This is a genomic window from Streptomyces sp. NPDC005775 (assembly GCF_042871565.1).
Taxonomy (GTDB): domain Bacteria; phylum Actinomycetota; class Actinomycetes; order Streptomycetales; family Streptomycetaceae; genus Streptomyces.
This window is the reverse complement of sequence record NZ_JBIAIU010000017.1, coordinates 1-56407: the sequence shown is the minus strand read 5'-3', so window position 1 is coordinate 56407 and position 56407 is coordinate 1. Positions and strand designations below refer to the sequence as shown.

The window sequence follows — 56407 nt, the reverse complement described above, 5'->3', positions numbered from 1 at the left end:
CCTCGGCGACATAGGCCAGGGGCCGTGCGGCGTCCGGGTGGTAGGGGTTCCAGTCCTGCGGGTTGTCGCCGTAGTAGTCGGCGTTGCGCCCCTCGGGCAGGTCGTGGCGGGTGGCGGCGGCGATGGTCACCTGCATGGGGCGGGGGCCGCCTGCCCCACTGCTCGGCGAGCCGAAGGCGCTGGGTGCCAGCCGGTAGTCCACGGGGCGGCCGGTTCCGATCCGTACCGTGTCGGCGACGCTGACGATGCGTTTGGCGAGCTCGTACACCGCACGCTCGTACTCCTCGTTGAAGAGTTTGAGCTTGATCAGCCCGTACAGTCCGTCGCTGACGTAACGGTCCCCGAAGTCACGGTGGTTGAACTGTAATCGCTCGGCCGGTCCGGGCAGTTGGCTGGGCGGCACCGGCACCCAGAGCGCCGGGACGATCGCTTCGGCGCTCTGGTTGTGGCGGGCGCGGTGATGAATGGCGCGCTGGGCGAACGCGTACCACTCCTTGCCGCACATCTCGCTGGCGAAGTAACGCGGCGAGAACAGCGGTACGAACACCCGGCAGGTGGCGAGCACCTCACCGAGCCGTTCCGACCAGCCCTCGCCGGAACGTATCTCGCGGTCGATGAAGCCCGCGGGCGCGCCCGCGGGCAGATCGGTCATGGCCATCACATGGCCACAGAGATCCTGGAAGAGCCGCTCGACCCACATGTCGGGGTCCGTGCCACCGCCGTACCCCGGTGTGTGGGCGTAGCTCAAGAAGAAGTACGGCCGATGGTCCGCCGCTCGCTGCTGCGTCGTCGCGTGCACACGACCCCCGTCCTGTGTGAGCACCCGCACCCGAGGAGTGAAGAGAATGCGAGCGAATTCATCATTCCGGAGCGGACCTTGCTCCACCCCCATGACGTTCGGTCAATCAACGCCACTTTTCAGTCATCTGTTCCCAGGCCCTGACGGTCACACTCCTGATCGAATGCGGTCTGCGACTGTTCCTCCCGGTTGTCCCGAGTCTGCGCACACCCTCCCCATCGAACCGGAATGCGATATTCAGAATTCTTTTCGCATCAGAGCCAGGAGCCGTTTCCCGCCGATGGTGAGTTCGGCGGCCCCTTCCAGCGTGTCGAGCGCCTGCGGAACGCCGTCCCGGTACCGGGGGTCGAATGCCGCGAGCGCCAGCCGTTCATAGGCAGCGGCCAGCAGCCCGGAAAACGGAACGAATTCTTCCTTCCAGGGCATTCGATGTTCCCAGGAGCCGTCCGCCGCGTAAAGATCCGCGACGTCCACAAGTGCCCGGAACCTCGCCCGCCGCACGCCGCGCAGCAGCGTGAGCGCCAGCGTGCCGGCGTCCTCGTCCGCCCCGATGCCGAGTGCGCCGTAACCGTGCCGCCCCACCGAGGGCTCCCCCGGCGCCGAGCCGGTGAGCGGGGTGAAGGTGAGCGGACCGTCGAGCGACCCCGCACCGTGCGCGGGAGCCCGCTCCTCGATCAGCGCCCAGGCCTCGGTGAGCGCGTCCCCCAGACGGCCGGCCGCCGCCGCGCCGAGCGTGGCCGCCGCGGGGGCGTCGAAGCAGTCCCGGTACGGGTCCAGGTCGTCGATCAGGAAGCCGTGGCCCGGGAACGGAGCGCCCGGCAGGGCGAACCCGCGCACCGGCAGCCAGCCGGGTTCGGCAGCGTCGGCCCGCCGGATCCGACGCTCGGCCGAAGCGGCGTCGGCACCCACCAGGAAGCCGTCCCCGGCCGCACGCACCAGCACGGTGCCGCGCTCCCCCGGCCCGGCGACCGTCAGCCGGCCCAGGGTGGGCAGCACGAGCGCGCCGTCCCGGTAGGGCGCCGGCACCCGCAGGTCGAGGCCGGCCCGCACGGCGGCCGCGGCGAGAAGGGTCCGCAGACCGTCCGCGGCGCGGGAGGCCGCCCCCCTCCGGCCCTCGTGCAGGGCGTCCAGCGCGTCGAGCAGCCAGGTGCGCGTGAACGGATGGGCGAGCACGCCGTCCAGCCCCCGGGCGCCTTCCTCCGAGCCCTCCAGGACGGCCGCCAGCTCCCAGGCCCCCGCCCACCGCTCCCCGCCCGCGCCGTCCAGGTCCGCGTGCAGCCGCGCCAGCAGGGTGCGGGTCAGGTCCTCCTGGGCCGCGAGCAGTTCGGCCGGACCGGCCACCTCGGGAGCCACGGCGTCGGCGGGCGTACGGGCCTCGATGCCGCGCACCAGGGCGGCGAGGTCGTGGCAGTACACGGACGGGTTGTCGAAGCCCTCATCGGCGCCCGCGGAACTGTAGCGATGGGTGTACAGGCCTCCACCGCACGACCGTACGACGGGGCAGCGCCGGCACGTCTCACTGACACCGTCCAGGCCGAGCTGCCTGGCCCGCACCCCGGGGTGCGCGGCGACCTCGTCGAAGGCGTGCGCGAAGACGTCGAAGCCGGTGTCCGCCGCGCCCTCGTAGGCGCTCTTCAGCGAATCGACCTGCTCCAGGCTGCCGTCGGTCTCCACGACGACGAGGTCGGTCGGCGCGAGACCGAGCGACTCGGTGAGGCTGGGGCCGCCGTCGAGCGTCGAGGCGACCGAGGAGAAGATCCGCACCGGCACCGGGCGCCCCTGCTCCTGCCAGCGGTCGAAGACCGCGAGGAGCCAGTCGGCGTAGGCGGTGGGCGATCCGTCCGGCCGCGGCGGCGGGTCGTCCCAGGTGGCGTGGGGCAGCAGGAAGTCGATGAGCGGCGGTTCGAGCTCCGTGAGTGCGTCGAGCACCGCGACCGGGTCGTTCTCGATGTCGACCGTGCACAGGAGGCCGAGGTTGAGGTGGCGGTAGCGCTCCTGCCGCAGGAGCTCGACGGCCTTGAGCACCAGGGGGTGGCTGCTGCGCCCGTCGGAGAAGCGGCGGTGCCGGTCGTTGGCCGCGCGGTCGCCGTCGAGGGAGATGCCCACCTTGACGTCGTACTCGCTGAAGAGGTCGAGATAGCGCGGGCTGAGCTGCAGGCCGTTGGTGTGGATCCGGAGATCGAGGGCGGCGATGCCGTCGAAGGCGGAGGTCAGCTCTTCGCAGATGCGCCGCAGCCGGGCGGGGCCCGCCAGCAGAGGCTCCCCTCCGTGCAGGATTACTGACACGGAGGGCAGTGCGTGTGTCTTGGCATGCTCAGCCAGCCGCTGAGCAGTCCGGAAAATGACTTCGTCAGAGATTGTTTTCGGACGGGTTCGCCAGCTCTGATCGGCATGTTCGTAGACATAGCAATGGTCACAGGCAAGATCGCACCTGCTGTGAACCTTGAGGACTACTTCACGGAAAGGGACCAGGGGTCCTGTCATTCCACCAGTCTAGCCAGCACGGAAGGGTGTTCCGGCAGACCGGCCGTCCCGGCGGAGTGATCCGTTGGAGGGGATCAGAGGGAGGAGTTGAAGGTGGATGCCTGGCTGGGGCGACCGGCGGAGGCTACATGCACCCGACCGAGCTTCCTGGCTGCTTCGCCACCACGCGCGTCGATCGCGGCGAGCGGCACACGGCTCTTCTTCGCAACGGCGAAGGAGAGGGAGGATTCAGTGGTCTTCACGGCCGTCCTTGAGGGGTTCGTTCCGATGGAATGGTTCCGGACAGGAAACCAGCGTTGGTACCTGCACCATTGCAGTGTCCGGCGGCACGACTTTACTCTCATGGCCTCGGTTGGCAACTGAGGACGCCCACTTGGAACACGAGCGTCACACGGGACCTGCCCCGATCGATCGGAACGACAGATTCCGCCATCAGGGTGACGACATAACCGCAGACGGGAGTGAACATGACGGCGATTCCCGGACCACTGCAGAGCATGGTCTTCAGGAACGCTGATCTGCCGGAGCTCTTTCACCACACGGACGCCATTGCGATCGCCCGTCAGCGGGAGTCGGTGAATACCACGCGGTGGCAGCTCATCCTGCTGGTCGGGGGCACCGTACCGGCCGCGCTGCCCTGGCGCGCGGAGGTTGCCGGGACGCTCCAACTCACCGACTTCGCGGCAGTGTTGGCCTACCTCGGCGTCCTGGTCACCACCTACCTCACCTCCCGGCGGAAAGCAAAGTCGCATTGGCAACTCAATCGCTCGGCGGCGGAGTTCATCAAATCGATGTGCTGGCGTTACTCGGTGCATGGCTCACCTTTCGATACCGGCACACAGCACCCCGAAGCGGTGTTCGCCAACCGGCTCGAAGAAGGGCTCCAGGAGCTCCGCAAGGTGGGCTGGGCCGACCCCCGGGACCGGACGGCCGATTCCGGCGGGCTCATCACCGATTCCATGCGCGCATTACGGGAGAAGGCATTCACCGTCCGCAAGGAAACCTATGTACGTGACCGGCTGATCGAACAGCGCAGCTGGTATCGCAGACGCCAGGAGGTGTCCCGGCGGGCCACCCTGGTCTGGTCGACCACCATCGCCGCGCTGACGGCGCTCGCTCTGCTCCTCGCCCTGTTCAGGGCCTTCTCGGCCGGCCAGTCCTTCGCGCTGACCGGAACCCTTTCCGCCGCGGCCGCGGCCTGCCTCGCCTGGGCCGAGATGCGCCGCCACCATCCGCTGATCTCGGCCCACTCCCTCGTGGAGAAGGACCTGGAGTCCATGCAGATAGCGATGGAGACGACGCTGAACGAGCGCCAGTGGCCGCGTGCGGTGTTCGAGACCGAGCGCATCGTCTCCCCCCAGCACACCGACTGGCTCGCCCGGCACCAGATGTGACGGCCCCGGCGGCCGGCCCGCGGGGGCGGGCCGTCGGACCACACGGCCGGCCGTCGCCCGTGACGGCCGGTCAGCTCCGTTCGACCCCGTCGCGCCAGATCACCGTGACGGGGCGGCCCAGGCCCCGGGCGTACGTCACGATGTCCCCCGTGCCGCCCAGGCCGCGGGCGGGGCGGCCGTCCCACACGGCGATCAGCCGGTCGCAGTGGTCGGCGATGTACGCGCCGGCGGCGTAGTACGCCTCGTCGGTGGAGTGCGGGTAGTCCAGCCTGACCTCGCGCACGGCGCGGGCCTTGAGTGCCCGGTAGCGGGCGAGTTCGTCCCCGTCGGCGAAACAGTCCTCGTAGTCGCCGCTGGGGATGACCACGGTCAGCTGGGCGCCGTGGGCGAGGGCGAGGTCGGCGAAGAGCTGGTCCGCCCCGACGGCCAGGCTGGAGAGCGCCTCCACCGAGCCGTCGCACCCGTGGAACGCCGCGCGCATCGACGCCAGCACGTGGTCGTGGGCTTCCTGCGGAATGCTGCGGTGACCGGTCACTCCGATGCGTTTCACGGACCTGGAACCCCCTGGGGTGTCTGCCGGGGGTTCCCGGAGGGCATCCCTCCGGGAGGCGCAGCATCCGCCCCCGTTGCTCCTGCGTGACGTCCTGTGTCACATGCTCTCAAAAGCCGCGGGGTCAGCGGGAGCCCCCGCCCACAATTCGGGCGGGGGCTCGGCGTGTTCGACTTGCGCTTTCGAGGGACGGGCCGGTTCCGGGGGACAGAACCGGCCACCCGGCGTGTCAGTAGATGCTGACGCCGTACGCGCTGAGTGCCTCGGTGACCGGCTGGAAGAAGGTCGTCCCACCGGAACTGCAGTTGCCGCTGCCGCCCGAGGTGAGTCCGATCGCCCTGGAGCCGGAGTAGAGCGGACCGCCGGAGTCGCCCCCCTCCGCGCACACGTTCGTCTTGATCATGCCGTAGACGATGTCGCCGCCGCCATAGTTGACCGTGGCGTTGAGTGCGGAGACGGTGCCGCTGTGGATGCCGGTGGTGGAGCCCCGGCGGGTGACGGACATCCCGACCGTGGCGTTGGCCGCGCTGGTGATGTCGACGCTGCCGACGGTGCCGGCGTGGGCGACGGAGGCATTGTCGTACCGGACCAGACCGTAGTCGTTGGTCGGGAAGCTGGAGCCGACCGTCGGGCCGATGTAGGTGGAGTTGGAGGAGTTGGTGTACCAGGGCGGGTTGCCGTCGGTGCAGTGACCGGCGGTCAGGAAGTAGTACGTACTGCCGCTGCGGACGTTGAACCCGAGGGAGCAGCGCCAGCCCGGTGCGTAGATGGCGTCACCCCCGGAGAGCAGCTTGCTGAACTTCCCGGAGGTGCGCTCGATGCGCAGGGCGCCCGCGTTGACGCCCGCCGAGTCCTTGATCTGCTGGATCTCCGCGGCGGAGACCGTGCTGTCGGCCGTGACCACGACCTTCTTCGTGACGGGGTCGACGTTCCATGCCGTCCCGGCCACGTCGGCACCGAGGACGGCCTCGCTCGCGGCGGAGAGCTGGTTCGCGCTGTACGTTCCGGTGGAGCTGGCCTGGGCGCTGGGGACGGTCAGTGCGGCGACCGCCACGAGACCTGCGGCTATTCCGATGGCCCTGCTGCGTCTCGCGGCAGTGCTGAGGGGGGTGGTGCGCTTGATCCTCACTTGTTTCCTCCCGAGGAGGTCGGGGGCCCGCCTGTGGGGTGGTCGGGCCCGTGAGGCGCAGTCAGGGTGCGGCGGGCCCGTCCGAAAATCGAACATGCCGTGCCCCTGACAAGCGCTGCTCGGGAGTATTCAAGGCGTCAACTTCCGGCGCAAGGGCGCCTTTTGGCCTGAGCTTGCGTGGCTGCCCACTCCCCCACCCATGTGTCCGGCCCCGGCGGACGACGTCCGCCGGGGCCGGAAGCGGCCGGTTGAGGTGCTGGTTCAGCCGTCGATCCTGCGCCGCTCCCCGGCCTCGACGGCGACGGGCAGGGTGTTGCCCGGCGGCGGGAAGGGGCAGATGAAGTGGTCCGCGAATGCGCAGGGCGGCAGCAGCGCGCGGTTGAGGTCGACCGTCACCGAGCCGTCCTGTGCCGGGGCCGCGGGCCGCAGGAACCGGAAGCGGTAGCTCGTTCCCCCGCTGGTGGCGTCGGCGAAGACCGCCCAGAGCGAGCCGTCGCTCTCCACGGCGACCTGGAGCGCGTGCCGGGTGCCGTCCAGCGTGAAGGCGATCTCCCCGGCGAGTCCCAGCCCACGTTCGACACCGTCGGCGTTCTCGACCCGGACGGTGCGGGAGGTGTCGTACGGACGGAAGCGGCCCGGCACCGCCCAGCGCGGATCGTACGGTGTGGCCTCGATGGCGCGGAAGGCCCGGCGCGCAGCGGAGTCCGGGTCGAAGTCCCTGACCGCCCACAGGCCTTCGCGACTGAGCATGACGAGCCTGCGCTCACCGTGCGCCACCCGGGAACCTTCGATCGGGCCGCGGTCGGCGCCGAGCCCGACCTGGCCGGTGAACGGCTTCCCGTCGACGCTCAGCCCGTCCTCGGGGCCGGCGGTGAGCACCACCTCGTCGCCGTCCTCCCGCCAGTGGCCCGGGACGGCCGGAATTCGACCTTCCGGGTGATCGGAGAGCCAGTGGGTGCCGGTGAGGGAGAGCGGCCCGTACGGAGCGGCGACCGTGGCGGTCCGCTCCTGGTGCCAGTGGTTCCAGTCCCGTACTGCCTGTTGCTGCGCGTCCGTGCTCATGCGGTCAACCCTTCCACACCGGCTCGGACCGCCCCTTGACCGAAGCCGCGACCCGCCACCGGGTCAGCAGCTGCAGTCGCACCCGCAGCAGTCGCAGCCGTCACAGCAGTCCCCGCAGTTGCTGCAGCAGTCGCAGGCGTCGCAGCAGTCGCCGCAGTCGCATTTGCTGCACAGTCCTTCGCGCCGCTGATGGCTCCACGGGTCGTCGAAGGTGCCGCAGCACATCTGGCAGGTGCAGGCGAGCCCCGCCCACACGAGACACCCCACGATGAGCCCCCGCCGGTCGCGCGGGGGCTCGGGCGGCGGCGGACCGAAGGGGCCGGACGGGCCCGTGGGCGCGTACGGATTGCCCGGGGGCGGCCCGAACGACCCCGCGGGGCGCCCTCCTGACGGGTGGCCGGCTTCGGTCAGGAGCCCGCCTCCCTGATGGGAGCAGACGTCCGTGGCGAACGCCCGGTCAACCGAGCGCCGCAGTTCGTGCGCCAGGAGCACATGGGCGAGCTTGTCGTCGGCGAATTCCGCGTCACGCAGCGCCAGCCGCACGCCCCGCAGCGCGTCGTCGCACAGCCGACGGGCCTCGGCGCGCGAGGTTCCGGTCGCCGTGAGCGGGTTCCAGGCACCCGACGCCGCGTCAGCTTCCTGGTCCTCCACGGCATCCAGCAGATGTGCGAGACGCCCGAAGAGCCTCCCGGCCTCCGCGAGCGGCTCGGCGTTCCGCGGCTTGCCCGCGAGCACGGCGGTGTGCGCGAAGGCGGCGGCGGTGGCGGTCTCGGTGGGCTCGGTGACCGTCAGCAGCGGGGTGCCGGGCCCCGCGAGCAACTCGATGCCGGTCTGCCGGTCGACGGCGTCGACGAGCAACGCGGTGTCGAAGCCGAGCTGTGCGCCGGTGCGGGCCCCGGCCCGGTCCCAGCCCGCGGCCACCCTGCGCGCGGCCGCGGCCACCGGGCGACGCGCCAACAGGCCGTCCCGGTCGGCCACGTGGTCGCGCACCTTGGCGGAGGCCAGCACCAGCGAGACGGCGGCCGCGAGCCTGGCGCCCTCACCGCGCGCGACCGGGGCGGTGCGCATGGCGCGGAGCGGGCAGGGGCCGGCGGTGCGCCGCTGCGCCGGGGTGCGCTCGGTCTGAGCCTCCGTCAGGACCGAGACGATCAGACCGTCATAGTTCGTGACGATACGGGCGAACTGTCCGTGATCGGAGCGAAGTGCCAGACAGAGCCCGCAGAGATGAGCCATCCACTCGGCCTTGAGCCCCTCCGACAGGCGGTGAGTGCAGGGCCTCACGATTCCGAACACGGCCATCCCCCGGTAGTCGTTCAGTTGTGCGGGGCGCTCGGGCGCCTGCGCGACGTGCATCGTATCGAGTGACCCGTTCACCCGTACGCCCCCCATGTCACCCATACGGACCGGAAGGCCATATTTTCCTACCGTCAGGCCCCTTATGCAGGAGGAACCTTGACGAATCGCCACATCTTCTGCACCAGTACCGTCACGAAAGCCCTGCGCGCCGCGTATCCCCTTGGCGCACGATCCGCATGATGGACGACGATAGGGATACGAAAGACATGCGGAACACCAAGGAACCGCGGTGAGAGGAGGCGTCCATGGGATCGGTGCGCAAGGCGAGTGCCTGGCTGGGCCTCGTAGAGGACAACGACGAGCGGTACTACGACGACGACGAGTACGCCGAAGGTGCACGGACCGGGACGGGTCAGGCCTGGGTGACCGATCCGCGGGTGCGGGTGGTCTCGGAGGCGGCCGAGGAGACGGGCCGCCGGATCGCCACGGTGACCCCGGACAGCTTCCGGGACGCCCGGAGCATCGGCGAGCTCTTCCGGGACGGCGTCCCGGTGATCATGAATCTCACGTCCATGGACTCCGCCGACGCCAAGCGCGTGGTGGACTTCGCCGCAGGACTGATCTTCGGGCTGCGCGGGTCGATCGACCGCGTGGCCACCCGGGTCTTCCTGCTGACCCCCGCCAACACCCAGGTCGTCAACGGCGAAGCCGCCGGCCGGCCGGCCGACGGCTTCTTCAACCAGAGCTGAGCGGGGGCTCACGGCGGTTTGGTCGCGGTCCCGGGTCTACCGGAACGCGTCCAGGCCGGTGAGCGCCTTGCCCAGCACCAGCTGGTGCATCTCCACGGTTCCCTCGTAGGTGAGCACCGACTCCAGATTCGTCGCGTGACGCATCACCGGGTACTCCAGGGAGATCCCGTTCGCGCCGAGGATCGTGCGCGAGGTGCGGCAGATCTCGATGGCCTCCCGCACGTTGTTCAGCTTTCCGAAACTGACCTGCTCCGGACGGAGCCTGCCCGCGTCCATCCGACGGCCGAGGTGGTGGGCGAGCAGGATGCCCTTGTGCAGTTCGACGGCCATGTCGGCGAGCTTGGCCTGGGTGAGCTGGAAGCCGCCGATCGGCTTCCCGAACTGCTCACGCGTCCTCGCGTAGTCGACGGCCGCCTCGAAGCTGGACCGGGCGGCGCCCATCGCTCCCCAGACGATGCCGTAGCGGGCATGGCTGAGGCAGCTGAGCGGGCCGCGCAGTCCCGTGACCTCCGGCAGCACGGCGTCGGCCGGCAGCCGCACCTCGTCCAGGATCAGCTCGCTGGTGACCGAGGCGCGCAGGGACCACTTGTGCCTGATCTCCGGCGCGGAGAAGCCGGGGGCGTCGGTGGGCACCACGAATCCGCGGATGCCGCTGCCCGCGGTGCCCTCGTCGGTCTGCGCCCAGACCACGGCGACCCCGGCGACCGAACCGTTGGTGATCCACATCTTGCGGCCACTGAGGACCCAGTCCTCGCCGTCGCGTTTGGCGTACGTCCGCATGCCCGCGGGATCGGAGCCGTGGTCCGGTTCGGTGAGCCCGAAGCAGCCGATGATCTCGCCGGCCGCCATGCCGGGCAGCCAGCGCTGCTTCTGCTCCTCGGAGCCGAAGCGGTGGATGGCGTACATGGCGAGGGAGCCCTGTACGGAGACGAGCGAGCGGATCCCGGAGTCGGCGGCCTCCAGCTCCAGACAGGCCAGCCCGTACTGGACGGCGGTGGCGCCCGCGCAGCCGTAGCCCCGCAGGGACATGCCCAGCGCCCCGAGCGAACCGAGCTCGCGGGCCAGTTCGCGGATGCCGGGCAGCTCGCCGTTCTCGTACCACTCGGCGATGTGCGGAAGGACCCGGTCGGCGGCCCAGACCCGGACGGTGTCGCGGATCGCGAGATCCTCGGCGCCCAGGAGATCGTCGATGCCGATCGGGTCACGGGGGTCGAAGGGCGGGAGTTTCGAGGACGGAGCGGTGGACATGAGGGGGTGCCTCCGGCGGCTCGCACGGTACCGATGTCGGTGGGGAGCGCCGAAAACTAGCAGTGTTAGTTACGGCGCCGTGCCGACGTTACGACTCAGTGTGCCGCGCGTCCAGAGCCCGTCGCCTCGGCAGGCGCCCGCCGCGCGGGCACCCGGAGGAGCACCTCGGGCCGCTCCTGGACCGGCAGATCGCGGGCCCCCGACGGGTTCCGCGCATCCGGGGCCTCCGGTGCCTCTTCGTCGTCCGCCGGCTTGCGCGGTTCGCAGAGCAGTGGCGGGCAGTCCATCACCCGGGGCAGCTTCAGCGCGGCGAGCGCCCCGAGCAGCAGCAGGCCCGCGCTGACCAGCAGGGTGAGGTGCAGCCCGTCGACGAAGGCGTTCCGGGCGGTGGAGCGTAGTACGGCTCCGAGCGGACCGCCGAGCTGCGCGGCGACCTGGTAGGCCTCACCGAGGGAGTGCGAGGCGGCGGCGCCCGCGGAGGCGGGGACGCCCTCTTCGGGGAGCCTGGCCAGACCGGGGGCGTACGCGGCGTTCATCACGCTGCCGAGCAGGGCGATCCCCATCCCGGCACCCAGCTGGTACGAGGTCTCGCCTATCGCGGCGGCCCCGCCGGCCCGGTCGGCCGGTGCCTCGCTGAGCATGGACTCGTACGCGCCGAAGAGCGTGGACTGCAGGCCGAAGCCGAGCACGACGAAGGACACGGTCAGCAGGCCGGGCCGGTCGTGCTGGCCCATCGCGGTCAGCATCAGGACCGCGGCCGCCGTCAGGACGAAGCCCCACCCGACCATTCTGCGCGGCCCGACCCGGCGCAGGGTGTACGAGCCGGTGGCCCCCGCGGCCATGGCGGCGAAGGTGAGCGGCAGCAGTCGCAGACCGGTCTCCAGCGGGCTGAGGCCGAGGACCAGCTGGAGGTACTGGACGGCTATCAGCTCCAGGCCCACCAGGGCCAGCATGGCGAGGACGATGCAGCCCACCGCGGTGGAGAAGGCGGGCCTGGCGAACATCCCGATGTCGATCAGCGGATGCGTCCGGCGCCTCTGGCGGCGGACGAACGCGGCCAGCAGCGCGGCACCCGCCAGCAGCGGCACCAGCGTGCCCAGGACCAGCAGCCCCTCGCCGGTGCCCGCGCGTTTCACGCCGAGAACCACACCGAGGACACCGGCGGCGGCCATCAGCGCACCGAACACGTCCCAGGGCCCGTCGGCGCTGCCTCGGGACTCCGGGAGCAGCAGCCGGCCGACCGGCAGGATCAGGGCCATCAGCGGGATGTTGATCAGGAAGACCGAGCCCCACCAGAAGTGCTCGACGAGGAAGCCGCCGATGACCGGGCCGGTGGCGGCGCCGACGGCGGCCACGGCGGACCAGACACCGATGGCCACGGCCCGCTCACGGCGGTCGGGAAAGACCTGCCGGAGAATCGACAGGGTCGCCGGCATGATCATCGCGCCGCCGACGCCGAGCAGGGCACGGGCCGCTATGAGCACGCCCGCGCTGTCGGCCATGGCGGCGACGGCGGAGGCGACCCCGAAGAGCGCGTAGCCGAGCAGCAGGACGCGCCGGCGGCCGACCCGGTCACCGAGTGTCCCGAAGAGGATCAGCAGGGACGCGCAGACCAGCGGGTAGACGTCCACGATCCACAGGAGACCGACGGCGCTGGGCCGCAGGTCCTCGGTGACGGCGGGGACGGCGACGTGCAGCACGGTCGCGTCGAGCGCCACGAGCAGCAGACTGAGGCAGAGGACGACCAGGACGACCCATCGATTGGCACCGTCGGCGGCTTCTCGCAGACGGATTCGGGCTGTGGTCGTCCCGGACATGCATCTACCTCCCAAAAGGTCCCTCGCGCTCGGCAGGCCCCCGGGGGATTCAGCGTCCGCTGCCCCTCGGGCCCGGCATCGACGGGCGAGTGATCCGTCAGCGTACGCGAGTTCGGCAGTGCTACACGTGGCCCATCTCATACCCGCCGACGGCGTCGAGTGTGTCGTACGCCACTGCGGCCACGCGCCCCGCCCCCCTCCGCGACGCCACCCGGACCTGCGACAACCGGCCGCCCGCCGCACGGACGGAGGGCTCCGGAGGCCGCGAGGTCCCTCCCGGGGGTGCCGGGCGAAGGCGTCCGGTAACCGGACCGATACCGTCCGTTCGGCCCAGCGGGAGCCGGGGGCGCATTCCCTTCGCCGTCGGGTACACCTTTCGCATAAATTACCGAATGCAGTTACGGAAAGCCCGCCGAAGAAAGGGAACGAAAGGAATCCAGGGTTCTCGGAAACTCCGAAAATCAGCTCGGACTGAGACATAGTCCACATCACATCGTCATCACGAAGCGCCCGGATCGACCGGGCCACCCACTCACTCGCTGTAACGTCGATTGGGTGCGTACCGACATCTTTGCCCGTCTGGACCGGGAGCCGGAACCGCCGAAGATAGAGACACCGCGGATGAGCCGTCACCGCATCGCGCTCTTCGGCGGAACGTTGGCGTTCTATCTGGCCATCGTCATCGCCGTGCTCGTGTCGTCCTGGCTGGTGACCCTGGACTGGAAGGTCATGCTCTTCCGGCCTTACCAGCAGTGGCCCGGCATCCACGCCTTCCTCGACTACTACGTGGTCCTCGGCCAGCGCGGGCCGACGGCGGTCATGGTCGCCTGCTGGCTGGGCTGGCGCTCCTGGCGGCAGCACACCCTGCGGCCCCTGCTGACGCTGGGCGCCTCGCTCCTGCTGCTCAACGTGACGGTGGGCGCGGTCAAGATCGGTCTCGGCCGGCTCGGCCCGCACTACGCGACGCAGATCGGATCGGCGGAGCTCTTCGCCGGCGGCGATATATTTCCCTCGGGCCACACCGCCAACGCCGTCGTGACCTGGGGAATCCTCGCCTACCTGGCCGCCACTCCGCGCGCCAGGCGCTATCTGTCGGCCATGTCCGCGCTCGTCTCCCTCGGGGTCGGCCTGACGACGGTCTACCTCGGAACGCACTGGCTCAGCGACGTGGTGCTCGGCTGGGCGGCGGGTCTGCTGATCCTCCTGGGCCTGCCCTGGGTGGAACCGCTGATCACCCGGGCCGAGAACTGGATCTTCGCTGCCCGCGAGTGGCTGAGCGCGCGCGGCAGGACCGCGGCACCGGAGCCCGTCATCCCCCGCCCCGTGCCGGCCGCCCCGGTCGCCACCGGGGCCGCGGCACAGGGCCCTGCCCGCGAGCCCGCCGGCACCGGTGGGCCGACGGCGGTGGCCACGGCCACCGGCAGCCGCCCCCGGGCGCACACCGCGCCACCCGCACACCCGGGCCATCCCGCGCGCCCCGAGCGGCCCCCGATCGCGCCGGCCGGCAGCCGCCGCCCGCCGCACGCGGACCGCACACCGCGCGGGGGCACCGCCCCGGCCCGGCCGGTGGCCGGCGGCTGACCCCGCCGGGCCCGGGGACTGCGCACCCGGCCGCCCGCCCGCATGACGGAAGGCCCCGACCGGAGTCGGGGCCTTCCGTCATGCGGGGGCAGGGGCCGGGCGGTCCTCAGCCGGTCCAGCAGCGCCTGACGACGCCTGCCTCGACCTCGAAGTTGATCCGGCCGCTCTGGAACTCCATGGTGATGACGGTGCCCGGCGGCAGGGCTCTGACCGTGGCCCAGCCGCGCTCCCGGGCCCGCCGTTCGGCGGACTCGGCGGCGAGGCCGACGTAGGTCCCGGGGGTGTCGTCGGGCTGGGCGGGAGGAGTCGGTACGGGTGCCATGCCTCTCACCGTAGGCGGCTCCCGCCCCCTGCGGAAGCCGGGGCGGTCCCCGCCGCACGGCATCCTCACGTACCTCGCCGGTCACACTTGTGTCACAGGATCACTACACGTGTTCTCTCCCGAGTCATTCGTTCGGACGTATGACTCGGCATAGGACACACAGTAATCACACAGGCCGGGAAACGATCGCCGAAGCGAGCCGGAATAGTTCGGAAAACCAGCCCAATGACCACCGCCGGGTGACGTCGCTTTCTCACCGGAATGACCACCCGCGAATGAACACACCACCGGGAATTCATCCTTCCTTATCGCACCCTTATCCCGAGGTGACGATATCCACACCATCTCACCACCACCCTCACCCCGCCCCCGTTCCGCCCGTATAGCGCACGCCCGGGCCGTCCGCATTACGACCCCCGCCCGGCGAGGCGGACAGTCGACGCGCGTGCCCGATCGCGGCCGCCGAGCACACCCCCGCCCCCTCTCGTCAGGCCCGACCCGCGTCGCCCCCACGGCGCCCCGCCGGATGGCTCGCGTGTGTGGTACACGCTTCCGTTTGCCCGGTTTTGTCCAGTCATCTTCGAGCCGACCCTGCCGCGCGGTTCGATTCCGTTCCCCTTCCCGCGTGACCCCGGCAGCGGCTCATCCGTTGTCTTCTTCATGAGCCGGGAACCGCCCGGCGCACGTACCGAGTCCGAGGAGCCACCCGTGCCGCGCATGCTCGACGTCAGCGAGGACGTACGCGCCGAGATCGGCGACGCCGAAGCCGACCGGCTGCTCGTCGGCGACAACGCCCCCGGCAGTTACGACTGCACCTCCTGCCGCACTCCCGGCGACTCCGAGCAGGAGCGCACCAGCACGGTGCTGTTCGTCGGCGACGAGACCGCCGTCCTCGCCTTCGCCCACGCGACCTGCATCCCCTCGCAGGTGGTCCAGGTCGCCGAGGAACAGCTGCAGGGAGCCGTGCGCAGCATCACCGGCAGCGAGCAGGAGGCCCCGGACCGGCTGACGCCCGAGCAGGCGGTGCTCGGGATCACCAGCGGTCTCGTCCTGATCGACGACGAACTCCACCCGGCCCTGGTCGTCGAGCCGACCGGGGCGATCTCCCGGCCCGGCACCGACGGCAGCGCCGGCGACGAGTTCCTCCAGCTGCTGCTGGAGCAGGGCTTCCGTCCGGTCCACCGGATGGACCAGGTCCCCGAGGTGCTGCACGGCTGGTCGATCCTGCTCGCCATGGGGCAGCTGCACGCGGTGCTCCAGCCGGGCACGGGTGGCGGAGCCCCCGTGGCCTGGTGGCAGGCCCACGCGCCCCTCCAGGTCACCGAGGGCTGGCGGACCGCGGCCAACAAGTCGCAGACCGTGCTGGTCTACGCCGCCCCGGCCGGTTCGATCGGCCAGCAGCCCCGCGAGGACCTGCTGCGCGACGCCCTGGAGAAGGCCGCGGCCGGCGGGTTCCTGGTCGCGGCCGCCATGCCGCTGGCGGGGACCTGATCATGGCCGGCGCTCCCGCACACCGGCGGCGAACAGCTATTTCTCCCGCGGGCCCGCATCCCACGGACGGCGGGGTCGTTGGCACATACGTGCACTCATACGACCCCTCCCACCAGCGTCCGAGCCCGATCCCTGCCATGCGTCCCGCGCAGGACCCATCGGGCGGCCCGTCCCACACCCCGATCTACGACGCGCTGTACTCCGAGTACCGCAGGTCGTTCAGGGCGCTGCCGGGTGATCGCAGTGGTGAGGAGAGTCTGGGCCTGCCGGCCTTCGGGGCCGGGTTCTTCGGCTCCCGTGCCCCGCTGAGCGTCCACTCGTCGCACTCCGGGAGCGGCGGGGCGGGAAGTGCCGCCGGTGGCACGGGCGCGCACGGGAGCGGCTCCAGCGGCCACACCGGGGGCCTCGGCTCGTGGCAGCGGGTCGGACGGCACGCGGGAGGGGGCAGGCCCGCGGCCCTGCCGCCGGGCTCGCGGGGGGCCTGACCGCACGACGCACGGCAGAGCCCCGGACCGCTCGTCGAACGAGCGGTCCGGGGCTCTGCCGTGTCCGGCGCTGTGCGCGCCCGTGGAGCGCCGCCCCGGCGTCCTACGCACGGGACGGCGTCACCCGGTCGGCTACTTGTTGCGGCCGCGCTTCTCGCGGACCCGCACCGAGATGTGGATCGGCGTGCCCTCGAAGCCGAACTCCTCACGCAGCCGGCGCTCGACGAACCGGCGGTAGCCGTGCTCCAGGAAGCCGGAGGCGAAGAGCACGAAGCGCGGCGGCTTGGTGCCCGCCTGGGTGCCGAAGAGGATGCGCGGCTGCTTGCCACCACGGATGGGGTGCGGGTGGGAGGCGACGATCTCGCCGAGGAACGCGTTCAGCCGGCCCGTCGGAACACGGGTCTCCCAGCCTTCCAGCGCGGTCTCGATCGCCGGGACCAGCTTCTCCATGTGGCGGCCGGTGAGGGCCGAGACGTTGACCCGGGGGGCCCACGCGACCTGCGCGAGCTCCGTCTCGATCTCGCGCTCCAGGTAGTAGCGGCGCTCCTCGTCGAGCGTGTCCCACTTGTTGAAGGCGACGACGATCGCACGCCCGGCCTCGACGGCCATCGTGACGATGCGCTGGTCCTGGACGCTGATCGACTCGCTGGAGTCGATCAGGATCACGGCGACCTCGGCCTTCTCCACGGCGGCCGCCGTACGCAGCGAGGCGTAGTAGTCCGCGCCCTCCTGGAGGTGGACCCGGCGCCGGATACCGGCCGTGTCGATGAACTTCCAGGTGATGCCGCCGAGCGTGATCAGCTCGTCGACCGGGTCACGGGTGGTGCCGGCCAGCTCGTTGACGACGACACGGTCCTCGTTGGCCACCTTGTTCAGCAGCGAGGACTTGCCGACGTTCGGACGGCCGATCAGGGCGATGCGGCGCGGGCCGCCGATCGCCGTGCCGAACGACTGCGCCGGGGCCTCGGGGAGCGCCTCCAGCACGGCGTCCAGCATGTCGCCGGTGCCGCGGCCGTGCAGCGAGGAGACGGGGTGCGGCTGGCCGAGGCCGAGCGACCAGAGCGCCGTGGCGTCCGCCTCTCCGCTCTGCCCGTCGACCTTGTTGGCGCAGAGCACGACCGGCTTGCCGGACCGGCGCAACAGCTTGACGACGGCCTCGTCGGTGTCGGTGGCGCCGACCGTGGAGTCGACCACGAAGACGACCGCGTCGGCCATCTCGATGGCGTACTCGGCCTGGGCGGCGACGGAGGCGTCCAGCCCGAGCACGTCCTGCTCCCAGCCGCCGGTGTCGACGACCTTGAAGCGGCGGCCCGCCCATTCGGCCTCGTAGCTGACGCGGTCACGCGTGACGCCGGGCTTGTCCTGGACCACGGCCTCACGACGGCCGATGATCCGGTTCACCAGCGTCGACTTGCCGACGTTCGGACGGCCGACGACGGCGAGCGCCGGCAGCGGGCCGTGCCCGGCCGCGCCGATGGCACCCTCGACGTCCTCGGGGTCGAACCCCTCCTGCGCGGCGAGCTCCATGAACTCCGCGTACTCGGCATCGCCAAGTGCTCCGTGCTCGTGGTCCGAGCCGCCGGAGTGAATCTGGTCGTTCATGAAGTCCGTTCCTCTTTGCATCATCATCGATGGACCACGCAGCACGCGCCGTCCACTACTCACGTCTTATCCCGTGCGCCCGGTGAGGCGCCTGGCCTGCTCCAGGTGGCCGGTCAGCCGTCCCTGGATGCGCACCGTCGCCTCGTCGAGCGCCTTGCGCGTCCGTCTGCCGCTGCCGCCCGCCCGTCGCCCGCCACCACCCGTGTACGAGCTTCGCACGCCCTCTTGCGCGTCGAACGCTTCGCCGAAGACGACATCGACGCGGCTGCGCAACGGCGGCAGTGCTGATATCAACCGTCCGCGGCGCTCAGTGCTTCCCAGTACGGCCACGGGCACGATCGGCGCCCCGCTGCGCACCGCGAAGTACGCGAGTCCGGCGCGCAGCGAGGCGAAGTCTCCTTCGCCCCTGGTGCCCTCGGGGAAGATCCCGAGCACCCCGCCGTCCTCCAGCACGCCGAGGGCGTGGGTGATGGCGGTGCGGTCGACGGTCGTACGGTCCACCTTCAGCTGACCGATTCCGCGCAGGAACGGGTCCAGGGGGCCGACGAACGCCTCTTTCTTGATCAGGAAGTGGACGGGCCGGGGCGCGGTGCCCATCAGCATCGGCCCGTCGACGTTGTGCGAGTGGTTCACCGCGAGTATGACGGGTCCGGAGGCGGGAACCCGCCACGCGCCGAGGACGCGGGGCTTGAAGAGCCCGTACATCAGCCCGATCCCGATGCCGCGTCCGACCGCCGCTCCGCGCAGCGTGGGCGCGCCCGTGGCAGGTGTCACTTCGCGGCCTGCTTCTCCCCGACGAGGGTGACGACGCACTCGATGACCTGCTGGAGGGTCAGCTCGGTGGTGTCCACCTCGACCGCGTCGTCCGCCTTGGCGAGCGGCGAGGTCTTGCGGCCGGAGTCTGCGGCGTCCCGCTTGATCAGCGCCTCCTTGGTGGCGGCGAGATCGGAGCCCTTGACCTCGCCGCTGCGGCGGGCCGCACGGGCCTCGGGCGAGGCGGTCAGGAAGATCTTGATGTCGGCGTCGGGCAGCACGGTCGTGCCGATGTCGCGGCCCTCGACCACGATGCCCCTCTCCGCTCCGGCGGCGATGGTGCGCTGCAGCTCGGTGATCCGGGTGCGCACCTCGGGGACGGCGCTGACGGCGCTGACCTTGGAGGTGACCTCCTGGGTACGGATCGGGCCGGAGGCGTCCTCGCCGTCGACCGTGATCGTCGGGCCCATGGGGTCGGTGCCGGAGACGATGACCGGCTTGGCGGCCGCGGTCGCCACCTCCATCGCGTCGTGCACGTCGATCCCGTTGTTCAGCATCCACCAGGTGATCGCCCGGTACTGGGCACCGGTGTCCAGGTAGCTCAGGCCGAGCTGGGCGGCGACGGCCTTGGACGTGCTGGACTTGCCGGTGCCGGAGGGGCCGTCGATGGCGACGATCACTGCGGCCGGGGCGGTCCGGGCGGCGGCGCTTACGGTTTCCACGGTGGTGGACACCTTCCTGGTACACGGGGCGGGCGGGACGGGACGCGTGAACCCGCCCCGCACAAGGTTACCGAGTGTCGGGACGGGCCCGACCACCCCTGTGGACAAGTGCCTCCCGGCCCGGTGTCCCAAGGGCCGGAGCGGGGGTCATGGCCGGATCGACCAGCCCCGCTCGCGCAGGGCCGCGCTCAGCGCGGGGGCCGCGCTCGGTTCGACCATGAGCTGGACGAGGCCCGCCTGCTGCCCGGTGGCGTGCTCGATCCGTACGTCCTCGACGTTGACCCCGGCCCGGCCCGCGTCCGCGAAGATCCCGGCCAGCTCGCCGGGTCGGTCGCTGATGAGGACGGCCACGACCTCGTACGAGGCGGGGGCGGCGCCGTGCTTCCCCGGCACCCTGACCCGGCCGGCGTTGCCGCGGCGCAGGACGTCCTGGATGCCTTCGGTGCCCTCCCGCCGTTTGTCCTCGTCGGCGGACTGGAGCCCGCGCAGTGCCCGTACGGTCTCCTCCAGGTCCGCGGCGACGCCGGCGAGGACGTCGGCGACGGGGCCGGGGTTGGCGGACAGGATCTCCACCCACATCCGGGGGTCGGAGGCCGCGATCCTGGTGACGTCCCTGATCCCCTGGCCGCACAGGCGCACGGCGGTCTCGTCGGCCTCCTCCAGGCGGGCGGCGACCATCGACGAGATCAGCTGCGGGGTGTGGGAGACGAGGGCGACGGCCCGGTCGTGGGCGTCGGCGTCCATGACGACCGGGACCGCGCGGCAGAGCGCGACCAGCTCCAGCGCGAGGTTGAGGACCTCGGTGCCGGTGTCCCGGGTGGGCGTGAGGACCCAGGGGCGGCCCTCGAACAGGTCGGCGGTGGCGGCGAGCGGGCCCGAGCGCTCCTTGCCGGCCATGGGATGCGTGCCGATGTAGGGCGTGAGGTCGATGCCGAGCGCTTCCAGCTCGCGGCGCGGTCCGCCCTTGACGCTCGCGACGTCGAGGTAGCCGCGGGCGACACCGGTGCTCATCGCGGTGGCGAGCACGGTCGCGGTGTGGGCCGGCGGCACGGCGACGACCGCCAGGTCGACTCGGCCCTCGGGCGGCTCGTCCGTACCGGCTCCCAGGGCGGCCGCCGTACGGGCCGACTCCGGGTCGTGGTCGACGAGGTGCACCTTGATGCCGCGCCCGGCGAGGGCGAGGGCGGCGGAAGTGCCGACGAGGCCCGTTCCGATGACGACGGCGGTTCTCACTGGGCGATGTCCTTGCGGAGGGCGGCGGTGGCGCCGAGGTAGACGTGGGCGATCTCGGCCTTCGCGAGATACGTCTCGACATGGGCGAGGACCCGGACCACCCGGGGCATGGCGCCGTTGATGTCCAGCTCCTGGGCGCAGATCAGCGGTACGTCGACGATGCCGATGCCGCGCGCCGCGGCGGCCGGGAAGTCGCAGTGCAGATCGGGGGTGGCCGTGAACCAGATGCTGATCAGATCGTCCGCGACCAGGCTGTTGCGCTCCAGGACGGCCGTGAGCAGGGCGCTGACCTGCTCGTCCATGTGCCCGGCCTCGTCCCGCTCCAGCTGGACGGCTCCGCGGACCGCTCGTACCGCCACGTCGTGCTCCTTGCCTGTGCCTGTCGCGTCTGCGCTTGCGTTTCAGCCTAGAGGGGCGGTGCCGTCCCGCGCCCGGGTGCCCTGTCCGTGAGACGCGGCGGCGACGCGGGCCCGGGCAGGACGCGTACCCTCCCCGCATGATCTCCCCCGGCGACGAGGCCCTGGTCCGCGACCACACGGTCTACTCCTGCGTGATGGGCTCGCGCGCCTTCGGGCTCGCCACGGACGGCAGCGACACCGACCGGCGCGGGGTGTTCCTCGCCCCGACCCCGCTGTTCTGGCGGTTCGACAAGCCTCCGACGCACGTGGACGGACCGGCCGAGGAGCAGTTCTCCTGGGAGCTGGAGCGGTTCTGCGAACTGGCGCTGCGGGCCAACCCCAATGTGCTGGAGTGCCTGCACTCGCCCCTGGTGGAGCGGATCGACGCGACGGGCCGGGAACTGCTGTCGCTGCGCGGGGCGTTCCTGTCCCGGCAGGCCCATCAGACTTTCGTACGGTACGCGCTGGGGCAGCGGCGGAAGCTGGAGGCGGACATCCGTCAGTACGGGGCGCCGCGCTGGAAGCACGCGATGCATCTGCTGCGGCTGCTGGCGAGCTGCCGTGACCTGCTGCGTACGGGAGAGCTCACGATCGACGTGGGCGCGGCCCGGGACGAACTGCTGGCGGTCAAGCGGGGCGAGGTGGCCTGGCCGGAGGTCGAGCGGCGGATGGCGGGACTGGCCGAGGAGAACGACGACGCCGCCGCCGTCTCACCCCTGCCGGCCCAGCCGGACCGGGCGCGGGTCGAGGACTTCCTGATCCGCGCCCGACGGGCGTCGGCCCTGGCGGCCGGGGCGGCGGGTTCAGCCGGCTGAGGCGGGGGCGGCCCAGCCGGCCGAGGCCGGGGCGAGGCGCGCCCGTACCACCAGTTCGTGCAGTGCGTCGAAGCCGCTCGCCCCGTCCGGGAGCACCGAGTCCGCCTCGGCGACGTCGAGCGTCCGGTGCAGCGTCTCGATGTCCCGGAGCACTGCCGCCCGGTCCACCCCCTCCGCTCCCCCGTGTTCGGCCGCGGCCTTGGTCGTGATGAGCCCGGGGAGGTAGGAGGGCGCGGACACCAGGGCGAGCAGCGTCGGCAGATGCGCCAGCACCTCGCCCCTGCGCATCAGGTGGATGCCGGTGAGCAGCGCCCGGAAGGTGTAGAGAAGCGGCTTCAGCTCGCCGGTCCTCTCGAAGAGCCGCCACTGGGTGTGGGCGAATCCGCGGTAGTGGTGGGCATGGTTGCGGGTGAGGACGCCGGGCGCGAGCGCCACCAGTTCCGCGTGCAGGGCCGTCGTGTGCACGACCAGGGGCGAGAGCAGCTGCTCCAGGACGTACCCGTTCGGCTTCAGCATGAGCCGGACGAATTTGGACCGACCGGCAATTGGGGGGTGGGTGAAGGAGTGGGGCTGGGTGCGTGCAGCTGCAAGGCGGAGGATTGAGGCAACGCGGAGCGTTGATGATTGACGACAACGCCGCAGGTGTGCACACCCAGCCCCGCGACGCCGCCCCCCAATTGCCGGTCGGTCCGAGGCAGGTCGTGGGTGACCAGGTCCATCTCCATCCCGTCGTCGTCCCACATGCGTGAGCGGGTCTCCTCGGGCTCCCGGAGTCCGACGAGGTCCTCCGCGGGCAGGACGTGGACCCCCCGCAGGTCCACATCCGAGTCCCGGGAGGGGAACCCGTACAGATGCGCCCCGGAGACCGTGGCGAACAGCAGCGGGTGACGTTCCCCGGCGATGACGGGGGCGAGATCGGTGACCGGCAGTCCGCCCTCCCGGAGGAGTGTGGTGTGTGTACGCATGCTCAAGCGTCCCAGAGCGCCCCCAGTGACAGGAGGTCGCTCCGGTACTCGATCCGCTCCGACCATTCCTTGGGCCAGGCCGCCGAGCCCAGGTGCGCCCCGGCCAGCGCGCCGGTCAGGCAGCCGAGGGAGTCCGAGTCGCCCCGGGTGCAGGCGGCCCGGCGCAGGGCGGTGACGGGTTCGTCGGGGAAGAGCAGGAAGCAGTGCAGGGCGGTGGCGAGGGCCTCCTCGGCGATCCAGCCGTCGCCGGTGGTCTCGCAGGGGTCGGTCTCCGGGGACGGGTGGCGCAGGGCGGCCTGGACCCGGGCCAGGGCGGTGAGGCACTCGTCCCAGCCGCGCTGGATGTACGTCTCCGGGGAGGAGTCGCCCGCGTGCCGCCAGAGGTCGCCGAGCCAGCGGGTGAGGTAGCGGTTGCTGTTCTCGTACGCGTAGCTGCGCAGCTGTCCGATCAGGCCCATCGGCTCCGCGCCCTGCGCCAGCAGGTGGACCGCGCGGGCCGTCAGGTCGGACGCGGCCAGAGCGGTCGGGTGTCCGTGGGTGAGGGCGGCCTGGAGCTGGGCGGCGCCGGCGCGCTGCTCCTCGCTCAGGCCGGGGACGAGTCCGACGGGGGCGACGCGCATGTTGGCGCCGCACCCCTTGGAACCGGTCTGGCTGGCCTCCTGCCAGAGCCGGTCGCTGTCGAGCATCCGGCAGGCGGTCATGCAGGTGCGGCCGGGGGCGCGGTTGTTGTCGGGCGAGTGGTACCAGTCGACGAACTCGTCGCGCACCGGTCGCGCGAGGCGCGGCGGGGTGAGCAGTCCGCGGTCCATGGCGGTGCGGATTCCGCGCCCGAGGGCCAGGGTCATCTGGGTGTCGTCGGTGACGATCGCCGGCTTCGGCAGCCGCATCTGGCGCCACGGCCCGCACTTGGCGAGGATCGACGGGACGTTGTTGAACTCGGTCGGGAAGCCCAGCGCGTCGCCGAGCGCGAGCCCGGTCAGCGCGCCGGTGGCGGCCTGTTTGGTGAGGGTCCTGGTCACGATCACGTGCTTCTTCCTTCCGGTCGCAGCAGTGGGGGGTGCAGGGCGGTGGCGGCACCCGCCCGGTGGAGGGCGGCCGGCTTTCCCCGTCCGCCGGTGCGGCGCGGTGGTCCCTCCACGGCCTGGACGAAGCCGGGTGTGGTGAGGACCTTGCGCCGGAAGTTGGGCCGGTCCAGCTCGACGCCCCAGACCGTCTCGTACACCTGCTGGAGCTCCCCCAGGGTGAATTCGGGCGGGCAGAACGCGGTGGCCAGGCAGGTGTACTCGAGTTTGGCGCCGATCCTGGCGCGGGCGTCGGCGAGGATGCGGTCGTGGTCGAAGGCGAGCGTGCCGAGCTGTCCGGCGTCCCACCACCGGGCACCGGCCGCGTCGCCGCCGCCGCGCGGTTCGGGCAGGTCGGGGACGAGTGCCGCGTAGGCGACGGAGACGACTCGCATCCTCGGGTCGCGGTCCGGGTCGCTGTAGGTGCGCAGTTGCTCCAGGTGGAGCGACGGGACGGTGTCCTCGGTCAGCCCCGTCTCCTCGGCCAGTTCCCTGCGGGCCGCGGTCCCGGCGGACTCCCGGGGCAGCACGAAGCCGCCGGGCAGCGCCCAGTGGCCCTTGTAGGGTTCCTCGCCGCGTTCGACGAGCAGGACGTGCAGCCGGGACTCGCGGACGGTGAAGACCGCGAGGTCGACGGTGACGGCGAACGGCTCGAAGGCGTGCGGGTCGTAGCCCTCGGGTGCGGCGGCGTTCATCGTCGCTCCGGGAGGGGCGCGGCGAAGTGCCAGCCGTCGGCGAGCAGGGCGTCGACGGCCGCGACGGCGGCGGCCAGCCGTTGGGGCCGGCTGCCGGTGATCTCGGTGAACGTCCTTCCGGTACGGGTGAGTTCGGCCCGGAAGCGGTCGGTCATCCAGGGTCTCAGCTCCTCTCCGTCGCGCAGTCCGTCGTCCTCGAAGGCGACGCCCTCGTGGTCGGTGAGCAGCCACAGGTGATGCGAAACCCGGTCGGCGGTCCGCTCGACGAGGGGGTTGCGGCCACCGACGTACCGCTCGTGCCACACGGTCGTGGCGAAGGAGTCCGTGTCGCAGATCAGCAGCGGGGAGCCCGTGCGGGCCGCGGCCTCCTCGCGGGCGTTCTGGGTCTCGGCGATGAGGGGGAAGTCGTGGGTGGTGAAGGAGACGTCCTCCCACTGGGCCTCGGGCCAGCGGCTGCGCAGCGCGGCGAGCTTCCGCTCACTGAACTCGCGTCCGTACTCGGCCACGTAGCCGGTGTGCGCCCAGACGCCGCCGCGCTGCCGGTAGTGCGCGGCGAGGTCGCGGGCCAGGGTGGTGGTGCCGGTGGACTCCGCGCCGAGGACGACGACCCGGCGGGTGAGCGCCGCCCGGACCGGAGGTTCGAGGAAGTCCCAGCAGCCGGCCGGGTCCGCGCGGACGGCGGTGCCGGAGACCGGGAAGACGGTACGGCCGGGGTCCACGCAGACGGACTCGGCGCCGAAGCGGCGGGCCAGTTCGTCCCCGTACGACTCCGAGGTGAAGACGGCGTCCACGGGCTCGGGCACGGCCCCGGTGAAGACGGCCATGTGGGCGTCCCAGATCGCCGGGTCCTGGAGATCCATCCGGGTGTCGTCGACGGCGCCCACCACCGTCACGTCCGGATGCACCTCGCGCATCCAGGCGACCCGGTGGGCGAGGGAGACGGATTCCACCGAGGCGGCGCAGACCAGCACGGTGAGCCGCTCGCAGCGGTCCCGGGCGGTGCGGACGAGGTGGTGGTGGCCGGCGTGCGGCGGGTAGAACTTCCCGAGCACGAGACCGTGCGCGAAACGCTTCATGCCAGGGCCTCCACGGGCTCCGTGGTGCGGACGGTGAGGTCCCGCCTCCAGTTGCGCAGGCCGATCAGGCACAGCGCCAGGAAGCCCACGTACAGCAGCGAGGTCAGATAGAGCTCCTTGTACGCGTACAGCGGGATGTAGACCACGTCGGCGGCGATCCACAGCCACCACGACTCGACCAGCTTCCTGCACTGCCCGTACGTCGCCGCGAGCGACAGGGCGGTGGTCAGGGCGTCCCAGAAGGGCACCGTCGAGTCGGTGGCCCGGTCGAGCAGGACGGTCAGCGCGAGGGTCCCCACCGCCCCTGCCACGAGCAGCCAGGTCCACTCGGTGCGGGTCGTGCGCCGCACCGGCAGGCCGTCCGTCCCTGGTCCACCCCCGTGGGTCCAGGTCCACCAGCCGTACGTGGCAAGGGCGATGAAGACGATCTGGAGGCCCGCGTCCGCGTAGAGACCGGACTGGGCGAACAGCAGGATGAAGAAGACGTTGTTGGTGATGCCGATCGGCCAGTTGGCGAGGTGCTGGCGGGCCACGAGCCAGACGCACAGCGCGCCGCTGCCGAAGCCCAGCACCTCGGTCCAGCTGACCGGGGTGTCCAGAACCGTCACCAGGGGTTGCCGCAGGGGATCGAGTACATCCGCGAGACTCACGCCCGCCTCCTTAATGGTCACTCTGACTATAAAGGCAGAACGGGGGCAGCAAAAGGCCCGCGGCCGGTTCCTGTTCGAAAATCGAAATTCAGGAACCGGCCGCGGGCCGTGAGCGGTGCGGTCCGCGGAACCCGCGGACCCGCGGGTGGTCTACAGACCGACCTCGCGCATGAGCATGCCCACTTCGGTGTTGGTGAGCCGGCGCAGCCAGCCCGACTTCTGGTCGCCCAGCGGGATCGGCCCGAAGGACGTCCGCACCAGCCGCTCGACGGGGAAGCCCGCCTCGGCCAGCATCCGGCGGACGATGTGCTTGCGGCCCTCGTGGAGGGTCACCTCGACGAGGTAGTTCTTGCCGGTGTTCTCGACGACGCGGAAGTGGTCGGCGCGGGCGTACCCGTCCTCCAGCTGGATGCCGTCCTTGAGCCGCTTGCCCAGGTCACGCGGGAGCGGGCCCTGGATGGCGGCGAGGTAGGTCTTCTTCACGCCGTACTTCGGGTGGGTCAGGCGATGGGCCAGCTCACCGTGGTTGGTGAGCATGATGATGCCCTCCGTCTCGGTGTCCAGCCGCCCGACGTGGAAGAGACGCGTCTCACGGTTGGTGACGTAGTCACCGAGGCACTGACGGCCGTCCGGGTCCTCCATCGAGGAGACGACGCCGGCCGGCTTGTTCAGCGCGAAGAAGAGGTACGACTGGGTGGCGACGGTCAGACCGTCGACCTTGATCTCGTCGTGGTGCACGTCGACGCGCTTGCCCTGCTCGACGACGATCTCGCCGTTCACCTCGACGCGGGACTGCTCGATGAGCTCCTCGCACGCGCGGCGCGAGCCCATGCCGGCCCGGGCGAGGACCTTCTGCAGCCGCTCGCCCTCCTGCTCGGCGCCGGGGTGGGTCTTGGGCGTCTTGATCTCGGGCTTGTCCGCGTACCTGTCACGGTTGCGCTGCTCGATCTTGGCCTCGAGCTCGCGGGGGCGTGCCGGAGCACCGTACGGGGCACGCCGGCCGCTGCTCCGGGAACCGCTCGTCGCGGCCTTGGGGCCGCCCTTGGCGCCACCGCGGGCCGAGGCGCCGCGGCCCTTGCGGGTGCCGCCGTCGCCGCCGGGCTTGTCGTTGCCCACGTCGTAGCGCCGCTCCTCGGGACGGGGACGGCGGGGACGCTGGTCCTGCTGGTCGTCGCGCTCGGAGCCGGAGACCCGCGGGTTGGGGTTGCTGTTCCTGCCGGTGCCGGTGTTGTTCCTGGCGCCGCCGCTCCTGCCGCCGCCGGCGCTGCTCCTGCCGCCCGCGCCGCCGCTCCTGCCGCCGCCGCTGCCGCTGTTCCTGCCGCTGCCGCCGCTGCTGCCGCTGTTCCTGCCGCCGCCGCCGCTGCTGCTGCCGCTGCTGCCGCTGTTCCTGCCACTGCTTCGCATCAAAAGTCCGTCTTGTCGTCTGCGTGAGTATCCGGGGTGTCCGGTGCGTCCGGATCGAACGACGGCACACCCTCTAGCGTCTCAGCCTCGATCGCGTCCGCCTCGGGGAGGAAGGGCGCGAGCTCCGGGAGCTCATCCAGGCCACGCAGGCCCATCCGCTCCAGAAAGTAGTTCGTCGTCCTGTACAGGATCGCACCTGTTTCGGGTTCCGCGCCCGCTTCCTCTACCAGACCCCTCTGGAGCAGGGTCCGCATGACACCGTCACAGTTCACTCCTCGCACCGCGGAGACCCTCGACCGGCTCACCGGCTGCCGGTACGCGACGACCGCGAGGGTCTCCAGCGCCGCCTGCGTCAGACGGGCGTGCTGGCCGTCCAGGACGAAGCCCTCGACCGCCGGCGCGTACTCCGGGCGCGTGTAGAAGCGCCAGCCGCCCGCGACCAGCCTGAGGTCGAAACCGCGGCGCTGGACGGTGTACTCGTCGGCCAGTTCCCGCAGCGCGTCGGCCACGGCCCGTCGGGGCCGCTCCAGCACCTTGGCCAGGTGCTCCTCGGTCGCGGGCTCGTCCACGACCATCAGGACAGCCTCCAGGGCGGGCTTCAGGTCGAGGTCCGCCACGACGGCGGTGGCTGTGACGTCCTGCTCACTCATGCCTTCACATCCTGCCGCTCGTCCCGCACGTCCGGTGCCTCCTGGTCGAACTCGTCCGTCACCACGGGTTCGGCCCCCTGCTCCCCCACCCAGCGCACCATGAGCTCCCCCAGCGCCTCGTCCTGGTCCAGCGCCACGGCCTTCTCCCGGTAGAGCTCCAGCAGCGCGAGGAAGCGGGCGACGACGGTGAGCGTGTCCGGGGCGTCCTCGGTCAGCACCCGGAAGCTGAGCTCCCCCACCTCCCGCACCCGGTCCATCACGATCCCGGCCTGCTCGCGCACGCTGACCAGCGGGGCGTGGATGTGGTCGATGTAGACCTGCGGCCTGGGTTTCGGCTGCATCGCCTTCACGGCGAGCCGGGCGAAGCCCTCGGCCCCGATGCTGATCACGACGTCGGGCAGCAGTTCGGCGTGGTGCGCCTCCAGCCCGACGGTACGGGGGTAGCGCAGGCCCTCGGATTCGAGGCGGGCGCTGAAGATCTCGGCGATGCGCTTGTACGCGCGGTACTGCAGCAGCCGCGCGAACAGCAGGTCCCTGGCCTCCAGGAGCGCCAGATCGCCCTCGTCCTCCACCTCGGCGGCGGGCAGCAGCCGGGCGGCCTTCAGATCGAGGAGCGTCGCGGCGACGACCAGGAACTCGGTGGTCTGGTCGAGGTCCCAGTCCGGCCCCATGGCCCGGATGTGGACCATGAACTCGTCGGTGACCTTGGACAGTGCGACCTCGGTCACATCCAGCTTGTGCTTGGAGATGAGCTGGAGCAGGAGATCGAACGGCCCCTCGAAGTTCGCCAGCCGGACGGTGAAACGCCCGTCGTCGGGGGCGGCAGCGGGGACGGGGGCGGGATCCGAGGCGACGGGCCCGGCTGCCGGGGCCTCGTCCACCACCGGATCCGGGGGAGGACCGTCCGCGCCCGGCCCGTCCCCGGGCACGGGTCCGCCGCCCGGCCCGCGGCCCAGGGGGCGGCGGGAGGTACGGGCGGGCTGGTCGGGTGTCGGCATGGAGTTCCAGGGTGCGACGGTACGTGGACAGCGCCGGCGGGCGGCGGCCCGTACAGGACGGGACGGGCCGCACCGCTCGGCCCGCGGCCGCCCTCCGGGCAGGCTACCGGCGCCGCACCGCTCAGCGGCCGCGCAGCCGCCGTACGAGGATGCTCGCGTCGCCGCGTGACTCCAGGTCCGCGAGGACCACGGCGACGGCCTCACGGACGATCCGTCCGCGGTCGACGGCCAGGCCGTGCTCGCCGCGCAGCACGAGCCGCGCGTGTTCGAGGTCCATCAGCTCCTCGGCGGAGACGTAGACCGTGATCTTCTCGTCGTGGCGCTCCCGGCCGCTGGGCCGCCGGTTCGCACCGCGTCCACCGCCGCGTCTGCGCTGCTGCTGGACGACGGGGGCGGGAACCGGTTCCTGCGAGGACGGCGGCTGCGGACGGCGCCCGGCCTGCGCGGCCACCGCGACACGGTCGTTCTCGCCGCCGCGGCTGCGCGAGTCGCCGACGCCGGGGTCGGTGCCCGCCGCGGAGTGCTCCTCCCGCGAGGAGGGGGCTGCGGGTGCGGAGGCCTCGGGGCCCTCCCCCGGCGCGTCGGCACCGGCATCCCCTTCGCCGGCCGGAGCCGGTACCCGGGCCTCGCCGTTCGCCTTGCGCCGTCGCTCCGCGGGGGACGAGGACTGCAGCCCCATCCCCCCGGTGGTACGGAACAGTTCGTCGGCCCCGGGCAGACTCACTCGGCGTGACACCGGGCGAGCACCTCCCTGGCGAGCTGGCGATAGGCGGCGGCACCGACCGAGTTGGAGGCGTACGTCGTGATGGGCTCACCGGCGACCGTGGTCTCCGGGAAGCGGACCGTGCGCCCGATGACCGTGTGGTAGACGTGGTCGTCGAAGGCCTCGACGACGCGCGCGAGGACCTCACGGCTGTGCACCGTACGGGAGTCGTACATGGTGGCGAGGATGCCGTCGAGCTCCAGCTCCGGGTTCAGCCGCTCCTGGACCTTCTCGATGGTCTCGGTGAGCAGTGCCACACCACGCAGCGCGAAGAACTCGCACTCGAGCGGGACTATCACCTTGTGCGCGGCGGTCAGCGCGTTCACGGTGAGCAGGCCGAGTGAGGGCTGACAGTCGATCACGATGTAGTCGTAGTCGGCCATCAGCGGCTTCAGGGCGCGCTGGAGCGTGGACTCGCGGGCCACCTCGCTGACCAGCTGGACCTCGGCGGCCGACAGGTCGATGTTGCTCGGCAGCAGGTCCATGTTGGGCACGGCGGTCTTCAGGAGGACCTCGTCGGCCGCCATGCCCCGCTCCATGAGCAGGTTGTAGACCGTGAGGTCGAGCTCCATGGGGTTGACGCCGAGGCCGACCGACAGGGCTCCCTGCGGGTCGAAGTCGACGAGCAGGACGCGCCGGCCGTACTCCGCGAGCGCGGCACCCAGGTTGATGGTCGACGTGGTCTTGCCGACGCCGCCCTTCTGGTTGCACATCGCGATGATCTTCGCGGGACCGTGATCGGTCAACGGGCCCGGGATCGGGAAGTAGGGCAGGGGCCGGCCGGTCGGGCCGATCCGCTCACGGCGTTGCCGGGCGGCGTCGGGCGCGAGGGTGGCCGCGTACTCCGGATCGGGCTCGTACTCGGCGTCTGGGTCGTAGAAGTGCCCCTGGGGCGCTTCGTCGAAGTCGGCGAAGTGGGCGGTGTCCCGGCCACTCTCGTTGCCGGCCATGGCGTTCACGTGTAGGCCGTCCATCATCTGGGGGGCTGTCGTCATGTGCTGGTGGGTGGCGAAGGTGCGGACAGCGACGGAGCCGACAGCCTCCAGCCCGTTCGGGCTCTGGCCCCGCGCCGGCATCCCTGGATGAACACCCCCGGGAGTAAATGTCGACTCATTCACAAGTCGTCTTACCTCCTTGGACGTGACCAGGAAACTTATCGATAGGTCAGCGTGGCACCATGCCGACGATTGGCGACTCTATGGCGTGTCACCGCTCCGCAGCAACACAATCCGCCGGACCCGGCCCGTTGTGTCGGCAATCGAACGCCCCTCTGTCAAGGGCGCGCAGCCCCCCGGGAGCACTTTCCGCGGGGGCACGAATCGGTTGAAGGGTTACGTTCGAGGCGAGTTGCGCGGGGCTTCCAGGAGGCCCCGCACACGTCCGGCCGGACCTTGCTCGGCAAGGTCCGGCCGGACGCACGAGGTTGACGGGAGACGTTGACCGTCAGCCGAGGAGCGTGCTCAGTTCGACGTGGTCAAGGCCGTGCGCCTCGGCCACCTCACGGTAAACGACCTGCCCGTCATGGGTGTTGAGGCCCTTGGCGAGCGCTGTGTCACGACGCAGCGCCTCGACCCAGCCACGGTTCGCGAGCTCCACGATGTAGGGCAGCGTCGCGTTGGTGAGGGCGTACGTAGAGGTGTTGGGGACGGCGCCCGGCATGTTCGCGACGCAGTAGAAGACCGAGCCGTGAACCATGAAGGTCGGCTCGGCGTGCGTCGTCGGGTGCGAGTCCTCGAAGCAACCACCCTGATCAATTGCAATGTCGACAAGTACACTTCCGGGCTTCATCTTGGCGACGAGCTCGTTGGTGACCAGCTTCGGGGCCTTCGCGCCGGGGATCAGGACGGCACCGACGACGAGGTCGGCCTCGACGACGGCCTTCTCCAGCTCGAAGGCGTTGGAGACGACGGTCTGCACCTTGGTGCCGAAGATCTTGTCGGCCTCGCGGAGCTTGTTGATGTCCCTGTCGAGCAGCGTGACGTGGAAGCCCAGACCGACGGCGATCTGCGTGGCGTTCCAGCCGGAGACGCCGCCGCCGATGACGACGGCCTTGCCGGCCGCCGTACCCGGGACGCCGCCGGGCAGCACACCGCGGCCGCCCACCGAACGCATGAGGTGGTAGGCGCCGACCTGCGGGGCCAGCCGGCCCGCGACCTCGGACATCGGGGCGAGCAGCGGCAGCGCGCGGTTCGCGGTCTCGACGGTCTCGTAGGCGATGGCGGTGGTGCCGGACTCCAGCAGCGCGTCGGTGCACGCGCGGGAGGCGGCGAGGTGCAGGTACGTGAAGAGGGTCTGGCCCTTGCGGAGGCGGTGGTACTCCTCGGCGACCGGCTCCTTGACCTTCAGCAGCAGGTCCGCGGTGGCCCAGACCTCGTCGGCGGTGGGCAGGATCTGCGCCCCGGCCGCGACGTACTCCGCGTCCGTGATGGAGGAGCCGGCCCCGGCGTTCTCCTCGACGACGACCTGGTGGCCGTGGCGGACGAGCTCGTGCACACCGGCAGGCGTGATCGCCACGCGGAACTCGTTGTTCTTGACTTCGCGGGGGATGCCGACCTTCACGTCGATCACGGTCCTTGGCTCAGAGGGTTATCCGGGCATAGCTGTACATACCCGCATAGACGCAGCGTAAATGGAGACACCGCGAACACCCGCGGCAGAGCCAGTTTAATGAAGGGCTTCTCGCTGTCTAGCCTTACAAAGCATTAATTTTCTGTCGCCGCACTACGGATTTCGTAGGCTGCACCCTCCTCGCCCAGCAATCTCTCAGCCGCGCCCCTGTGCAGCCCGGCGGCTGCGGGGTCTCCGAGGCGGTCGAGGGTGTCGGCCAGCCGGAGCTCCAGCGCGGCCTGCAGCCGTACGTCCTTGGCCCGGCGCGCCCACTCCACGGCCTCGCGGCACGTCTGCAGCGACTCGTGCGGACGGCCCGCGTACTCCTGGACCCGGGCGACCTCGCTGAGCGCCCGCGCCTGGGCGGGCAGATCGCCGAGCCGGCGGTGGGCGGCGGCCGCGGCCCGCCAGTTCCGCAGCGCCTCGCCGTACCGGCCGGCATACGTGTGGACGGTCCCGAGCCGTCCGTAGAGCCGTGCCTCGTCGGCCCGCTCGCCCTGGGTGAGCCGCTGGGCGAGCGCCCGTCCGTACCAGTCGGAGGCCCGGTGGAAGTCGCCCAGCTCCGCATAGGCGCCCCCTACGGATTCCATCGCGCGACCGGTGGCGTAGGGATCCTTCGCGGCCCGTCCGGCGTCCAGTGCGGCCCGGTAGCGCGCGAGCGCCTCCCGGGTCCGGCCGGTACCCGCGTCCAGATCGGCGAGGTTCAGGAGCGCGGCCGCCCGCTCCCGGGGCAGATCGCGCCGCTCCGCGACGGCCAGCACCAGGGCGTGCAGTCCGTAGAGCTCGGGGGCGGCGGCCTCGGTTCCCTCGTGCGCGGCCAGCGCCCGCACCAGGGCGGCCACCAGCCTCCTCGCCAGGGTGTCGAGTTCACCGTCCTCGACGGCGATCCGGGCGGAGGCGACCAGGGCGGGCCTGCGCATCCGCAGCCAGGCGGCGGCCGCCTCGGGGCCGGGGAACCGCAAGGAGCGCGGCAGCCCGGCGAGCTTGCGCCGGGCCGGGGAGCCCTCCGGTTCGGTGACCGCCCGGCAGGACTGGAGCAGGCGCACGGTGCGCTCCAGCATCCGGGCCCGGGCAAGCTGGATCTCGGCCGGGCGGTCCCGGTCCTCCAGCAGCGCCCGCAGCAGCGCCGCGAGGCAGCCGGGCACCTCGTACTGCGGCTGCTCGGCCCCGTCGCCGCGCAGCAGTCCCAGCCGCACGAAGTCGTCGAGGGTGGTCCGGGCGGCCGAGACGGAACAGCCGGCGAGGGCCGAGGCGGTGTGGGCGTCGGCGAGCCCGGCCGGGGCGAGGGAGAGCAGACGCAGTATCCGGGCGGCGGTCTGCGGCAGGGAGTCATGGACCAGCCGGAAGGCGCGGGCCAGCGGGCGGGCGCCGGTGGACTGGCCGGTGTCGTCCGGCAGCTCCCGCAGTTGCTTGGTGACATCGGCGACCGAGGCCGTCGGACGGGTGGCCAGCCAGCCACCGATCATGACCAGTGCGGCGGGCTGTCCACCGCACTCCTCCGCCAGCGCCTCGGCCGTCAGCGGGTCGACGGTGATCCTGACGTCGCCGATCGCCCGGGCGAGCAGTTCGACGGCGGAGCCCGCCTCCAGGCCCCCGATGGTGCACGGCCGGACGCCGGGGATGCCGGTCAGCGGTCCCTGCGCGGTGGCGATGACGAGGCAGTCCGGGTTGTCCGGCAGCAGCGGGTCGACCTGTTCGGCGTCGAGCGCGTCGTCGAGCAGGAGCAGGACGCTGCGTACGGCGAGCGCCTCGCGGACCATCTCGGACAGTTCGTCCGCGTCCGCGCCGGGTGGTCCGCTCACGCCGAGACCGCGCAGGAGTTCGCGCGCGGCGCGTTCGGCGGGGACGGGCGTGCCGCCCGCTTCGGTGAGCCGGACGCGGACCTGTCCGTCCGGGTAGCCGCCCTCGGCGAGCAGTCGGCGGGCGAGCTCCCGGGCCAGTGCGCTGCGACCGGAACCGGGGCGTCCGGCGATCAGCAGGACCCGGGCCCGGCCGCTCCCGCGACCGGCCATGGTGTCCAGTCCGGCCCGTTCGATATCGGCCCGGAGTTCCTTCAACTCGCGCTCACGGCCGAAGAATCGGGGTGGTTCGACGGTGGCCGGCTCCTCGGTCCCCGCTGCCTCGGCCGGGCCGCTGGTGTCCACCGCCTGATCCGTCACGGGCCACGCTCCACTTCGCTGCACGCGTCGCCCTCCGGGACTCCGGTCAGGGCATTCAGAGCGTAGTTCAGGCGGGTGGGCGAACCGGGTGGAGCGCGACGGGGAGGTCCCCCGATCGGATCAGCATTTTGTCCGATCGGGGGACCTGGGCGAGTGTCGGCACGGGACCGGGCGAGCGGCTCCCCCGAGACTCCGACGAGCCGTCAGGCCTCGAACGGCCGGGCGGGCCAGGGCGCCTCGGCGGCCCGCAGCGAGTCGGTCCCGTCACCCGCGAGCACCGTCGCGAGCGAGAGCACCCCCACCACCAGGCAGCTGTTGTGCAGGTCCCCGGCGAGGGCACCCCGCACGAGCTCCTGGAGCGGCACCCGGGCCAGCTCCATGTCGGCCTCCTCCTCGGAGACGGCGAAGCGCTCGCCGTCCGCTTCGGAGATGTTCCTGGCGAGGAAGATCCGTACGGCTTCGTCGGAGCCGCCGGGCGAGGTGTAGAGGTCGGTCAGCACCCGCCAGTCCTCGGCCTTGACGTACGCCTCCTCGTAGAGCTCGCGCTGAGCGGCGTGCAGCGGGTTCTCGCCGGGGACGTCGAGGAGCCCGGCCGGAATCTCCCACAGCTTGTGGCGCACCGGGTGGCGGTACTGGCGCAGCACGAGGACGCGGTTCTCGTCGTCCAGCGCGAGCACGGCGACCGAGCCGGGGTGGACCTGGTAGTCGCGGCGCGCGACCGTGCCGTCGGGCATCTCCACGTCGTCGGTGCGGACGCTGGTCTTTTTGCCCCGGAACGGAGTCTCGGTCGCGGTGACCGGCCATTCCTCGGGCGTGTCCTGGAAACCCATCTACGTCCTCCCACAAAAAACAGTGACCGGGGTACGCGTCCTCGAAGGATGCGTACCCCGGTCAACCGTAACGCCTGCGGGGATGCCGTTACTTGACCGGCTCGGCGCCCGTCTTGCGTGCGACGGCCGCCTTCACCAGGCCCGCGAAGAGCGGGTGCGGGCGGGTCGGGCGGGAGCGGAGCTCCGGGTGCGCCTGCGTGGCGACCAGGTAGGGGTGGACCTCGCGCGGGTACTCGACGTACTCGACGAGCTTGTTGTCCGGCGAGGTGCCGGAGAAGACCAGACCGGCCTTCTTCTCCAGCTCGGCGCGGTAGGAGTTGTTGACCTCGTAGCGGTGACGGTGGCGCTCGTCCACGTACGGCTGGCCGTCGTACGCCTCACGGACCAGCGAGCCCTCGGCGAGCTTGGCCGGGTACAGACCGAGGCGCATGGTGCCGCCCAGGTCGCCCGCGCCCTCGACGTACGCCAGCTGCTCCTCCATCGTCGAGATGACGGGGTGGGAGGTGGCGGCGTCGAACTCGGTGGAGTTGGCGTCGGGGATCTCGGCGAGGTTGCGCGCCGCCTCGATCACGATGCACTGCAGGCCCAGGCACAGGCCGAGCAGCGGCACCTTGTTCTCGCGGGCGTACTGGATGGCGCCGACCTTGCCGATGACACCGCGCTCGCCGAAGCCGCCGGGGATGCAGACGGCGTCCACGTCGCCGAGCTGCTTCTTGGCTCCGGCCGGGGTCTTGCAGTCGTCGGAGGCGACCCACTTGACCTTGACGCGGGCCTTGTTGGCGAAGCCGCCGGCCCGGATGGCCTCGGTGACCGAGAGGTAGGCGTCGGGCAGGTCGATGTACTTGCCGACCAGCGCGACGGTGACCTCGTGGTCGGGGTTGTGGACGCGGTCCAGCAGGTCGCCCCAGGTGGTCCAGTCGACGTCGCGGAACGGCAGGTCGAGCTTGCGCACGACGTAGGCGTCCAGACCCTCGGAGTGCAGCACCTTCGGGATGTCGTAGATCGACTTCGCGTCGGGGCAGGCCACCACGGCGGCCTCGTCGACGTCGCACATCAGCGAGATCTTGCGCTTGATGGCGGTCGGCACCTCGCGGTCGGCGCGGAGCACGATGGCGTCCGGCTGGATACCGATGTTGCGCAGGGCCGCGACCGAGTGCTGGGTGGGCTTGGTCTTCAGCTCGCCGGACGGGCCGATGTAGGGCAGCAGCGAGATGTGCACGACGAAGACGTTGTCCCGGCCGACCTCGTGGCGGACCTGGCGGACGGTCTCCAGGAACGGCAGCGACTCGATGTCGCCGACCGTGCCGCCGACCTCCGTGATGACGACGTCGACGTCGTCGGTGGCCATGCGGCGGATGCGGTGCTTGATCTCGTTGGTGATGTGCGGGATGACCTGCACGGTGTCACCGAGGTACTCGCCGCGCCGCTCCTTGGCGATGACCGTCGAGTAGACCTGGCCGGTGGTGACGTTGGCGGAGCCGTCGAGGTCCACGTCGAGGAAGCGCTCGTAGTGGCCGATGTCCAGGTCGGTCTCGGCGCCGTCGTTGGTGACGAACACCTCGCCGTGCTGGAACGGGTTCATCGTGCCCGGGTCGACGTTCAGGTACGGGTCGAGCTTCTGCATGGTGACCCGGAGGCCGCGCGCCTTGAGCAGGGCACCGAGGCTGGAGGCAGTCAGACCCTTGCCGAGGGAAGAGGCGACACCCCCGGTGACGAAGATGTGCTTGGTCGTCGTGGATGTGGGCTGCATAGCCAAAGGGGGCTCCCGTGGTCGCGATTCTGAGGTGCGTGCCGGCGTACCCGTCCGGAGAATCCGGAGGTGCCGTCGCTGCGGTTCGGGGGCCTCGTCTGCTGTCGCTGACGACCACCGTCCACGGGCTACCAGGGTAACAGCGACGAAGAGAGCCTGCTTCCGGCCACTCCCGGCACATGTAGGTCACGGGATCACCGCACGTCTCTCACACCCCACCCGTTCGGCTCACTTCGGTTGTCAAGTGCGTCGCGCGGATCACCCGGGTGCGTCGTATCCTGCTCGGACACTCGCTCCGGGCGAGGTAAGAGCTCGCAGGTCCCCCACATCAACCCCTAGCAACGACCTCTTGACCCGCAGTAAGCGCCCTACGGGGCGACATGGCCGTTCGACTGGAGATGCACGTGGCCGGGCGCATCGAGGATTACGCACTCATCGGAGACATGCAGACCGCCGCCCTGGTCTGCCGGGACGGCACAGCCGACTGGCTGTGCCTGCCCCGCTTCGATTCACACGCCGTCTTCGCGGGACTGCTGGGCACCGAGGAGCATGGCTTCTGGCGCCTGGGACCGGCCCGCGCGGAGGGCGCACAGCCGCCGCCGGCGGACCGTCGCCGCTATCGCGGGGACTCACTGATCCTGGAATCGGAATGGGACACGCCGCGCGGCACGGTCAGAGTGACCGATTTCATGCCGCCGCGCGACGGCGCGCCCCAGCTGATCCGGATCGTGGAGGGGATCAGCGGCCGGGTGCCGATGCGCTCGGAGCTGCGGATGCGGTTCAGCTACGGGCGCGTCACCCCGTGGGTGCACAAGGTGGACGGCCGTACGGTCGCCGTCGCGGGCCCCGACTCGGTCTGGTACGACACCCCTGCCGAGACGTACGGCGAGAACCTGACGACGTACTCCGACTTCACCGTCGCCCCCGGTGACCGGATCGCGTTCACCATCAGCTGGCAGCCCTCGCACCGCGAGCCGCCCGCGCTCCCCGACCCGGAGGGCTCGCTTGAGGCCACCGCGGACTTCTGGCGCGAGTGGGTCGAGCAGTGCACGTACCACGGTCCCTACCGCGAGGCCGTGGTCCGCTCGCTGATCACCCTGAAGGCCCTGACGTACGCGCCGACCGGCGGCATCGTCGCCGCGCCGACCACCTCCCTGCCGGAGGACATCGGCGGCTCCCGCAACTGGGACTACCGCTACACCTGGCTGCGCGACGCCGCGATCACCCTCTCCTCGCTGCTGCGCACGGGCTACCGGGAGGAGGCCCGCGCCTGGCGCGAGTGGCTGCTGCGGGCGGTCGCCGGCGACCCCGAGAACCTCCAGATCATGTACGGCATCGCGGGCGAGCGGGAGCTGGGCGAGGCCGAGCTGGAGTGGCTGCCGGGTTACGAGAACTCCGGCCCGGTCCGGGTCGGCAACGGCGCAGCGGGCCAGCTCCAGCTGGACGTGTACGGCGAGGTCACCGAGGCCCTGCACCTCGCGCACATGACGGGGCTGACCCGTAACGACTACGCGACCGGTCTCCAGCTCAAGCTGATCGAGTACCTGGAGAAGCACTGGGACGAGCCGGACGAGGGCATCTGGGAGGTGCGCGGTCCGCGCCGGCACTTCGTGCACTCCAAGGTGATGGCCTGGGTGGCGGTCGACCGGACGATCAAGCTGATCGAGTCCGGTGACACGGACGGGCCGCTGGAGAAGTGGCGCGAGCTGCGCGACGACATCCACCGCGACGTCTGCGACCGGGGCTACGACCCGGAGCGCAACACCTTCACCCAGTCCTACGGGTCGAAGGAACTGGACGCCTCCCTGCTGCTGATCCCGCAGATGGGGTTCCTGCCGCCCGACGACAAGCGGGTCATCGGCACGATCGAGGCGATCCAGCGGGAGCTGTCCACCGAGGACGGCTTCGTGCTCCGCTATCCCACCTCGGGTGACAACGCGGGGGTGGACGGCCTGGAGGGCGACGAGGGCGCGTTCCTGGCGTGCTCGTTCTGGCTGGCGGACGACCTGGCGATGATCGGGCGGGTCGACGAGGCCCGTCAGCTGTTCGAGCGCCTGCTGTCCCTGCGCAACGACCTGGGCCTGCTGGCCGAGGAGTGGGACGCGCGGCTGCAGCGCCAGGTGGGCAACTTCCCGCAGGCGTTCAGCCATGTGCCGCTGATCGACACGGCGCTGCGGCTGACGGCGAGCGGGGCGTACGTGGGCTGACGGACCGGGCCGCGGTGGGCCGGGGAAGGCTCACCGCGGCGTCGCCCGTCCGGTACGTCCGGTAGGTGAGGCGGCTGAGTGGGCCCCGCCGCACGGGGCCCACTCCGCCGTCTCGGGTCGGCCGCGGGCCGTACGCGGGTCACCCGGCGCTCGCCACCACCCCACGCTCGCCACCGATGCGCGCCGACTCGATGAGGCCCCGTGCCGGCCCCCGCGTCTCAGCCGGTCGCCGTCTCCCGCCCCGTCACGACCGGGCGGCCCTCCGAGGGCAGCCCCCACTCGCTCCAGGAGCCGTCGTACACCGCCAGGTCGCGGTACCCGGCCAGCGCGGCGCCCAGCGTCAGCACACAGGCGGTGACACCCGATCCGCAGCTGAAGAGCAGCCTTTCCCGGCCCTGCGCCGGACCGGTGAAAGCGGCCCGCAGTTCCGCCCCGGTGCGCATCCGGCCCTCCTGCTGGATCTCGCCGAAAGGCAGGTTGACCGCCCCGGGCATATGGCCGCCGCGCAGGCCCGCGCGCGGCTCGGGGGCCGTACCGTCGAAGCGTCCCCGGGTCCGGGCGTCGAAGACGGCGGACGCCGGGTCGGCGAGGGCCGCCGCCACCTCGTCGGCCCCCACGAACATCCCCGCGCGCGGCACGGCCGTGAAGTCGCCGCGCTCGGCGGGCGCCGCGGGCGCGCCGCTCTCCATCGGCAGACCGGCGGCCGCCCATCCGGGCAGCCCCCCGTCGAGCACCGCGACCCGGTCGAAGCCCATCGCCCGGAGCATCCACCAGGCGCGGGCGCTGGAGTAGATGCCCACGGCGTCGTAGACCACGACCGTGTCGCCGTCGTGGAGGCCCAGGGAGCGCAGCTCCTGTGTGAACCGGGCGGCATCGGGCATCGTGTGGGGCAGCGGAGCCGTGGGGTCGCAGAGCGCACCGTCGATGTCGAACGGCCGCGCCCCCACGATCCGCCGCGGGGAGCCCCGGTGCGTACCGACGGAGGCGTCAAGCACCAGCAGCCCCGGCGAGCCGAGCCGTCCGGCGAGCCAGTCGGGGTCGACGAGCGGCCCGAACAGGGGCTCCTCGTACGGCGGCGCGTCGGCGCCCATGGTTCCTCCACTCGTCCGGGTACAGGATTTTCAAGATCGCAGCGGGCCCGGCCCCTGTCAACGGCCTGCCGCCCCGACGACGCCCCCGGCGCTTCGGGCCGGTACCTTCCTGACCAGGGCGACCGCAACCGCGTGACGCGCCCGGTCCGACCGACGCGAAGCGCGAGGCCAGTGCCAGTGGAGAACCGAGGCGGCATCACCGTGCAGCGAGCCCTTGAGCTGCCGGGGCTGCGCAGCGGACTCCCCGAGGTGGTCATCGGCGCCGACCGGCTCGGCCGCACCGTGCGCTGGGTGCACGCGGGCGAGGTCCCCAACATCGCCTCGCTGCTCAAGGGCGGTGAGCTGCTCCTCACCACCGGTCTGGGGCTCGGCACCCGCCCCGCCGAGCAGCGCGCGTTCGTCCGCCGGCTCGCCGAGCGCGGCATCGCCGCCCTCGTGGTGGAGCTCGGCCCGCGCTTCAGCAGGCTGCCGTCCTCGATCGTGGACGCCGCCCGCTCAGCCGGACTGCCGCTGGTACAGCTCCACCGCGAGGTGCCGTTCGTGACGGTGACGGAGGAGATCCACACCGAGATCGTCAACGGTCACTACGCGCTCCTGCGGCAGGCCGAGGAGGTGCACCGGCGCTGCACCCAGGCGCTGCTCGGTGGCGGCGGGGTGCCCCAGGTGCTCGGCATCCTGGCGGATTTCACGGCCAACCCGGTCTTCCTGGAGACGGCGGACGGACAGCTGCTGTACGCGGCGGGCACCGAGTCGGGCCCGGTCTCCGCCGATCCGCTCCAGGTCTGGGACGGGATGCGCGGCGGCCGGGCGGCCCGCGAGTCGCCTCCCGTCGGGGCCCTGCTGGTGGACGTGCCGGGCGGGGGCCCTGGGAGCGGTTCGGTACGCGCCAGGCTGGTCCTGCTGGCGGTGGACGGGCCGCTGGTGCCGGTGCACCGGATGGCGGCGGAGCGGGCGGCGGGTCTCCTCGCGGTGGTGCTGATGCAGGCCCGTCAGGACGAGGAGCTCGCGGCGCGGGGCCGTGGCGATTTCCTCACCGATCTCGCGGAGGGCCGGATCGCCCCCGAGGACGCGCCCGCCCAGGCCCGCGTCCTCGGCTTCAGGCCGGGCGAGATGCCACTGCTGCCCGTGGTGATGCGGCTCGCCCCCGAGCTCTCCCCCTCCGGTAACTGGGCACTGCTGGCGCGCGCGGTCCTGGAGGAGCTGTCGTCGGTGGGGGTGCCGGTGCTGCTCGGGGTGCGGCCGGTGGAGGGCCGGGTGCCGCTGCTGCTGGGGCTGCGCACGGAGACGGAGCGTACGGCGGTGGCCGACCGGGTCGCAGCCGCGCTGCGGACCGGGGTGGAGCGGGCCGGTCTGGAACGGGCGGGTTCCCATCCCCCCGTCGTGGTGGTCGGGGTGGCGGGCGGCTGGGCTGCGGCCGGGGCAGGATTGCGGCACGCGGCGGAGACGGCCACGGCGGCTCAGGGGCTCGGCGACCGGCTCTGGTACGACGCCCGCCGGCTCGACATCGATCTGCTCCTGTGGCGGCTTCGGGACCATCCGGATCTGGCGGCGTTCGTCGAGCGGGCCATCGGTCCGCTGCGCGATCACGACCGCACCTCGCGCCCGCCGCTGCTGCCCACACTGGAGACCTATCTGGCCCATGCGGGCCGCAAGGCGGAGACCGCGCGCGAACTGCATCTGAACCGGCAGACGCTGTACAACCGCCTGGCCCGCATCGGTGAGCTGCTCGGCACCGATCTGGATGACCCGCAGGCCGTCCTGGCCCTGAGCCTGGCCCTGCGCGCCCGCCGCCACGCCACGTGAACCCCGGCGTCAGCGGGTACGGTCCACCCCGAGCGGCTGCACCAACTCGTCGTACACGCTGAGGACTTGGGCGATCGTGTCGTCCTCGGTCGGCCAACTCGCCGCCTGCTGGAGGCCGGCGGCGGCCAGCCGGTCCCGTTCCGCCGGATCGGCGAGCAGCCGGGCCACGGCCCGGGCGAGCGCCTCCGCGTTCCCGTACGGCACGAGTTCCGCCGCGTTCCCCACGAGTTCGGGCACCCCGCCGACCGCGGTGGCCACCAGCGGCACACCGATCCGCAGGGCCTCCTGCGCCAGCACCGAACGCGCCTCCCAGCGGCTGGGCAGAACGACCAGGTCGGCGGCGGCGAGGAGTTCGGGGACATCGGTGCGGCTGCCGATCAGCGAGACGGGCAGGTCCTCGACCTTGATCCGGCGCCGCAACATCGCCCGCTCCCGCCCCTCGCCCGCGATGACCAGCAGGGGTACGGGGTCGAGCCGGCGCCACATCCGTGCCGCGTCGAGCAGGGTGCCGTACCCGTGATGCGGCACGAGGCTGCCCACGGCCATGATCAACGGCCGCTCCACCGCGCCGAGTTCGGCTCGCACCTTGCCTTCGGGCACCGCAGCGGGGTCGCGTGGGACGGGTACGGCGACGGGCGCGAGACGGGCGTCGCGCGCGCCGCGGCGCCGGGCCCGGTCGACCAGGTCCGACGAGACGCCGAGCACCACCGCCGCCGACCGGGCGACCCTTCGCTCCAGCAGGTGCAGCAGCCGGCGACGCGCACCCTCGGCGTGGGCCCGGGTGTGCCAGGTGACGACCAGCGGGATCCGGCGGCCACCGAGCGCCAGGGCGGCCCGCACGGCGGCGTGCAGCCCGTGCGCGTGCACCACGTCGGCTCCCGCGCAGGCAGCCCGCAGCGCGGCGAGGGCGGCGGGGTCGCTGCGCCGCGGTACGGGCGCGAACCCGGCCCCCGTCGCCGAGAACGCGTAGGCGCGGTCCAGCGCGGCCGGAGCGCAGACGGTGACCTGTACACCTCGTGCGATCAGTCCGGCGGCCAGCGAGCCGACATGGGCGCTGCTGCCCGCGCTGCCGCCGCCCAGCACTTGGACCGTCCGCAGCTGTGACACGTTGATTGGCTCCCGGGGCTCCCGAGTCGGGGTGGCGGCGTCACCCGCGACCGTACGTACACCGCCAAGGATGCCAGTCCGTACGCACGTTCCGGCACGGCCGGCCCGGTACGCCCGGGGCGCACCGCGACAAACCGGGCGTGGAGCACCACTCGCACGGGTGAATTCCCCGAGGCTCCGGGCATCCCGGAATCAGCCCCCTGGAACCGCCGCCGCGCAGGCCCTAAACGTCGGCCCGCGCCGTGGCCAGCAGCTCCTCCGCGTGCGCCCGGGCCGTCTCCGAGTCCTCCTGGCCCGCGAGCATCCGGGACAGCTCCCGCACCCGGTCCTCGCCCTCCAGGACCGTGACGCCGCTCCTGGTCACCGAGCCGTCCACGGTCTTCTCGACCAGCAGCTGCCGGTCGGCGAACGCGGCCACCTGGGGCAGGTGGGTGACGACCACGACCTGGGCCGACCTGGCGAGCTTCGCCAGCCGGCGCCCGACCTCGACGGCCGCCTTGCCGCCGACGCCCGCGTCGACCTCGTCGAACAGGTAGGTGGGCACGGGGTCGGAGCCGGCGAAGACCACCTCGACAGCGAGCATCACCCGGGACAGTTCACCGCCCGAGGCGCCCTTGGCGATCGGACGGGGCTGGGCGCCGGGGTGCGGGGCCAGCAGGAGTTCGACCTCGTCGGCGCCGGACGGCCCGTAGGTCACGTTGCGTCCGCCGATCTCGATACCGGACGCCTCGTCCGCCGACTCGGTCTGCCGGATGTCGAAGGAGACACGGGCGTGCGGCATGGCGAGGGAGGCGAGTTCCGCGGTCACCGCTTCGGCGAAGAGCGCGGCGGCCTCCGTACGGGCATCGCTCAATGCCTGGCCGAGGACCGAGAGTTCGGCACGCAGCGCGTCCCGCTCCGCGGTCAGTTCACCGATCCGGTCGTCGTCGCCCTCCAGCTCGCTCAGCCGGGCCACCCCGTCCTCGGCCCAGGCCAGCACGGCGGCGATGTCCGCGCCGTACTTGCGGGTGAGGCCCGTGAGCGCGGCCCGTCGTTCCTCGACCGCGGCGAGCCGCAGCGGATCGGAGTCCAGCTGGTCGGCGTACCCGGACAGTTCGACCGCGACGTCGGCGAGCAGGATGGAGATCTCGCCCACCCGCTCGGCGAGTGCGGCGAGCGCCGGGTCGTGGGCACGCACCCCGTCAAGGGCCTGCCCGGCGGCTGCGACGATCGTCGTCGCGTCGACGGCCTCCTGGTCCTCGGGGTTGCCGGCCAGCGCGGTGTGCGCGAGGGCGGCGGCGGAGGCCAGCGCGTCGGCGTGGCCGAGGCGCTGGGCCTCGGCGGCGAGCTCGGTGTCCTCGCCGGGCAGCGGTTCGACGGCGGCGATCTCGTTGAGCCCGAAACGCAGCAGATCGGCTTCCTGGGCGCGTTCGCGGGCGCGCGTCGTCAGCTCGTCCAGCTCACCGGCGACCTCGCGCAGCCGCCGGTAGGCCGCCGCGTACGTGGCGTGGGGCACGGCGACGCCGTCGCCCGCGTACCGGTCCAGGGCCTGCCGCTGCCGGGCCGGCTTGAGCAGCCCCTGCTGGTCGGTCTGGCCGTGCACGGCGACGAGTTCGTCGGCGAGCTCGGCCAGCACGCCCACCGGCACCGATCTGCCGCCGAGATGGGCGCGGGAGCGCCCTTCCGCGGAAACGGTACGGCTGATGAGCAGCGCACCGTCCTCGATCTCGGCCCCGGCCTCCTCGGCCCGCAACGCCGCGGCATCGCCCTCGGCCACCGTGATCCGGCCCTCGACGACAGCGGCCTTGGCACCGATCCGCACCAGGGCGGGATCGGCGCGTCCGCCGAGCAGCAGCCCCAGGCTGGTGACGACCATGGTCTTACCCGCGCCGGTCTCACCGGTCACCGCGGTGAAACCGGGTGACAGTTCCACCACCGCGTCGTCGATGACTCCGAGCGACCGTATCCGCATCTCCTCCAACACGCACATGACCATACGAGGTTTCGTGGCCCGCGCGCACACGGGCCGGGGTCGGGTCGTCGGATCCACCGGTACGGGAGCCTGCCGGGGTCAGTGCGGGGCGCCCCGCCACCCCGACACCGGCAGGGCGAACTTGGCGACCAGCCGGTCCGTGAACGACGCCTGGTGCAGCCGGGCGAGCCGTACGGGCACAGCACCGCGCCGGACCTCGACGCGCGCGCCCGCGGGCAGCTCCACGGTCCTGCGCCCGTCGCACCACAGCACCCCGTGCGGGGTGTGCGGCTGGACCTCGACGGCGAGCACCGAGGTCGGCGAGGTCACCAGCGGCTTGGCGAACAGCGCGTGGGCGCTGATCGGGACCATCAGGAGCGCCTCGACCTCGGGCCAGACGACAGGGCCGCCGGCCGAGAAGGCGTACGCGGTGGAGCCGGTCGGCGTCGCGCACACGATGCCGTCACAGCCGAAGCCGGTCACGGGCCGGCCGTCGATCTCCAGCACGACCTCCAGCATCCGCTCCGGCGAGACCTTCTGGACGGCCGCCTCGTTGAGCGCCCAGTCGGTGTGGACGATGGCGCCGTTGCTGTGCACGAGGACGTCGATCGTCATGCGCTCCTCGACGGTGTACGCGCGGGTGACGACCCGGTCGACCACCTTGTCGAGGTCGTCGCGCTCGGCCTCGGCGAGGAAACCGACCCGGCCGAGGTTGACGCCCAGCATCGGGACGCCGGAGGCACGCGAGAGTTCCGCACCCCGCAGCAGCGTCCCGTCGCCGCCGAGCACGATCAGCAGCTCACAGCCGTTGACCGCCTCGGGCGTGGTGTCGGTGACCGTCTCGACGGACGGCGGCAGCGGCAGATCGGCCGCCTCGTGGGCCAGGACCCGTACACCCAGGCCGCTGCGGAGCAGCCCCTGGACGACGAGCTCGGCACTGCGGATCGCGGCCGGACGGCCGGTATGTGCCAAGAGAAAGACTGTTCGTGCCGCATTCGTCGTCAACGAGGCCCCTCCGCCACTGCACGGTCGACATCTGCGGGATCAAGTTCCGGTGCTCCGGCCCGCAGCCACAGAAAGTACTCGACGTTCCCCGACGGCCCGGGCAACGGGCTCGCCGTCACACCCCGCACGCCCAGGCCCAGGGCCCAGGCCCGGCGGGCCACCTCGCGTACCGCTTCGGCGCGCAGCTCGGGGCTGCGCACCACACCGCCGCTGCCGAGACGCTCCTTGCCGACCTCGAACTGGGGCTTGACCATGAGGACCAGGTCGGCGTCGGGGGCGGCGCAACGCGCCAGGGCGGGCAGCACGAGGCCGAGCGGGATGAACGACAGGTCGCCCACCACCAGGTCCACCGCCTCGCCGTCGATCGCGTCCAGGGTCAGTTCCCGCACGTTGGTACGGTCCTTGACGGTGACGCGTTCATCGGACTGGAGCGACCAGGCGAGCTGCCCGTAGCCGACGTCCACGGCCACGACACGGGCCGCTCCGGCCCGCAGCAGCACATCGGTGAACCCACCGGTCGACGCCCCGGCGTCCAGTGCCCGCCGTCCCTCCACCTTCAGCCCGAGGGGGACGAAGGCGGCGAGGGCGCCGGCCAGCTTGTGGCCGCCCCGCGAGACGTACTCGGGGTCGCTGTCGTCCTTGGTGACGACGAGGGCGGCACTCGTCTCGACCTGGGTGGCCGGTTTGGTCGCGGTGTTGCCGCCGACGGTCACCCGTCCTGCGGCGATCAGCTGGCTGGCGTGCTCGCGTGAGCGGGCGAGCTTTCGGCGTACCAGCTCGGCGTCGAGGCGGCGACGGGCCACTCCTGCCACGTTCGGTTCAGCTCCTGTTGTCGTACGAGTGGGGGGACGGGGGCATCGGTGCGGGCCGGGCGTCCAGCGCGGTCAGCGCGTCGCGCAGGCCACGGTGTACATCCTCGTACACCTCGATGTGTCCGTCCGCCGCGAGATGGTCCACGTCGGCCAGACGCTCCAGGTGCGCGTCCACGCCGGCGTCGCCCGTGGGCGCGCGCACGGCCCCGAGGGGCGCCGGGGCGGCAGGCTCGTGCGACACCGCGGGGGGCGGCTCCTGCGGGGCGTCCTGCGGCATCCTGCCGGGCGCGGTCCCGGCGGCCGTCTCCGGCGCCGGCGTCGAGTCGCTCATGCGGGAAACGCTACCGCGAAGGGCTGCGGTACCGTCGGTCACGATGGCGACCTTGACGGAGTGCCGCAGCGCGCTCGACAGACTTTCCGACAACCTCGCGGGGGCCGACGGCGATGTGCGCGGCGCGGCGGCACTCGACCGTTCCCTCAGCTGCCACATCAAGGACCTCGACGTGACGTTCACCGGACGACTCACCGACGGCCGGATCCGGGTCCTGGACACGGTCGAGGGACCTCCCCGGGACAAGGCGGAGATCCGGCTCGCGATGACCGGGGACGATCTGGTGGCGATGGTGAACGGCGAACTGAACTTCGCCAAGGCATGGGGCTCGGGCCGAGTCCGCCTGGAGGCGGGCTTCCGCGACCTGCTGAAACTCAGATCGCTGCTCTAGCGCGGCTGCGACGCCGGCCGTACGGAGCCCGTCCGGCGCTGGAGGACGAGGCGTGGCCGCGGGTCACGCGCCCCCGGACACCGATGCCCGCGGCCCCCGCACCCGCGCGGCCGGCACCACCAGTGGCGTCCCCGTCTCCGGATCGGAGATCACCTGGCACCGCAGCCCGAACACCCGCTCCACGAGCTCCGCGGTGACGATCTCCCCGGGCGGGCCCTCCGCGACGATCTCGCCCTCCCGCATGGCGATGAGATGGGTGGCGTAGCGCGCGGCATGGTTCAGGTCGTGCAGGACCGCCACCAGCGTGCGCCCCTGCGTCTCGTGCAGTTCCGCACACAGGTCGAGCACATCGATCTGGTGCTGGATGTCGAGGTACGTGGTCGGCTCGTCGAGCAGCAGGAGCGGCGTCTGCTGGGCGAGCGCCATCGCTATCCAGACCCGCTGGCGCTGACCGCCGGACAATTCGTCGACATAGCGATCACCCAGCGTGCCGACGCCGGTCGACGCCATCGATTCCTCGACAATGCGTTCGTCCTCGGGTGACCACTGCCGGAGCAGCCCCTGGTGCGGGTAGCGCCCCCGGGCCACGAGGTCCGCCACCGTGATGCCCTCAGGTGCGATGGAGGACTGGGGCAGCAGCCCCAGAGTCCTGGCGACCTTCTTCGCCGGCATGCCGTGAATCGACTCCCCGTCCAGCAGCACACGGCCCCGGGCCGGCTTCATCATCCGGGAGAGCGCCCGCAGCAGCGTCGACTTCCCGCAGGCGTTGGGGCCGACGATCACGGTGAACGAGTGGTCGGGGATCTCGACCGAGAGGTTCTCCGCGATGACCCGCTGGTCGTAGCCGAGGGTCACCGAGTCCGCGGTGAGGCGCTGCATGGTCGTACTCCGGGGGTGGGTCGGATCGGTTTCGGTGAGCGAAATAGGTCTTGTCCGGAGTTCCGCCGCGACGCCGCGGGGGAACTCCCGACAGGGCCTAGGGGCGGCGGGAGCGGTGCCGGACGCCCCTTCCGGGCCCCGTGGGCGGGCTCTCATATCCGGCCCGCCTTGCGCTCGGACACCAGGAGCCACAGCAGATAACAACCACCGAGCACCCCGGTGACGACGCCGACGGGCAGTTGCCGGTCGCCGAACGCCTCCAGCGAGACCCAGTCGGCCACGAGGAGGAGCGCCGCCCCCATGAAGGTCGCGGCCACCAGGTTGGGGCCGGTGGAGCGGGTGAGCCGGCGGGCGAGTTGCGGGGCGCTCAGCGAAACGAACGCGATCGGCCCCGCCGCGGCCGTCGCGACGGCGACGAGCAGCACGGCGGCGCCCATCAGGACGAGCCGGGTGCGTTCGACCCGCACCCCGAGCGCGTACGCGGCGTCGTCGCCCATCTCCATCACCCGCAGCGCGGGCCCGTGCCCGAACACCAGCGGGAGCAACACGGCACACACCACGAGCAGGGGCCAGACCTGCGCCCAGTCCCGGCCGTCGAGCGAGCCGGTCATCCAGACGACGGCTCGGGTCGCGTCGACCAGGTCGGCCTTGGTGATCAGGTACTGGGTCGCGGCGGTGAGCATGGCGGCGGCGCCGACCCCCACCAGGACGAGCCGGAATCCGTGGACGCCGCGCTTCCACGCCAGCAGGTAGACGGCGACCCCGGTCAGCAGACCGCCGACCACCGCGCCGCCCGCGACGGCGGCCGCACCGCCCTGGAAGAGGACGATCACGGTGAGCGCCCCGACGGTGGCGCCCTGGCCAAACCCGAGCACGTCGGGGCTGCCGAGGGGGTTGCGCGAGATGGTCTGGAAGACGGCGCCGCCGGCGCCGAGCGCCGCGCCGACCAGGAGTCCCACGAGCACCCGCGGCAGGCGCAGGTCCGTGACGATGAACTCCTGCTGGAAGGTGCCGTGTCCGAAGAGCGTGGTGACGACCTCGCCCGGCGTCATCGAGAAGTCACCGCTGCCGATGAGGACGACGGCCGTACCCGCCGCCGCGGCGGCGAGCAGCAGGATGACGAGGGAGGCCCGGGCGTGAATCCGGAACGAGTACCCGCCGGCCGTCCGCACGGCCCGCACCGACCGCGCCGTCCCCGCGGCCTCCGCCGGCGTCTGCTCCTTGGTGGCCTTCACAGCTGGGACATCCTCTTGCGTCGTACGAGGTGGATGAAGACGGGTCCGCCGATCAGCGCGGTGACGATGCCGACCTGCAGTTCGGACGGGCGGGCGACGATCCGGCCGACCACGTCCGCGCCGAGCAGGAGCACCGGGGAGAGCACGGCCGCGTACGGCAGGATCCACCGCATGTCGGGGCCGGTGATCGAGCGCACCAGGTGCGGGATCATCAGCCCGATGAAGACGATCGGCCCGCACGCGGCTGTCGCGGCGCCGCACAGGAGGGTGACGGCGAGCATCGCGAGGACCCGGGTCCGGGTCAGGTGGGCGCCGAGTGCCCGCGCCGTATCGTCGCCCATCTCCAGTGCGTTGAGCGGCCGCGCGATCAGGAGGGTGAGCAGCACGCCGAGCGCGATGAACGGCCACACCTTGCCGACGGTCTCCGTGTTCGCGGAGGCCAGCGAGCCGACGGTCCAGAACCGCAACCGGTCCAGTGCCGCCGAATCCAGCAGCTGTACGGCGTTCACGTAGCCGTACAGCGCTGCCGTGACGGCCGTGCCCGCCAGCGCGAGCCGTACGGGATTGGCGGACCGGCTGCCGCCGAGCAGGTACACGGCGACCGAGACGATCGCGGCCCCGGCGAAGGCGAACCAGACGTACCCGGTGAGCGAGGTGACGCCGAAGAAGCTGATGGCGGAGACGACCGCCGCCGACGCCCCCGCGTTGACCCCGAGCAGCCCCGGCTCGGCCAGCGGGTTGCGGGTCAGCGCCTGCATCACGGCCCCGGCGAGTCCGAGCGCGGCACCGACGATCAGCCCGAGCACGGTCCTGGGGATACGTACCTTCCGTACGAGGACGTCGTCGGCGCTCCCCGAGTAGTGGAACAGACCGTGCCACACATCGGCGAGCGGCAGCCCCTTGGCGCCGATCGCGATACTCGCGAGGCACACGAGCACCAGGGCGGCCGACGCCACCACGAGACCTGCGGCGCGTGCCGCATGGCGCCCGGGGGGCGCGGCGCTGTCCGACGCGGCTATCGGGCCTGCGCTCGGCTTCGGAGGACTCTCAACCAACACGCGGTTAGGTTAGCCTAGCCAACTATGAGCTCAGCCCTCCAGGGGCGGCGAACGGTGCATGGTGCGGGCTGACCCGGCCGCCGACGACGCTTCGCCCTACAGCCCGAGCCGGGCCACCGCCTTCCCCGCGTCCAGCGCGCACGAACCGTCTCCGGCGTGCGACCACGCGGCCGCGCACAGCGCCCGCAGACCGTCGAGCGCGTCCCCGTCCCCGTCCAGCACCAGCGCCTCACCGCGTACGGAGGCCGTCCAGCCGCCGCAGGCGTACGCCTCGTCCGTCCGCGTCACCTCGGGCTGCCCCGTCAGCAGACCACGCAGGTCGGCGTCCACGTATGTCGGCCGGTGCTCGGGCACCGCGGCCACCAGCCGCGCCGCGTCCGTCACCCCGGTGAGCACCAGCAGGGAGTCCACTCCCCCGTTGAACGCCCCTTCGATGTCCGTGTCGAGCCGGTCACCGACCACCAGCGGCCGCTCGGCCCCGGTCCGCAGGACCGTCTCTCGGTGCATCGGCGGCAGCGGCTTGCCCGCCACCTGCGGCTCGGCCCCGGTGGCGATCCGTACGACCTCGACGGCCGCGCCGTTGCCCGGCGCGATCCCCCGGGCGCCCGGGATCGTCAGATCCGTATTGGACGCGAACCACGGCAGCCCGCGATTGATCGCGTACGAGGCCTCGGCGAACCGGCCCCACGCCATGTCGGGCCCGCCGTACCCCTGCACCACCGCGACCGGGTCGTCGTCCGCCGACTCCACCGGCTCCAGCCCCCGTTCACGCAGCGCCACCCGCAGCCCCTCGCCCCCGATCACCAGCACCCGCGCCCCGGCCGGCAGCTGATCGGCGACCAGCCGGGCCACGGCCTGCGCCGACGTGATCACATCGGCGGCCTCGGCGGGCACCCCCAGCTCCGTCAGGTGCTCCGCCACCGCTGCCGGGGTCCGCAGCGCGTTGTTGGTGACGTACGCCAGGTGCATCCCACCGTCCCGCGCGGTGCCGAGCGCGTCGACGGCATGGTCGATGGCCTGCCCGCCCGCGTACACCACCCCGTCGAGATCGAGCAGCGCCGTGTCGTACGCCTCGCTCAGCGCGGTGCTGCTCCCGCTCGGCCTGGTCCTGCTCGCCTGACTCATATCCCGCGCTCCTCATCGCCTGCGTATCCCCCGATCATCGCGCATCCCGGACCCGCGCATACGATGCGGAAATGCACACACGAGGCTCGGCGGACCAAGGACTGCGGCTGACTCCGTTCCGTGGACTGCGCTACGTCCCCGAGCAGGTCGGCAGTCTCGCCGCGGTGACCTCGCCCCCGTACGACGTCGTCGTACGGCCCGATGGGCTGCTCCACCTCGAATCGGCGGATCCGCACAACATCGTCCGCCTGATCCTGCCCCAGGCCGACTCCGCGGCCGCCCGGCACGAGCAGGCCGCCGCGACCCTCAACCGCTGGCTGGCCGAGGGGGTCCTGGCCCCCGACCCGGAACCGACGCTGTACGTGTACGAGCAGAGCGACGGCGACATCCTCCAGCGCGGTGTCATCGGCGCCCTGGCGCTCTCGGAACCCGCCGACGGCATCGTGCTCCCGCACGAGGACGTGATGGCCCATGTCGTCGAGGACCGCGCCGATCTGATGCGGACCACCGCCGCGCATCTCGAACCTCTGCTGCTGACCTACCGCAGCGAGGGCGACGCCACGGGCGCGACCGCGGTCATCGAGCGGACCGTCCACCGCCCTCCGCTGCTCGCCACCACCACCGAGGACGGCTACAGCCACCGGCTGTGGGCGGTCACCGACACCTCCGACCGTGCGGAGATCGAAACGGACCTGGCCGGCCGCCAGGCCCTCATCGCCGACGGCCACCACCGCTGGGCCACGTATCTGCGGCTCCAGCGGGAGCACACCGTCCCGGGGCCCTGGGACTTCGGGCTGGTCCTCCTGGTCGACACGGCCCGCTATCCGCTCCGCGTCCGCTCCATCCACCGGCTGCTGCACGGCCTGCCCGTCCCCGACGCGCTGGCCTCGCTCGACGGTCTGTTCCGTGTCCGCGCCGTCGAGGGCCCGCTCCCCCACGCCCTGGACGTACTGGCCGGGGCGGCGGCCGAGAGCAACGCCTTCCTGCTCGCGGGCGACGGCGGCTTCCATCTGATCGACCGCCCGGACGAAGCCCTCCTGACCCGTACCGTTCCCACGGACCGGCCGGCCGCCTGGCGCACCCTCGACGCGACGGTCCTGCACTCGGTCCTGCTCGACCACGTGTGGCGGATTCCCGACGACCCGGCCCGCATCGCCTACATCCACGACACGGAGGCAGCCGTCGAACAGGCCGAGCGCCACGGCTCCACCGCGGTGCTGATGCATCCGGTGCGCGAAGAGGTCGTACGGGACCTGGCCCGGCAGGGCGTCACCATGCCGCGCAAGTCGACCTCCTTCGGCCCCAAGCCGGCCACGGGCCTGGTCCTGCGCAGCCTGGCCCTCGGCTGAGCCCTCCCTCCCGAACGCAGAAGAGGGCGGCACCCCATGGGGTGCCGCCCTCTTCCTATGCGTTACGCCTTGACGGGACCGTCGTCCTCGTCCTCGTCCTCGTCCTCGTCGTCGTCCTCGTCGTCGATGTCGTCGTCCGCATCGACCACGACCGGCGCCTCGGCACCCGCAGGTGCGGCGTCGTCGTCGTCACCGAGAGCGTCGACGAACTCGACACCGTCCAGTTCGGCGAGGCGGTCCGACGCGTCCGTGGAGCCGTCCTTGTCCGCCTCCAGGGCCTTCCCGAACCACTCACGCGCCTCGTCCTCGCGTCCTGCGGCCAGCAGCGCGTCGGCGTACGCGTACCGCAGACGCGGCGTCCACGGGTGCACGGCGCTCGACGCGAGCTCGGAGCTCTGCAGCGTCACGATGGCGGCGTCGATCTGCCCCATGTCCCTGCGGGCCCCGGCGGCGACGAGACGCATCTCGACCTGCCCGGCCTTGTCCAGCTTCTGGACCTCGGGCTCACCTGCCATGGCCATGGCGCGCTCGGGACGCCCGAGGCCGCGCTCGCAGTCGGCCATGACCGGCCACAGCTCCACGGAACCGGTCATCCGCCGGGACGCGCGGAACTCCGCCAGCGCCTCGGCGTACTTCTGGGTGGCGTAGGCGGCGAAGCCGGCGGCCTCCCGCACGGCGGCCACACGCGAGGCCAGCCGCAGGGCGATGCGCGAGTACGCGTATGCCTGCTCGGGATCCTCGTCAAGGAGACGGGCCACCATGACCAGGTTCCTGGCCACGTCCTCGGCCAGCGTCTTCGGGAGGCTCATCAGCTCCTGGCGGACGTCCTTGTCGATCTCGTGACCGGTGACGTCCTCAGGGATCGGAAGCCGCTTGATGGGCTCACGGTCCCGGTCATCCCGCCGCTCGTAACCACCGCGGTCGTCGCGCCCGCGGTAGCCGCCCCGATCGCGATCGTCCCGCTGCCCACGGAACGCACCGCCGGAGGAACCGCCACGGTTGTCGTCCCGACGGAAGCCACCACCGGACGAACCACCACGGCTGTCGTCACGACGGAACCCGCCACCGGAGGAACCACCACGGCTGTCGTCACGACGGCTGTCATCGCGGCGGAAGCCGCCGCTGCGGTTGTCGTCGTCGCGGCGCGGGCCACGCGGCCGGTCGTCACGGCGCTCGAACCCACCGCTGGGACGCCCACCACGGTCATCGTCCCGACGCGGAGCCCGATCATCACGACGGAAGCCACCACCGGAGGAGCCACCACGGTCATCGTCCCGACGCGGAGCCCGGTCATCGCGACGGAAGCCACCGCCGGAGGAACCACCACGGCTGTCGTCACGACGGAAGCCACCACCGGACGAACCGCCACGGCTGTCATCGCGACGGAAGCCACCACCGGAGGAACCACCACGGCTGTCGTCACGACGGAACCCGCCACCGGACGAACCGCCACGGCTGTCGTCACGACGGCTGTCATCGCGGCGGAAGCCGCCGCTGCGGTTGTCGTCGTCGCGGCGCGGGCCACGCGGCCGGTCGTCACGGCGCTCGAACCCACCGCTGGGACGCGCACCACGGTCATCGTCCCGACGCGGAGCCCGGTCATCGCGACGGAACCCGCCACCGGAGGAGCCGCCACGGCTGTCGTCACGACGGAAGCCACCACCGGACGAACCACCACGGCTGTCGTCACGACGGAACCCACCACCGGACGAACCACCACGGCTGTCGTCACGACGGAACCCACCACCGGACGAACCACCACGGCTGTCGTCACGGCGCTCGAACCCGCCGCTGGGACGCCCACCACGGTCATCGTCCCGACGCGGAGCCCGATCATCACGACGGAACCCGCCACCGGACGAACCGCCACGGTTGTCGTCCCGACGGAACCCGCCACCGGACGAACCACCACGATTGTCATCGCGACGGAAGCCGCCACCGGACGAACCGCCACGGCTGTCATCGCGACGGAAGCCACCACCGGACGAACCACCACGGCTGTCATCGCGACGGAACCCGCCACCGGACGAACCACCACGGCTGTCGTCACGACGCGGCGCACGATCCCGGTTGTCGCGGTCGTCACGACGGAAGCCGCCGCCACCGCTGGTCGGCCGGCTGTCGTCTCGACGGGCGCCGCCACTGCTGGTGGGCCGGCTGTCATCGCGCCGATTTCCGCCGCGGTCGTTGTCACGACGCTGGCCGCCTGACCGGTCGTCACGACCGCCGCTGAAGCCGCCCCGGTCACCGCCGTCCCGGCGACGCGGCTCGCGCTCCGAACGATCGTCGGGAGAGTTGGTGGACATCGGTGGTGCTCCTGTCATCGGGTACTACAGACATTCTCGCGCAGCCGGACACCCGACGCGCTTCGGAAAAACAAAAGGACCCTTGGTCCCAGCGTTGAACGCTGGGACCAAGGGTCCTTCAAAGATTGTTCGGCGGCGTCCTACTCTCCCACAGGGTCCCCCCTGCAGTACCATCGGCGCTGAAAGGCTTAGCTTCCGGGTTCGGAATGTAACCGGGCG

General features: G+C 71.8%; 50 protein-coding genes, 1 rRNA gene and 2 pseudogenes (1 of these 53 cut by a window edge). 11 read left to right on the top strand and 42 right to left on the bottom strand.

Features of this window, described 5'->3' with window-relative positions; genetic code table 11:
* From fsxC to fxsA, 3 genes are all read right to left on the bottom strand, one after another.
* Positions 1–823: the 5' portion of an FxsC protein gene (gene fsxC / locus ACFYPA_RS31865; RefSeq protein ID WP_359085614.1), read on the bottom strand. The gene continues 536 nt to the left of window position 1, outside the view; 823 of the gene's 1359 nt are visible here — the first part of the coding sequence; it begins with the start codon at positions 821–823; its stop codon lies off the left edge, out of view.
* A gap of 213 nt (positions 824–1036) precedes the next feature.
* A complete protein-coding gene (fxsBH, locus tag ACFYPA_RS31860; protein ID WP_389135819.1) occupies positions 1037–3283 on the bottom strand; it encodes a radical SAM/SPASM protein FxsBH, inactivated beta-hydroxylase extension form in 2247 nt (748 codons plus the stop codon).
* A 74-nt stretch (positions 3284–3357) separates the two neighbouring features.
* Positions 3358–3525, bottom strand: coding sequence for an FxSxx-COOH cyclophane-containing RiPP peptide (gene fxsA / locus ACFYPA_RS31855; protein WP_219571751.1), 168 nt, complete (start codon positions 3523–3525; stop codon positions 3358–3360).
* Positions 3526–3750: 225 nt separating this feature from the next.
* Between fxsA and ACFYPA_RS31850 the strand changes: the two genes are divergently transcribed.
* Positions 3751–4677 carry a DUF4231 domain-containing protein gene (locus tag ACFYPA_RS31850; RefSeq protein WP_359315846.1) on the top strand — a complete coding sequence of 309 codons (927 nt, stop codon included), beginning with the start codon at positions 3751–3753 and terminating at the stop codon, positions 4675–4677.
* A 70-nt stretch (positions 4678–4747) separates the two neighbouring features.
* Here the strand turns inward: ACFYPA_RS31850 and ACFYPA_RS31845 are convergent, their stop codons facing one another.
* From ACFYPA_RS31845 to ACFYPA_RS31830, 4 genes are all read right to left on the bottom strand, one after another.
* On the bottom strand, positions 4748–5227 hold the full coding sequence (locus ACFYPA_RS31845; protein WP_359085569.1) for a hypothetical protein: 480 nt from the start codon (positions 5225–5227) through the stop codon (positions 4748–4750).
* A 229-nt stretch (positions 5228–5456) separates the two neighbouring features.
* Positions 5457–6356 (bottom strand): S1 family peptidase, encoded by a 900-nt coding sequence (locus tag ACFYPA_RS31840; protein WP_359085570.1) that lies wholly within the window; start codon positions 6354–6356, stop codon positions 5457–5459.
* 261 nt (positions 6357–6617) lie between these two features.
* Positions 6618–7418 carry a DUF1684 domain-containing protein gene (locus ACFYPA_RS31835; protein WP_359085571.1) on the bottom strand — a complete coding sequence of 267 codons (801 nt, stop codon included), beginning with the start codon at positions 7416–7418 and terminating at the stop codon, positions 6618–6620.
* A 63-nt stretch (positions 7419–7481) separates the two neighbouring features.
* Complete coding sequence (locus tag ACFYPA_RS31830) at positions 7482–8771, bottom strand: DUF5685 family protein (protein ID WP_359085572.1); 1290 nt, start codon at positions 8769–8771, stop codon at positions 7482–7484.
* Between the two features lie 248 nt (positions 8772–9019).
* Here ACFYPA_RS31830 and ACFYPA_RS31825 point away from each other — a divergent pair, with 248 nt between their 5' ends.
* Complete coding sequence (locus ACFYPA_RS31825) at positions 9020–9463, top strand: cell division protein SepF (protein ID WP_359085573.1); 444 nt, start codon at positions 9020–9022, stop codon at positions 9461–9463.
* 36 nt (positions 9464–9499) lie between these two features.
* Here the strand turns inward: ACFYPA_RS31825 and ACFYPA_RS31820 are convergent, their stop codons facing one another.
* On the bottom strand, positions 9500–10711 hold the full coding sequence (locus ACFYPA_RS31820) for an acyl-CoA dehydrogenase family protein (RefSeq protein WP_359085574.1): 1212 nt from the start codon (positions 10709–10711) through the stop codon (positions 9500–9502).
* Positions 10712–10806: 95 nt separating this feature from the next.
* Entirely contained in the window at positions 10807–12528 is a 1722-nt protein-coding gene (locus ACFYPA_RS31815; RefSeq protein ID WP_359085575.1) for an MFS transporter, read from the bottom strand.
* 555 nt (positions 12529–13083) lie between these two features.
* On the opposite strand from ACFYPA_RS31815, the gene ACFYPA_RS31810 reads away from it, so the two are divergent.
* Positions 13084–14109, top strand: a complete 1026-nt coding sequence (locus ACFYPA_RS31810) for a phosphatase PAP2 family protein (protein ID WP_389135812.1) — start codon at positions 13084–13086, stop codon at positions 14107–14109.
* A 106-nt stretch (positions 14110–14215) separates the two neighbouring features.
* Here the strand turns inward: ACFYPA_RS31810 and ACFYPA_RS31805 are convergent, their stop codons facing one another.
* The gene (locus ACFYPA_RS31805) at positions 14216–14431 is read right to left on the bottom strand and encodes an I78 family peptidase inhibitor (protein WP_359085577.1); all 216 of its coding nucleotides are present in this window, start codon (positions 14429–14431) and stop codon (positions 14216–14218) included.
* 708 nt (positions 14432–15139) lie between these two features.
* Here ACFYPA_RS31805 and ACFYPA_RS31800 point away from each other — a divergent pair.
* A complete protein-coding gene (locus tag ACFYPA_RS31800; RefSeq protein ID WP_359085578.1) occupies positions 15140–15922 on the top strand; it encodes a hypothetical protein in 783 nt (260 codons plus the stop codon).
* 137 nt (positions 15923–16059) lie between these two features.
* Entirely contained in the window at positions 16060–16407 is a 348-nt protein-coding gene (locus tag ACFYPA_RS31795) for a hypothetical protein (protein ID WP_359085579.1), read from the top strand.
* A 132-nt stretch (positions 16408–16539) separates the two neighbouring features.
* Here ACFYPA_RS31795 and der read toward each other — a convergent pair whose 3' ends face one another.
* The 5 genes from der to aroH form a co-directional block, all read right to left on the bottom strand.
* Positions 16540–18009 (bottom strand): ribosome biogenesis GTPase Der, encoded by a 1470-nt coding sequence (gene der, locus ACFYPA_RS31790; protein WP_359320687.1) that lies wholly within the window; start codon positions 18007–18009, stop codon positions 16540–16542.
* A 66-nt stretch (positions 18010–18075) separates the two neighbouring features.
* Positions 18076–18783 carry a lysophospholipid acyltransferase family protein gene (locus ACFYPA_RS31785; RefSeq protein WP_359085581.1) on the bottom strand — a complete coding sequence of 236 codons (708 nt, stop codon included), beginning with the start codon at positions 18781–18783 and terminating at the stop codon, positions 18076–18078.
* Complete coding sequence (gene cmk / locus ACFYPA_RS31780) at positions 18780–19496, bottom strand: (d)CMP kinase (protein WP_389135808.1); 717 nt, start codon at positions 19494–19496, stop codon at positions 18780–18782. The genes ACFYPA_RS31785 and cmk overlap by 4 nt, the downstream gene beginning before the upstream one ends.
* 135 nt (positions 19497–19631) lie before the next feature.
* A complete protein-coding gene (locus tag ACFYPA_RS31775) occupies positions 19632–20717 on the bottom strand; it encodes a prephenate dehydrogenase (protein ID WP_389135805.1) in 1086 nt (361 codons plus the stop codon).
* Complete coding sequence (aroH, locus tag ACFYPA_RS31770; RefSeq protein WP_359085584.1) at positions 20714–21076, bottom strand: chorismate mutase; 363 nt, start codon at positions 21074–21076, stop codon at positions 20714–20716. Before aroH ends, ACFYPA_RS31775 begins: the two co-directional genes overlap by 4 nt.
* Positions 21077–21213: 137 nt before the next feature.
* Between aroH and ACFYPA_RS31765 the strand changes: the two genes are divergently transcribed.
* The gene (locus tag ACFYPA_RS31765; RefSeq protein WP_389135802.1) at positions 21214–21930 is read left to right on the top strand and encodes a DNA polymerase beta superfamily protein; all 717 of its coding nucleotides are present in this window, start codon (positions 21214–21216) and stop codon (positions 21928–21930) included.
* On the opposite strand, the pseudogene ACFYPA_RS31760 reads toward ACFYPA_RS31765, so the two are convergent.
* The 15 genes and pseudogenes from ACFYPA_RS31760 to ACFYPA_RS31690 form a co-directional block, all read right to left on the bottom strand.
* Positions 21919–22464: pseudogene (locus ACFYPA_RS31760) on the bottom strand (DNA polymerase beta superfamily protein); the annotation flags it as partial. The gene ACFYPA_RS31765 and the pseudogene ACFYPA_RS31760 overlap by 12 nt on opposite strands.
* A gap of 161 nt (positions 22465–22625) precedes the next feature.
* Positions 22626–22895, bottom strand: a pseudogene (locus ACFYPA_RS31755) (DNA polymerase beta superfamily protein); the annotation flags it as partial.
* A gap of 2 nt (positions 22896–22897) precedes the next feature.
* On the bottom strand, positions 22898–23920 hold the full coding sequence (locus ACFYPA_RS31750; protein ID WP_389135799.1) for an ADP-ribosylglycohydrolase family protein: 1023 nt from the start codon (positions 23918–23920) through the stop codon (positions 22898–22900).
* On the bottom strand, positions 23917–24651 hold the full coding sequence (locus tag ACFYPA_RS31745) for an NUDIX domain-containing protein (protein ID WP_359085587.1): 735 nt from the start codon (positions 24649–24651) through the stop codon (positions 23917–23919). Before ACFYPA_RS31745 ends, ACFYPA_RS31750 begins: the two co-directional genes overlap by 4 nt.
* On the bottom strand, positions 24648–25727 hold the full coding sequence (locus ACFYPA_RS31740; protein ID WP_359085588.1) for an AAA family ATPase: 1080 nt from the start codon (positions 25725–25727) through the stop codon (positions 24648–24650). Before ACFYPA_RS31740 ends, ACFYPA_RS31745 begins: the two co-directional genes overlap by 4 nt.
* Positions 25724–26377: a nicotinamide riboside transporter PnuC gene (gene pnuC / locus ACFYPA_RS31735; protein WP_389135795.1), complete on the bottom strand. Its 654-nt coding sequence runs from the start codon at positions 26375–26377 to the stop codon at positions 25724–25726. The genes ACFYPA_RS31740 and pnuC overlap by 4 nt, the downstream gene beginning before the upstream one ends.
* Before the next feature lie 150 nt (positions 26378–26527).
* Positions 26528–27781: a pseudouridine synthase gene (locus tag ACFYPA_RS31730; RefSeq protein WP_389135792.1), complete on the bottom strand. Its 1254-nt coding sequence runs from the start codon at positions 27779–27781 to the stop codon at positions 26528–26530.
* A complete protein-coding gene (gene scpB / locus ACFYPA_RS31725; RefSeq protein ID WP_359320703.1) occupies positions 27781–28431 on the bottom strand; it encodes an SMC-Scp complex subunit ScpB in 651 nt (216 codons plus the stop codon). The genes ACFYPA_RS31730 and scpB overlap by 1 nt, the downstream gene beginning before the upstream one ends.
* Positions 28428–29429 (bottom strand): segregation and condensation protein A, encoded by a 1002-nt coding sequence (locus tag ACFYPA_RS31720; protein ID WP_389135788.1) that lies wholly within the window; start codon positions 29427–29429, stop codon positions 28428–28430. Before ACFYPA_RS31720 ends, scpB begins: the two co-directional genes overlap by 4 nt.
* 121 nt (positions 29430–29550) lie before the next feature.
* A complete protein-coding gene (locus ACFYPA_RS31715) occupies positions 29551–30153 on the bottom strand; it encodes a hypothetical protein (RefSeq protein ID WP_389135945.1) in 603 nt (200 codons plus the stop codon).
* Entirely contained in the window at positions 30150–31268 is a 1119-nt protein-coding gene (locus ACFYPA_RS31710; protein ID WP_323177982.1) for a ParA family protein, read from the bottom strand. The genes ACFYPA_RS31715 and ACFYPA_RS31710 overlap by 4 nt, the downstream gene beginning before the upstream one ends.
* A gap of 367 nt (positions 31269–31635) precedes the next feature.
* Entirely contained in the window at positions 31636–32751 is a 1116-nt protein-coding gene (gene ald / locus ACFYPA_RS31705; RefSeq protein WP_359085616.1) for an alanine dehydrogenase, read from the bottom strand.
* A 143-nt stretch (positions 32752–32894) separates the two neighbouring features.
* Entirely contained in the window at positions 32895–34958 is a 2064-nt protein-coding gene (locus tag ACFYPA_RS31700) for a tetratricopeptide repeat protein (protein ID WP_389135784.1), read from the bottom strand.
* 203 nt (positions 34959–35161) lie between these two features.
* A complete protein-coding gene (locus tag ACFYPA_RS31695) occupies positions 35162–35788 on the bottom strand; it encodes an NUDIX domain-containing protein (protein ID WP_389135781.1) in 627 nt (208 codons plus the stop codon).
* Between the two features lie 88 nt (positions 35789–35876).
* Entirely contained in the window at positions 35877–37538 is a 1662-nt protein-coding gene (locus ACFYPA_RS31690) for a CTP synthase (RefSeq protein ID WP_359085595.1), read from the bottom strand.
* 404 nt (positions 37539–37942) lie between these two features.
* Between ACFYPA_RS31690 and ACFYPA_RS31685 the strand changes: the two genes are divergently transcribed.
* Positions 37943–39745, top strand: a complete 1803-nt coding sequence (locus tag ACFYPA_RS31685; protein WP_359320727.1) for a glycoside hydrolase family 15 protein — start codon at positions 37943–37945, stop codon at positions 39743–39745.
* Positions 39746–39963: 218 nt separating this feature from the next.
* Here the strand turns inward: ACFYPA_RS31685 and ACFYPA_RS31680 are convergent, their stop codons facing one another.
* On the bottom strand, positions 39964–40836 hold the full coding sequence (locus ACFYPA_RS31680) for a sulfurtransferase (protein ID WP_359085599.1): 873 nt from the start codon (positions 40834–40836) through the stop codon (positions 39964–39966).
* Between the two features lie 177 nt (positions 40837–41013).
* Between ACFYPA_RS31680 and ACFYPA_RS31675 the strand changes: the two genes are divergently transcribed.
* Entirely contained in the window at positions 41014–42639 is a 1626-nt protein-coding gene (locus tag ACFYPA_RS31675; protein WP_389135779.1) for a PucR family transcriptional regulator, read from the top strand.
* 9 nt (positions 42640–42648) lie between these two features.
* Here ACFYPA_RS31675 and ACFYPA_RS31670 read toward each other — a convergent pair whose 3' ends face one another.
* The 5 genes from ACFYPA_RS31670 to ACFYPA_RS31650 form a co-directional block, all read right to left on the bottom strand.
* The gene (locus ACFYPA_RS31670; protein ID WP_389135776.1) at positions 42649–43746 is read right to left on the bottom strand and encodes a glycosyltransferase family 4 protein; all 1098 of its coding nucleotides are present in this window, start codon (positions 43744–43746) and stop codon (positions 42649–42651) included.
* A 223-nt stretch (positions 43747–43969) separates the two neighbouring features.
* Positions 43970–45715, bottom strand: a complete 1746-nt coding sequence (gene recN / locus ACFYPA_RS31665; protein WP_389135773.1) for a DNA repair protein RecN — start codon at positions 45713–45715, stop codon at positions 43970–43972.
* Positions 45716–45796: 81 nt separating this feature from the next.
* Positions 45797–46702, bottom strand: coding sequence for an NAD kinase (locus tag ACFYPA_RS31660; protein WP_359085603.1), 906 nt, complete (start codon positions 46700–46702; stop codon positions 45797–45799).
* Complete coding sequence (locus ACFYPA_RS31655; protein WP_359085604.1) at positions 46699–47514, bottom strand: TlyA family RNA methyltransferase; 816 nt, start codon at positions 47512–47514, stop codon at positions 46699–46701. Before ACFYPA_RS31655 ends, ACFYPA_RS31660 begins: the two co-directional genes overlap by 4 nt.
* A 7-nt stretch (positions 47515–47521) precedes the next feature.
* Complete coding sequence (locus ACFYPA_RS31650) at positions 47522–47791, bottom strand: hypothetical protein (protein ID WP_359320730.1); 270 nt, start codon at positions 47789–47791, stop codon at positions 47522–47524.
* A 97-nt stretch (positions 47792–47888) separates the two neighbouring features.
* Between ACFYPA_RS31650 and ACFYPA_RS31645 the strand changes: the two genes are divergently transcribed.
* Positions 47889–48236 (top strand): SCP2 sterol-binding domain-containing protein, encoded by a 348-nt coding sequence (locus ACFYPA_RS31645; protein WP_359085605.1) that lies wholly within the window; start codon positions 47889–47891, stop codon positions 48234–48236.
* 63 nt (positions 48237–48299) lie between these two features.
* On the opposite strand, the gene ACFYPA_RS31640 is transcribed toward ACFYPA_RS31645, so the two are convergent.
* From ACFYPA_RS31640 to ACFYPA_RS31625, 4 genes are all read right to left on the bottom strand, one after another.
* A complete protein-coding gene (locus ACFYPA_RS31640; RefSeq protein WP_359085606.1) occupies positions 48300–49115 on the bottom strand; it encodes an ABC transporter ATP-binding protein in 816 nt (271 codons plus the stop codon).
* Positions 49116–49267: 152 nt separating this feature from the next.
* Positions 49268–50350 carry a FecCD family ABC transporter permease gene (locus tag ACFYPA_RS31635; RefSeq protein WP_389135767.1) on the bottom strand — a complete coding sequence of 361 codons (1083 nt, stop codon included), beginning with the start codon at positions 50348–50350 and terminating at the stop codon, positions 49268–49270.
* Positions 50347–51306 (bottom strand): iron chelate uptake ABC transporter family permease subunit, encoded by a 960-nt coding sequence (locus ACFYPA_RS31630; RefSeq protein ID WP_359320733.1) that lies wholly within the window; start codon positions 51304–51306, stop codon positions 50347–50349. Before ACFYPA_RS31630 ends, ACFYPA_RS31635 begins: the two co-directional genes overlap by 4 nt.
* A 198-nt stretch (positions 51307–51504) precedes the next feature.
* The gene (locus ACFYPA_RS31625) at positions 51505–52533 is read right to left on the bottom strand and encodes an HAD-IIA family hydrolase (RefSeq protein WP_359085608.1); all 1029 of its coding nucleotides are present in this window, start codon (positions 52531–52533) and stop codon (positions 51505–51507) included.
* Positions 52534–52604: 71 nt separating this feature from the next.
* On the opposite strand from ACFYPA_RS31625, the gene ACFYPA_RS31620 reads away from it, so the two are divergent.
* Positions 52605–53882 (top strand): DUF1015 domain-containing protein, encoded by a 1278-nt coding sequence (locus ACFYPA_RS31620; RefSeq protein ID WP_359085609.1) that lies wholly within the window; start codon positions 52605–52607, stop codon positions 53880–53882.
* A gap of 62 nt (positions 53883–53944) precedes the next feature.
* On the opposite strand, the gene ACFYPA_RS31615 is transcribed toward ACFYPA_RS31620, so the two are convergent.
* Entirely contained in the window at positions 53945–54691 is a 747-nt protein-coding gene (locus tag ACFYPA_RS31615) for a tetratricopeptide repeat protein (RefSeq protein ID WP_359085610.1), read from the bottom strand.
* A 30-nt stretch (positions 54692–54721) separates the two neighbouring features.
* Between ACFYPA_RS31615 and ACFYPA_RS31610 the strand changes: the two genes are divergently transcribed.
* Positions 54722–56092, top strand: a complete 1371-nt coding sequence (locus tag ACFYPA_RS31610) for a hypothetical protein (protein ID WP_389135762.1) — start codon at positions 54722–54724, stop codon at positions 56090–56092.
* A 223-nt stretch (positions 56093–56315) separates the two neighbouring features.
* Here the strand turns inward: ACFYPA_RS31610 and rrf are convergent.
* Positions 56316–56407 (bottom strand): 5S ribosomal RNA (rrf, locus tag ACFYPA_RS31605); the annotation flags it as partial.

What these genes read in the sequence shown, in the direction of transcription:
- fxsBH (WP_389135819.1), bottom strand. Translation starts at nt 3,283, where the DNA reads ATGACAGGACCCCTGGTCCCTTTCCGTGAAGTAGTCCTCAAGGTTCAC.
- ACFYPA_RS31850 (WP_359315846.1), top strand. Translation starts at nt 3,751, where the DNA reads ATGACGGCGATTCCCGGACCACTGCAGAGCATGGTCTTCAGGAACGCT.
- ACFYPA_RS31835 (WP_359085571.1), bottom strand. Translation starts at nt 7,418, where the DNA reads ATGAGCACGGACGCGCAGCAACAGGCAGTACGGGACTGGAACCACTGG.
- ACFYPA_RS31830 (WP_359085572.1), bottom strand. Translation starts at nt 8,771, where the DNA reads ATGCACGTCGCGCAGGCGCCCGAGCGCCCCGCACAACTGAACGACTAC.
- ACFYPA_RS31825 (WP_359085573.1), top strand. Translation starts at nt 9,020, where the DNA reads ATGGGATCGGTGCGCAAGGCGAGTGCCTGGCTGGGCCTCGTAGAGGAC.
- ACFYPA_RS31820 (WP_359085574.1), bottom strand. Translation starts at nt 10,711, where the DNA reads ATGTCCACCGCTCCGTCCTCGAAACTCCCGCCCTTCGACCCCCGTGAC.
- ACFYPA_RS31815 (WP_359085575.1), bottom strand. Translation starts at nt 12,528, where the DNA reads ATGTCCGGGACGACCACAGCCCGAATCCGTCTGCGAGAAGCCGCCGAC.
- ACFYPA_RS31805 (WP_359085577.1), bottom strand. Translation starts at nt 14,431, where the DNA reads ATGGCACCCGTACCGACTCCTCCCGCCCAGCCCGACGACACCCCCGGG.
- ACFYPA_RS31795 (WP_359085579.1), top strand. Translation starts at nt 16,060, where the DNA reads ATGCGTCCCGCGCAGGACCCATCGGGCGGCCCGTCCCACACCCCGATC.
- der (WP_359320687.1), bottom strand. Translation starts at nt 18,009, where the DNA reads ATGAACGACCAGATTCACTCCGGCGGCTCGGACCACGAGCACGGAGCA.
- ACFYPA_RS31765 (WP_389135802.1), top strand. Translation starts at nt 21,214, where the DNA reads ATGATCTCCCCCGGCGACGAGGCCCTGGTCCGCGACCACACGGTCTAC.
- ACFYPA_RS31745 (WP_359085587.1), bottom strand. Translation starts at nt 24,651, where the DNA reads ATGAACGCCGCCGCACCCGAGGGCTACGACCCGCACGCCTTCGAGCCG.
- ACFYPA_RS31740 (WP_359085588.1), bottom strand. Translation starts at nt 25,727, where the DNA reads ATGAAGCGTTTCGCGCACGGTCTCGTGCTCGGGAAGTTCTACCCGCCG.
- ACFYPA_RS31730 (WP_389135792.1), bottom strand. Translation starts at nt 27,781, where the DNA reads ATGCGAAGCAGTGGCAGGAACAGCGGCAGCAGCGGCAGCAGCAGCGGC.
- scpB (WP_359320703.1), bottom strand. Translation starts at nt 28,431, where the DNA reads ATGAGTGAGCAGGACGTCACAGCCACCGCCGTCGTGGCGGACCTCGAC.
- ACFYPA_RS31720 (WP_389135788.1), bottom strand. Translation starts at nt 29,429, where the DNA reads ATGCCGACACCCGACCAGCCCGCCCGTACCTCCCGCCGCCCCCTGGGC.
- ACFYPA_RS31710 (WP_323177982.1), bottom strand. Translation starts at nt 31,268, where the DNA reads ATGCCGGCGCGGGGCCAGAGCCCGAACGGGCTGGAGGCTGTCGGCTCC.
- ACFYPA_RS31695 (WP_389135781.1), bottom strand. Translation starts at nt 35,788, where the DNA reads ATGGGTTTCCAGGACACGCCCGAGGAATGGCCGGTCACCGCGACCGAG.
- ACFYPA_RS31690 (WP_359085595.1), bottom strand. Translation starts at nt 37,538, where the DNA reads ATGCAGCCCACATCCACGACGACCAAGCACATCTTCGTCACCGGGGGT.
- ACFYPA_RS31680 (WP_359085599.1), bottom strand. Translation starts at nt 40,836, where the DNA reads ATGGGCGCCGACGCGCCGCCGTACGAGGAGCCCCTGTTCGGGCCGCTC.
- recN (WP_389135773.1), bottom strand. Translation starts at nt 45,715, where the DNA reads ATGTGCGTGTTGGAGGAGATGCGGATACGGTCGCTCGGAGTCATCGAC.
- ACFYPA_RS31650 (WP_359320730.1), bottom strand. Translation starts at nt 47,791, where the DNA reads ATGCCGCAGGACGCCCCGCAGGAGCCGCCCCCCGCGGTGTCGCACGAG.
- ACFYPA_RS31645 (WP_359085605.1), top strand. Translation starts at nt 47,889, where the DNA reads ATGGCGACCTTGACGGAGTGCCGCAGCGCGCTCGACAGACTTTCCGAC.
- ACFYPA_RS31640 (WP_359085606.1), bottom strand. Translation starts at nt 49,115, where the DNA reads ATGCAGCGCCTCACCGCGGACTCGGTGACCCTCGGCTACGACCAGCGG.
- ACFYPA_RS31625 (WP_359085608.1), bottom strand. Translation starts at nt 52,533, where the DNA reads ATGAGTCAGGCGAGCAGGACCAGGCCGAGCGGGAGCAGCACCGCGCTG.
- ACFYPA_RS31620 (WP_359085609.1), top strand. Translation starts at nt 52,605, where the DNA reads ATGCACACACGAGGCTCGGCGGACCAAGGACTGCGGCTGACTCCGTTC.
- ACFYPA_RS31615 (WP_359085610.1), bottom strand. Translation starts at nt 54,691, where the DNA reads ATGAGCCTCCCGAAGACGCTGGCCGAGGACGTGGCCAGGAACCTGGTC.